The organism is Oculatella sp. LEGE 06141, from assembly GCF_015207605.1.
GTDB lineage: Bacteria > Cyanobacteriota > Cyanobacteriia > Elainellales > Elainellaceae > Oculatella.
Map to the genome: position 1 here is coordinate 57,672 of NZ_JADEWO010000012.1, position 57,671 is coordinate 115,342.

Annotated in this window: 55 protein-coding genes and 2 tRNA genes (2 of these 57 cut by a window edge); 19 read left to right on the forward strand and 38 right to left on the reverse strand. The window is 50.6% G+C overall.

The window, feature by feature from the left end:
* The 4 genes in view from IQ268_RS11030 to hppD are tightly spaced (at most 32 nt apart) and all read right to left on the reverse strand, a layout consistent with a single transcriptional unit that may run on beyond the window.
* Positions 1 to 252: the start of an AMP-binding protein gene (locus tag IQ268_RS11030; RefSeq protein ID WP_193878446.1), read on the reverse strand. 1,893 nt of this gene lie to the left of the window's left edge; 252 of the gene's 2,145 nt are visible here — the first part of the coding sequence; its start codon is at positions 250 to 252; its stop codon lies off the left edge, out of view.
* 28 nt (positions 253 to 280) lie between these two features.
* A complete protein-coding gene (locus IQ268_RS11035; protein ID WP_193878448.1) occupies positions 281 to 1,189 on the reverse strand; it encodes a hypothetical protein in 909 nt (302 codons plus the stop codon).
* A gap of 3 nt (positions 1,190 to 1,192) precedes the next feature.
* Positions 1,193 to 2,365 carry a homogentisate 1,2-dioxygenase gene (locus IQ268_RS11040; protein WP_193878450.1) on the reverse strand — a complete coding sequence of 391 codons (1,173 nt, stop codon included), beginning with the start codon at positions 2,363 to 2,365 and terminating at the stop codon, positions 1,193 to 1,195.
* A gap of 32 nt (positions 2,366 to 2,397) precedes the next feature.
* Complete coding sequence (gene hppD, locus IQ268_RS11045) at positions 2,398 to 3,489, reverse strand: 4-hydroxyphenylpyruvate dioxygenase (protein WP_193878452.1); 1,092 nt, start codon at positions 3,487 to 3,489, stop codon at positions 2,398 to 2,400.
* Between the two features lie 617 nt (positions 3,490 to 4,106).
* Here hppD and IQ268_RS11050 point away from each other — a divergent pair.
* The 3 genes from IQ268_RS11050 to topA all read left to right on the forward strand — a co-directional run bounded on the left by IQ268_RS11050 (position 4,107) and on the right by topA (position 8,869).
* Positions 4,107 to 4,997, forward strand: coding sequence for a hypothetical protein (locus tag IQ268_RS11050; protein WP_193878454.1), 891 nt, complete (start codon positions 4,107 to 4,109; stop codon positions 4,995 to 4,997).
* A complete protein-coding gene (gene fahA, locus IQ268_RS11055; RefSeq protein WP_193878456.1) occupies positions 4,994 to 6,304 on the forward strand; it encodes a fumarylacetoacetase in 1,311 nt (436 codons plus the stop codon). Before IQ268_RS11050 ends, fahA begins: the two co-directional genes overlap by 4 nt.
* Before the next feature lie 327 nt (positions 6,305 to 6,631).
* Complete coding sequence (topA, locus tag IQ268_RS11060) at positions 6,632 to 8,869, forward strand: type I DNA topoisomerase (protein WP_193878458.1); 2,238 nt, start codon at positions 6,632 to 6,634, stop codon at positions 8,867 to 8,869.
* Positions 8,870 to 9,050: 181 nt separating this feature from the next.
* Here topA and IQ268_RS11065 read toward each other — a convergent pair.
* The 19 genes from IQ268_RS11065 to IQ268_RS11155 form a co-directional block, all read right to left on the reverse strand.
* Positions 9,051 to 9,121, reverse strand: a tRNA-Phe gene (locus IQ268_RS11065).
* A 120-nt stretch (positions 9,122 to 9,241) separates the two neighbouring features.
* Positions 9,242 to 9,466 (reverse strand): hypothetical protein, encoded by a 225-nt coding sequence (locus IQ268_RS11070; protein ID WP_193878460.1) that lies wholly within the window; start codon positions 9,464 to 9,466, stop codon positions 9,242 to 9,244.
* Positions 9,453 to 9,791, reverse strand: a complete 339-nt coding sequence (locus IQ268_RS11075) for a hypothetical protein (RefSeq protein WP_193878462.1) — start codon at positions 9,789 to 9,791, stop codon at positions 9,453 to 9,455. The genes IQ268_RS11070 and IQ268_RS11075 overlap by 14 nt, the downstream gene beginning before the upstream one ends.
* The gene (locus tag IQ268_RS11080; protein WP_193878464.1) at positions 9,788 to 10,699 is read right to left on the reverse strand and encodes a hypothetical protein; all 912 of its coding nucleotides are present in this window, start codon (positions 10,697 to 10,699) and stop codon (positions 9,788 to 9,790) included. The genes IQ268_RS11075 and IQ268_RS11080 overlap by 4 nt, the downstream gene beginning before the upstream one ends.
* Positions 10,692 to 11,042 (reverse strand): hypothetical protein, encoded by a 351-nt coding sequence (locus IQ268_RS11085; RefSeq protein WP_193878466.1) that lies wholly within the window; start codon positions 11,040 to 11,042, stop codon positions 10,692 to 10,694. The genes IQ268_RS11080 and IQ268_RS11085 overlap by 8 nt, the downstream gene beginning before the upstream one ends.
* A gap of 21 nt (positions 11,043 to 11,063) precedes the next feature.
* Complete coding sequence (locus IQ268_RS11090; RefSeq protein WP_193878468.1) at positions 11,064 to 11,393, reverse strand: hypothetical protein; 330 nt, start codon at positions 11,391 to 11,393, stop codon at positions 11,064 to 11,066.
* A gap of 6 nt (positions 11,394 to 11,399) precedes the next feature.
* Entirely contained in the window at positions 11,400 to 11,654 is a 255-nt protein-coding gene (locus IQ268_RS11095) for a hypothetical protein (protein WP_193878470.1), read from the reverse strand.
* A complete protein-coding gene (locus IQ268_RS11100) occupies positions 11,651 to 12,190 on the reverse strand; it encodes a hypothetical protein (RefSeq protein WP_193878472.1) in 540 nt (179 codons plus the stop codon). The genes IQ268_RS11095 and IQ268_RS11100 overlap by 4 nt, the downstream gene beginning before the upstream one ends.
* A 163-nt stretch (positions 12,191 to 12,353) precedes the next feature.
* Positions 12,354 to 13,931 carry a hypothetical protein gene (locus IQ268_RS11105; protein WP_193878473.1) on the reverse strand — a complete coding sequence of 526 codons (1,578 nt, stop codon included), beginning with the start codon at positions 13,929 to 13,931 and terminating at the stop codon, positions 12,354 to 12,356.
* The gene (locus tag IQ268_RS11110; protein ID WP_193878475.1) at positions 13,931 to 16,045 is read right to left on the reverse strand and encodes a hypothetical protein; all 2,115 of its coding nucleotides are present in this window, start codon (positions 16,043 to 16,045) and stop codon (positions 13,931 to 13,933) included. The genes IQ268_RS11105 and IQ268_RS11110 overlap by 1 nt, the downstream gene beginning before the upstream one ends.
* 129 nt (positions 16,046 to 16,174) lie before the next feature.
* Positions 16,175 to 16,849: a hypothetical protein gene (locus tag IQ268_RS11115; RefSeq protein ID WP_193878477.1), complete on the reverse strand. Its 675-nt coding sequence runs from the start codon at positions 16,847 to 16,849 to the stop codon at positions 16,175 to 16,177.
* Between the two features lie 61 nt (positions 16,850 to 16,910).
* Entirely contained in the window at positions 16,911 to 17,516 is a 606-nt protein-coding gene (locus tag IQ268_RS11120; protein ID WP_193878479.1) for a hypothetical protein, read from the reverse strand.
* The gene (locus tag IQ268_RS11125) at positions 17,509 to 18,162 is read right to left on the reverse strand and encodes a hypothetical protein (RefSeq protein WP_193878481.1); all 654 of its coding nucleotides are present in this window, start codon (positions 18,160 to 18,162) and stop codon (positions 17,509 to 17,511) included. The genes IQ268_RS11120 and IQ268_RS11125 overlap by 8 nt, the downstream gene beginning before the upstream one ends.
* A gap of 15 nt (positions 18,163 to 18,177) precedes the next feature.
* The gene (locus IQ268_RS11130; RefSeq protein WP_228035264.1) at positions 18,178 to 18,786 is read right to left on the reverse strand and encodes a hypothetical protein; all 609 of its coding nucleotides are present in this window, start codon (positions 18,784 to 18,786) and stop codon (positions 18,178 to 18,180) included.
* Between the two features lie 102 nt (positions 18,787 to 18,888).
* The gene (locus tag IQ268_RS11135) at positions 18,889 to 19,437 is read right to left on the reverse strand and encodes a hypothetical protein (protein WP_193878485.1); all 549 of its coding nucleotides are present in this window, start codon (positions 19,435 to 19,437) and stop codon (positions 18,889 to 18,891) included.
* A gap of 2 nt (positions 19,438 to 19,439) precedes the next feature.
* A complete protein-coding gene (locus tag IQ268_RS11140; RefSeq protein WP_193878487.1) occupies positions 19,440 to 19,835 on the reverse strand; it encodes a hypothetical protein in 396 nt (131 codons plus the stop codon).
* A 13-nt stretch (positions 19,836 to 19,848) separates the two neighbouring features.
* Positions 19,849 to 20,412 (reverse strand): hypothetical protein, encoded by a 564-nt coding sequence (locus tag IQ268_RS11145; RefSeq protein WP_193878489.1) that lies wholly within the window; start codon positions 20,410 to 20,412, stop codon positions 19,849 to 19,851.
* A 79-nt stretch (positions 20,413 to 20,491) separates the two neighbouring features.
* A complete protein-coding gene (locus IQ268_RS11150) occupies positions 20,492 to 21,067 on the reverse strand; it encodes a hypothetical protein (RefSeq protein WP_193878491.1) in 576 nt (191 codons plus the stop codon).
* A gap of 164 nt (positions 21,068 to 21,231) precedes the next feature.
* On the reverse strand, positions 21,232 to 21,516 hold the full coding sequence (locus IQ268_RS11155; RefSeq protein WP_193878493.1) for a DNA-binding transcriptional regulator: 285 nt from the start codon (positions 21,514 to 21,516) through the stop codon (positions 21,232 to 21,234).
* Between the two features lie 308 nt (positions 21,517 to 21,824).
* Between IQ268_RS11155 and IQ268_RS11160 the strand changes: the two genes are divergently transcribed.
* The 5 genes from IQ268_RS11160 to IQ268_RS11180 all read left to right on the forward strand — a co-directional run bounded on the left by IQ268_RS11160 (position 21,825) and on the right by IQ268_RS11180 (position 24,884).
* Complete coding sequence (locus tag IQ268_RS11160; RefSeq protein ID WP_193878495.1) at positions 21,825 to 22,079, forward strand: hypothetical protein; 255 nt, start codon at positions 21,825 to 21,827, stop codon at positions 22,077 to 22,079.
* Positions 22,076 to 22,447, forward strand: a complete 372-nt coding sequence (locus IQ268_RS11165; RefSeq protein WP_193878497.1) for a hypothetical protein — start codon at positions 22,076 to 22,078, stop codon at positions 22,445 to 22,447. Before IQ268_RS11160 ends, IQ268_RS11165 begins: the two co-directional genes overlap by 4 nt.
* 103 nt (positions 22,448 to 22,550) lie before the next feature.
* The gene (locus IQ268_RS11170; protein WP_193878500.1) at positions 22,551 to 24,500 is read left to right on the forward strand and encodes an AAA family ATPase; all 1,950 of its coding nucleotides are present in this window, start codon (positions 22,551 to 22,553) and stop codon (positions 24,498 to 24,500) included.
* Entirely contained in the window at positions 24,497 to 24,655 is a 159-nt protein-coding gene (locus tag IQ268_RS11175; protein ID WP_193878502.1) for a hypothetical protein, read from the forward strand. Before IQ268_RS11170 ends, IQ268_RS11175 begins: the two co-directional genes overlap by 4 nt.
* Positions 24,648 to 24,884 carry a hypothetical protein gene (locus IQ268_RS11180; protein ID WP_193878504.1) on the forward strand — a complete coding sequence of 79 codons (237 nt, stop codon included), beginning with the start codon at positions 24,648 to 24,650 and terminating at the stop codon, positions 24,882 to 24,884. Before IQ268_RS11175 ends, IQ268_RS11180 begins: the two co-directional genes overlap by 8 nt.
* Here the strand turns inward: IQ268_RS11180 and IQ268_RS11185 are convergent.
* From IQ268_RS11185 to IQ268_RS11195, 3 genes are all read right to left on the reverse strand, one after another.
* A complete protein-coding gene (locus IQ268_RS11185; protein WP_193878506.1) occupies positions 24,881 to 25,972 on the reverse strand; it encodes a site-specific integrase in 1,092 nt (363 codons plus the stop codon). The genes IQ268_RS11180 and IQ268_RS11185 overlap by 4 nt on opposite strands.
* Before the next feature lie 135 nt (positions 25,973 to 26,107).
* Positions 26,108 to 26,180, reverse strand: a tRNA-Phe gene (locus tag IQ268_RS11190).
* Positions 26,181 to 26,309: 129 nt separating this feature from the next.
* Positions 26,310 to 26,807 carry a pre-peptidase gene (locus tag IQ268_RS11195; RefSeq protein ID WP_193878508.1) on the reverse strand — a complete coding sequence of 166 codons (498 nt, stop codon included), beginning with the start codon at positions 26,805 to 26,807 and terminating at the stop codon, positions 26,310 to 26,312.
* Positions 26,808 to 27,113: 306 nt separating this feature from the next.
* Between IQ268_RS11195 and grxC the strand changes: the two genes are divergently transcribed.
* The 4 genes from grxC to IQ268_RS11215 all read left to right on the forward strand — a co-directional run bounded on the left by grxC (position 27,114) and on the right by IQ268_RS11215 (position 30,625).
* Entirely contained in the window at positions 27,114 to 27,377 is a 264-nt protein-coding gene (gene grxC, locus IQ268_RS11200) for a glutaredoxin 3 (protein WP_193878516.1), read from the forward strand.
* A gap of 45 nt (positions 27,378 to 27,422) precedes the next feature.
* On the forward strand, positions 27,423 to 28,406 hold the full coding sequence (gene gshB, locus IQ268_RS11205) for a glutathione synthase (protein ID WP_193878518.1): 984 nt from the start codon (positions 27,423 to 27,425) through the stop codon (positions 28,404 to 28,406).
* Between the two features lie 197 nt (positions 28,407 to 28,603).
* Positions 28,604 to 29,704, forward strand: coding sequence for an ABC transporter substrate-binding protein (locus tag IQ268_RS11210; protein ID WP_193878520.1), 1,101 nt, complete (start codon positions 28,604 to 28,606; stop codon positions 29,702 to 29,704).
* A 117-nt stretch (positions 29,705 to 29,821) separates the two neighbouring features.
* A complete protein-coding gene (locus IQ268_RS11215) occupies positions 29,822 to 30,625 on the forward strand; it encodes an ABC transporter ATP-binding protein (RefSeq protein ID WP_193878522.1) in 804 nt (267 codons plus the stop codon).
* A gap of 346 nt (positions 30,626 to 30,971) precedes the next feature.
* Here the strand turns inward: IQ268_RS11215 and IQ268_RS32220 are convergent, their stop codons facing one another.
* The 8 genes from IQ268_RS32220 to IQ268_RS11260 all read right to left on the reverse strand — a co-directional run bounded on the left by IQ268_RS32220 (position 30,972) and on the right by IQ268_RS11260 (position 44,599).
* Positions 30,972 to 35,543, reverse strand: coding sequence for a response regulator (locus IQ268_RS32220; RefSeq protein ID WP_228035265.1), 4,572 nt, complete (start codon positions 35,541 to 35,543; stop codon positions 30,972 to 30,974).
* A 231-nt stretch (positions 35,544 to 35,774) separates the two neighbouring features.
* The gene (locus tag IQ268_RS11230) at positions 35,775 to 38,669 is read right to left on the reverse strand and encodes a methyl-accepting chemotaxis protein (RefSeq protein ID WP_193878530.1); all 2,895 of its coding nucleotides are present in this window, start codon (positions 38,667 to 38,669) and stop codon (positions 35,775 to 35,777) included.
* A 222-nt stretch (positions 38,670 to 38,891) separates the two neighbouring features.
* The gene (locus IQ268_RS11235; RefSeq protein ID WP_193878532.1) at positions 38,892 to 39,458 is read right to left on the reverse strand and encodes a chemotaxis protein CheW; all 567 of its coding nucleotides are present in this window, start codon (positions 39,456 to 39,458) and stop codon (positions 38,892 to 38,894) included.
* Positions 39,459 to 39,473: 15 nt separating this feature from the next.
* Positions 39,474 to 39,839, reverse strand: a complete 366-nt coding sequence (locus tag IQ268_RS11240; RefSeq protein WP_193878534.1) for a response regulator transcription factor — start codon at positions 39,837 to 39,839, stop codon at positions 39,474 to 39,476.
* 57 nt (positions 39,840 to 39,896) lie between these two features.
* On the reverse strand, positions 39,897 to 41,069 hold the full coding sequence (locus IQ268_RS11245; RefSeq protein ID WP_193878536.1) for a response regulator: 1,173 nt from the start codon (positions 41,067 to 41,069) through the stop codon (positions 39,897 to 39,899).
* Positions 41,070 to 42,303: 1,234 nt separating this feature from the next.
* A complete protein-coding gene (locus IQ268_RS11250) occupies positions 42,304 to 42,741 on the reverse strand; it encodes a ubiquinol-cytochrome c reductase iron-sulfur subunit (protein WP_193878537.1) in 438 nt (145 codons plus the stop codon).
* A gap of 378 nt (positions 42,742 to 43,119) precedes the next feature.
* Entirely contained in the window at positions 43,120 to 43,440 is a 321-nt protein-coding gene (locus IQ268_RS11255) for a peptidase (protein WP_193878539.1), read from the reverse strand.
* Between the two features lie 91 nt (positions 43,441 to 43,531).
* Positions 43,532 to 44,599 (reverse strand): hypothetical protein, encoded by a 1,068-nt coding sequence (locus IQ268_RS11260; RefSeq protein WP_193878541.1) that lies wholly within the window; start codon positions 44,597 to 44,599, stop codon positions 43,532 to 43,534.
* A 1,659-nt stretch (positions 44,600 to 46,258) separates the two neighbouring features.
* Here IQ268_RS11260 and IQ268_RS11265 point away from each other — a divergent pair.
* Positions 46,259 to 47,707, forward strand: a complete 1,449-nt coding sequence (locus IQ268_RS11265) for a PAS domain-containing protein (RefSeq protein WP_193878543.1) — start codon at positions 46,259 to 46,261, stop codon at positions 47,705 to 47,707.
* A gap of 37 nt (positions 47,708 to 47,744) precedes the next feature.
* Here the strand turns inward: IQ268_RS11265 and IQ268_RS11270 are convergent, their stop codons facing one another.
* Positions 47,745 to 50,765 carry a methyl-accepting chemotaxis protein gene (locus tag IQ268_RS11270; protein WP_193878546.1) on the reverse strand — a complete coding sequence of 1,007 codons (3,021 nt, stop codon included), beginning with the start codon at positions 50,763 to 50,765 and terminating at the stop codon, positions 47,745 to 47,747.
* A gap of 91 nt (positions 50,766 to 50,856) precedes the next feature.
* Positions 50,857 to 51,066: a hypothetical protein gene (locus tag IQ268_RS11275; RefSeq protein WP_193878548.1), complete on the reverse strand. Its 210-nt coding sequence runs from the start codon at positions 51,064 to 51,066 to the stop codon at positions 50,857 to 50,859.
* Between the two features lie 248 nt (positions 51,067 to 51,314).
* Between IQ268_RS11275 and IQ268_RS11280 the strand changes: the two genes are divergently transcribed.
* Entirely contained in the window at positions 51,315 to 52,124 is an 810-nt protein-coding gene (locus IQ268_RS11280; RefSeq protein WP_193878550.1) for a DUF1838 domain-containing protein, read from the forward strand.
* 31 nt (positions 52,125 to 52,155) lie between these two features.
* On the opposite strand, the gene IQ268_RS11285 is transcribed toward IQ268_RS11280, so the two are convergent.
* The gene (locus IQ268_RS11285) at positions 52,156 to 53,196 is read right to left on the reverse strand and encodes a VOC family protein (protein ID WP_193878552.1); all 1,041 of its coding nucleotides are present in this window, start codon (positions 53,194 to 53,196) and stop codon (positions 52,156 to 52,158) included.
* Positions 53,197 to 53,244: 48 nt separating this feature from the next.
* Here IQ268_RS11285 and IQ268_RS32850 point away from each other — a divergent pair, with 48 nt between their 5' ends.
* The 5 genes from IQ268_RS32850 (at position 53,245) to IQ268_RS11305 (ending at position 57,513) form a co-directional block, all read left to right on the forward strand.
* Positions 53,245 to 53,370, forward strand: a complete 126-nt coding sequence (locus IQ268_RS32850) for a hypothetical protein (protein ID WP_255527172.1) — start codon at positions 53,245 to 53,247, stop codon at positions 53,368 to 53,370.
* A gap of 225 nt (positions 53,371 to 53,595) precedes the next feature.
* Complete coding sequence (locus IQ268_RS11290) at positions 53,596 to 54,177, forward strand: CAP domain-containing protein (RefSeq protein WP_193878554.1); 582 nt, start codon at positions 53,596 to 53,598, stop codon at positions 54,175 to 54,177.
* Positions 54,178 to 54,248: 71 nt separating this feature from the next.
* Positions 54,249 to 55,586, forward strand: coding sequence for a ferric reductase-like transmembrane domain-containing protein (locus IQ268_RS11295; protein ID WP_193878556.1), 1,338 nt, complete (start codon positions 54,249 to 54,251; stop codon positions 55,584 to 55,586).
* 342 nt (positions 55,587 to 55,928) lie between these two features.
* On the forward strand, positions 55,929 to 56,087 hold the full coding sequence (locus tag IQ268_RS11300) for a hypothetical protein (protein ID WP_193878558.1): 159 nt from the start codon (positions 55,929 to 55,931) through the stop codon (positions 56,085 to 56,087).
* A gap of 16 nt (positions 56,088 to 56,103) precedes the next feature.
* Positions 56,104 to 57,513 carry a hypothetical protein gene (locus IQ268_RS11305; RefSeq protein ID WP_193878560.1) on the forward strand — a complete coding sequence of 470 codons (1,410 nt, stop codon included), beginning with the start codon at positions 56,104 to 56,106 and terminating at the stop codon, positions 57,511 to 57,513.
* A 33-nt stretch (positions 57,514 to 57,546) separates the two neighbouring features.
* Here the strand turns inward: IQ268_RS11305 and pdxH are convergent, their stop codons facing one another.
* Positions 57,547 to 57,671: the 3' portion of a pyridoxamine 5'-phosphate oxidase gene (pdxH, locus tag IQ268_RS11310; RefSeq protein ID WP_193878562.1), read on the reverse strand. The gene runs 520 nt beyond the window's last position; 125 of the gene's 645 nt are visible here — the last part of the coding sequence; the start codon falls outside the window, past its right edge — the gene reads right to left on this strand; its stop codon occupies positions 57,547 to 57,549.

Genomic DNA, 57,671 nt, shown 5'->3' on the forward strand with positions numbered 1-57,671 from the left:
CTGGATCTCGGTATCCGTCGGCAACCAGGCAGGGGGTGGCTCTGCTTGCCAGTCGGCAAAGGTGGTTTCATACAGCAACTGATGCAGCGGAAACGGATGACTGGGTTGCAGTAGCTGGCGCGTCAACTGTTGCCAACAGGCGATCGCTGGTAACGTCGCTAAGCAGTGGTTAATCTGCGGTAGGAGTACGCTGGCAGGTTCCTCCGCCACACCACAAGCTACGATTTGATCGAGCCGCACCTGCTTAACCATGGTGATGTCCTCACTTAGTGCTGCCGATCTAGTGCTGCCGATCGCGCTCTAGCCCATCCCAAAAGACGGCGATCGCATCTAAGATCTCCTGACCGCCCTGGATAAACTTGGCTCGATCAAATCCCGGTTGAAAATAGACCGCTTCCAGTTCTTCCAGGGTGTGCCCGGCATGTTGGGCTTCCACGCGGTTATGCCAGGTAAAAAACGCCAGTCGCAGTTGGGGATGACGCAGGTGTTTAATCTGCGTCAAGCCATCTTCTAACTCTTGCCAGAAGCCTGCTGCTGCCCAATTTTCCACGGCAAAACTGGCACCCTCAGCAATATTAGGATCGTCGCTGCCGTAGAGGCGTTGCAGTTCATCACAGAAGTGCAGCGTGGTGGTGCTCCCGTGCTTCCGTTGACCAATTTCTTCATAGTGCAACCCCAGCCCCTCCGCTACGGCAGTCAACCACTCAAAATGAGCTGCCCGGAAGCGACAAATGCCGCCATCTACCGTTCCTTCGGTGCTGACAAATTCCGGGTCACCTTCTCGATCTTTTTCCTCGTCTGTTTGAGTTGTCTGGGTACCTGCCGTGCCACTCAGCTTGCGATAAATCACACCCAGTTCATTCAGCAAAATCTCTCGACTGGCACGAGACTGTTGCAGGGTAGGTGAGTTGATCACTTTCAACAGAGCCGCAACTAAAAATTGATTGGAAAAGACGGAAAATTGCTGGATAAAATACCGCAATTCCTCATCGCTGGCGTTGCCTGCCTGGAACCAGCCCGTATAGGCATTGTCGGTGAGGATGCGGTGTTGAAAAATGCCCCGATCGACCTGATTGAGAAAGTCTTGAAACTCATTGACCTGCGATCGGGTTAACTCTCCGTTTTGTAACCGGGTTTGAATTCTGGGAGAAAGCGTCAGTGAATGAGTGTTAGGGGTGAGAGCAACCATAAATTAACTACTCCTTCGATCAATTGTCCAACTGTAGGCATACTGACAGTCCTCTAATTCGATCGCCTGGTGGGTGAACTGCAATGGGCGAAACGTATCGATCATCACTGCCAGTTCGTCCGTTCGGTTCTGACCAATTGAGGCTGCATACTTTCCGGGATGGGGACCGTGGGGTAAACCACTGGGATGCACCGTGATAGACGATCGCTCTATGCCATTGCGTGACAGAAAGTTCCCCTCCACGTAATACAGCACTTCATCTGAATCGAGATTCGAGTGGTTGTAGGGAGCGGGAATTGCCAGCGGGTGATAATCCAATAGTCGCGGCACAAACGAGCAGATTACAAATCCTGGTGCTTCAAAGGTTTGATGAACGGGGGGTGGTTGGTGAACTCGTCCGGTAATCGGTTCAAAGTCGGCAATGTTGAAGGCGTAAGGATAGAGATGACCATCCCAACCCACTACATCCATTGGATGATGGGGATAGATGTAAGCCGTGATTCGATCGCGCGCTTTCACCCGGACTTCAAACTTACCCACCTCATCGCGGGGGACTAACGTTTCGGGTGGCCGCAAATCCCGCTCCCCATAAGGTGAATGTTCTAAAAACTGACCCTCACGATTGAGGTAGCGGTGCGGCGGTGCGGTGTGTCCCTGGGCTTCAATGACCAGCAGCCGTTGGACAATGCCCCTATCGGGCAGGAGCCGCCAGAGCACGCCTGTGGGAATCACCAGATAATCTCCGGGACGATAGTGCAGTAAGCCGTATTGACTCTCTAACACACCGCTGCCGTCGTGGATAAACATCACCTCATCCCCGTGGGCAAAGCGATACCAATAGGACATTGGTTCGGTCGGTTGCGCCACCGAGATACAGACATCCGCATTTGCCAGCAGGGGGATGCGGGACGAAATTGCATCGCCTGTACTCACGCCCTGAGCCGTACGCAAATGGCGGGGTCGAAGGGCTCCAGGCGGCTCAAACTCCAGGGCGATCGTTTGCACCAGCCGCACGGCATCGACCTGGGTGGGTGGGTGTAGATGATAAAGCAGCGATTGAATCCCCGTAAAGCCCTGTATTCCCATTAGCTCTTCGTGATACAACGAGCCATCCGGTTGACGGAATTGCGTATGGCGCTTCTTGGGAATCGTACCGAGACGGTAGTAGTACGTCATGGTTCTGTACCGATTTGCTCAACTGCTGCCCCTCATAAGTTGCCGCGCAACGCCTGTTCCCGTTCGATCGCCTCAAACAGTGATTTAAAATTGCCCTCCCCAAAGCTTTGCGCTCCGTGCCGTTCAATGATTTCAAAAAACAGGGTGGGACGGTCTTCAACGGGTTGTGTAAATATTTGCAGGAGATACCCATCCTGATCGCGATCGACCAGGATTCCCAAATCGGCCAATTGGTCGATCGGTTCATCAATGTTGCCCACACGGATGGCTAAATCGTCGTAATACGTTGTAGGAACCCGGAGAAATTCAACACCGGACTCGCGTAGCTGAGTTACGGTTTGAATAATATTGACGGTTGAGCAGGCAATGTGCTGCACTCCCGGGCCTTGATGGTATTCCAGGTATTCTTCAATTTGGGATTTTCGCTTGCCTGGAGCGGGCTCATTGATCGGCAGTTTAATTTTGCCGGAGCCGTCCTGTACCACTTTAGACATCAGCGCTGAGTATTCAGTAGAGATCGCTTTGTCGTCAAAATGCACCAGTAGCTCAAAGCCCATCGTGTCTGCAAAGAACTGAACCCAGCGCTCCATGTCACCCAGTTCAACATTGCCGACAACGTGATCAATGGTTTGCAGTCCCGCTGAACGATCGCGACACCCAACGGGTTGCGGCTGAAATTCTGGGGCAAAAATGCCTTGATACTCAGTGCGATCGACAAATTTGATCAGCACATCACCATAGGCGCGAATGGCAGCATAGCGCAATAAGCCATGCTCATCTTCAGCCGTGGTAGGGGGGATAATGCCGATCGCTCCGCGTGCCGTCGTTTGCTTGTAGGCCGCGATCGCATCGGGTACCGCCAGGGCAATCACTGCCACATGGTCACCATGCTTCAGCGAACGATGAGCTATGGGATGATCAGGACTGACTGCTGTACTGAAAACAAAGCGGATGTTGCCTTGCTCCATTACATAGGAAGCAACTTTACGGCTACCGGTCTCTAAACCACAATGCGCTGTGTTGGTAAACCCAAACAATGTTTCATAAAACTTGGCGGCTTGCCACGCGTTGCCCACATAAAACTCAAGGTGATCGAAGCCAAGGACGGGAAAGAAATCGGTCATGTGGTTCCTCCTATCAGGAAGAATTAATCACGTGTAGCGATTGGAGACAACTCAAAACAATAGATAACAGGCATTGCTTACAAAAATTGCGTGGGGCGATCGCGAGTAATTTCAACAAACGATATTGACGAATTTCTATTCAAAAATTGTCAAGTCAATAACCGAACTCAAAACACTAGAAAGTTTGCAAGTTCTCTACTGTTCCTCAGAAGGAGTGACTTAACTTAACCTGAGAAGCCATAATTGAATTATAGATTTATCGTCTAGGTTCGCCCAGTTAAAGTAACTAAGTATTAAGGCGAACTCGGCTTCTATTACTAACAGAATAGCTATAATTTCTGGCTGCTCCATATTCCTACAGAAGCAAATTGTTCACTTAATTCAGTGCAGCAGAAAGTCAAGTACATCATTAATAGAAAATTGAGCCAGATACCGAATTTTTGTTGCAAAACGGTACAAACTATATGCAAACTTTTTTAGCCAGAACGCATAACCTGTCCGGCGCTAGATGTAGTTGAGCAGAAACTTTACTATGATTAAACCCTCAGTTGTAGCGGCACTGGCTCTTCACTACTCGCTCCTAACTGCCTGATGTTTGAAAAGAGGAGATACATCGCGTGTTACTCTCCCTTAAACAACTGCTCTCGGCGATCGTGGATTATGCTGGACTGTTTCCCCCTGCCCAACTAAGTCTGCCCGAGGCGCTAGCAATCTACGATCGCGCCTGGTCTTCTCCCCATCACTGGATGCTCGGTCACTTTGTTGTACCAGCCTCGCGGTTGCCTGAGTTGATTCAGCTTCTGCCAAACTTGCCCAGTAGAAGCAAATCCTCTCGGCTCTGGCCATTGAGCGTCATTCTGTCGCCAAACTGGTTAGCCGAACTCAAGCAGATTCGCCAGCTCAGCCACACAACTGGCCAGATTGCGATTCGCGCCTTAGAGGTTGCCCCGTTACCACAGGACGAGATCCAGCAGGTTCACCGACAACTGCCGACAGACGTAACCGCTTTCTTTGAAATTCCGTTTGGTGTCGATTTAGTACCCTACCTGAAAATTTTGCAGCCGCCTGGTACTGCGGCAAAACTGCGGACAGGCGGACTCACCAATGATGCCTTTCCTGACAGTACTCAGCTTGCTCAGCGGCTGCTATCCCTGGCCGAAGCTCAGATTCCTTTGAAGGCTACGGCGGGATTACATCACCCTTTGCGAGGTCAGTACCGCTTAACGTCTCAAGCTGACAGTGCCTCCGTTACCATGCATGGCTTTTTGAATGTGCTGCTAGTGGCAGCCTTAGCTTATCAAGGCAGTATTAGCGGCAATGAAGCAGTGGCAATCCTGGAGGAGCGATCGCGCCACTCGTTCCAGTTCACCGATATGACCATCAATTGGCGGGAGCACTCCCTTACCTTGTCTGAGATTAAACGCTTCCGGCAGCAGTTCTTCCACTCGTTTGGTTCCTGTTCTATTCAGGAGCCGATCGCCGATCTTGATCATCTGGAACTCCTATGATTTGTGCCATTGATGCTACTCATGATCCGAACCTGCTCAGTTGGGTCGAGTCGGCAAACACAGCCGACACTGAGTTCCCCATTCAAAATTTACCGTTTGGGGTATTTCAGCGATTAGGCAGCAATGATGCACCGCGAATTGGGGTGGCGATCGGTGATCAAATTTTGGATTTGGCTGCATGTCGCACCATTGGAGCATTGGCAGCGCTGCCTGAGCCTCTACAAGTAGCCTGTGCAGCGCCAACTTTAAATGCTTTGATGGCGATGGGAAAAGCAGCCTCATTACCGTTACGCCATCATCTGAGCCAATTGCTACGGATGGGTCAGGAACCAGTAGCCGCCAGCCAAATGCTCGTTCCCAGGGCAGACGTGCAGATGCGGTTGCCCGCCACAATTGGGGACTACACGGATTTCTATGCCTCGATTTTTCACGCTACGAATGTCGGCAGGCTGTTTCGTCCCGACAATCCGCTCTTACCAAACTACCAATATGTGCCGATCGCTTATCACGGGCGAGCTTCGTCTATCGTGCCCAGCGGTACTCCGATTCAGCGTCCCTCTGGTCAACAGAAACGGCCTGAAGATACAGCTCCCAGCTTTGGCCCTTCACAGATGTTGGACTATGAGCTGGAAGTGGGGTGCTTTGTCGGGATGGGCAATGCCTTAGGAGAACCGATCGCCCTACCTCAAGCCGAAGGCCATCTGTTTGGTCTTTGTCTTGTGAATGACTGGTCAGCGCGAGATATTCAAGCCTGGGAGTATCAACCCCTTGGCCCCTTTTTAGCCAAGAGCTTTGCTACCACGATTTCTCCCTGGGTGGTGACAATGGAGGCGCTAGCGCCATTTCGCTGCGCTGCCTTTACCAAATCTTCTGAGGCTCCAGAAACGTTACCCTACCTCACGGCCTCGGTCAATCAGGCGCGAGGTGGCATTGCCCTGACGTTAGAGGTGTTCCTGACGTCTGCTCAGATGCGTCAAGCAGGAATCGCCCCTTTGCGTTTGAGCCGTAGTCCGTTTCAACAGATGTATTGGACCGTGGCGCAAATGCTCACCCACCACACCAGCAACGGCTGTAATCTTCGTCCTGGAGATTTGTTAGCCAGCGGCACTGTTTCAGGCGCTAACGCTGGTACTCAGGGGTGCTTATTAGAAATCACCCAGCGCGGCAAGCAACCCCTCACGCTACCCACTGGCGAAGTGCGATCGTTTCTTCAAGCTGGGGATGAAGTAACACTTCGGGGGTATTGTGACCGACAGGGGTATCCCAAAATCGGATTTGGTGAGTGCCGGGGGCAGGTGATCAGCTAGCTTCCCCTCAGCACTGGCTTAGTTCAGGAAGCCATCTTGAATGTACGCTACAACTTCAAGGTACCGTTCAGCCCACTGCCAACGTTGCAGGTTCTTTGAAAACACAGGGTCAAGGGCTTCTCTGTAGATCAAGGAACGCCGATATCACGAACAGCGAATCTCTAAACTTCATTGTTGAGAAAGTCTGCGATCGCTCCACAACGAGTGTGGACAAGCTAGAGCTGTTACAATTAGTACAAGATTACTGTTCGCCAACACATTGGATGATTCAAACATTTCAACCTTACTGATTCACTAAGGCTGTGAGGGAGTTTCAACGGTCTAGCTATGCCCAACCTTCTTTTGATCGAGTCTCCTGGAAAAATTGCCAAGCTGAAGCAGATTCTCGGTGACGGGTGGATTGTCAAAGCGAGTATGGGGCACGTGCGAGAGTTGGCAGACGAAGGTGAGGATGCGCTTGGCTTTGAGTTGACAGGGACAACTGTGCAATGTCGCTATGTGCCTCGGGACGCTAAAGCAAAGAAGGTACTGGCGGATTTGAGGCAAGCCGTTAAGCAGTCCGACCGGGTTCTGATCGGGTGCGATGAGGATCGGGAGGGCGAAGTTATAAGCTGGCATTTAGCACAGGAATTGCGGCTCAAAAATCCTCAACGAGTGGTGTATCACGAAATTACCCCTCAGGCCGTGAGACAGGCGATCGCCCACCCGCGTCCACTGGATGCGAACTTGATTGCGGCAGGGCGGGCAAGGGACTGTCTCGATAAGCTAGTGGGCTACAAGGGCAGCAAGTATGTCGTCTGGAAACTCAACATCGGCGCAAAGTCGATGGGGCGAGTTCAGAGCGCAACGCTGCATCTGCTGTGTCAGCGGGAGCGAGAAATTCAAGTCTTTCAGCCACACGATTTCTGGTCGGTCTGGGTGGACTATGCCGAAGGATTTCGCGCTTTTTATCGGGTGAAACTCAATGCCACTGCTCAGGCAGGTGTGGAAACCGCAGATGACACGGGGGAATCAACGGCTGTTCCTGAAGCGGATCAAGTTTTGTCGCAAGCTGAAGCCGATCGATTGGTGGCAATTGCCCAAGCTCACCCCCATCAAGTTGTTTCAATTGAGGGCAAGATTGTTCATCAGTCTCCGCCACCGCCCTTTACAACCTCTACTCTGCAACAGGCAGCAGGAGCCAAGTTACGGTTTAGCCCCGATAAAACGATGCAGGTTGCTCAATCCCTCTACGAAAAGGGATTGATTACCTATATGCGAACAGACAGCGTCAGCTTGAGTCCTGAGTTTTGTCAGGCGGTGCGTCAATGGCTAGAAGCCCACGATCCAGCCAATATTCCCAAACGCGCGACCCAGCACCGCAGCCGCAAGGGCGCACAGGAAGCCCATGAAGCAATTCGCCCGACCGACATTCATCGTCCTTCCGCGCAACTGAGAACTGAGCTATCGGCGGATGAGTTTGACCTGTATGTCCTGATCTGGAAGCGATCGGTTGCTTCTGTGTGCAATTCTGCCCGACTGAGGAAAACCCGAGTCATCACTCAATCAGGCTCGCTTTACTGGGAAGCCAGAGGGCAGATTGTAGAGTTCCCTGGCTACACGCGCTACTGGCAGAACCTTCAGGCAGATGCCCAACTGCCGCTTCTCACGTCTGGTCAAGCGCTGACGCTGGAGCGATCGCAAGCAGACAAGAAGCAAACCCAGCCACCGCCTCGCTATTCAGAACCGAAGTTAGTACAACTGATGGAGCGCAAGGGCATTGGACGACCCTCCACCTATGCGCCCACGATTAAAACCTTGAAGCAGCGCGGCTATGTGCATCTGCATCAGGGAAAGTTGCAGCCGACCGAATTGGGTCTATCGCTGGATGCTGCTCTGGAAAAACTGCTGGCCAAACTGGTTGACCCTGTGTTTACGGCTGAAATGGAACAGGCACTCGATCGCATTGCTCAAGGAGAAATTGGCTGGGAAGAATGGCTGCTGAACTGGAACCAGGACTACTTTATGCCTGCGCTTGATCAGGCGCAAACGTTGATGATGCAGCACATGGCGGATACACCCAGCCAGCCTGTCGCATTAACCGATATTCCCTGTCCTCAGTGTCAACATGAGATGGCAAGAATTCCCAGCCGTAAGGTGACGAAGGGATTTTTCCTGAAATGTCAGCAGTGCAATGACTCAGTGTTGTTTTGGAGCGATCGCACCCAACAGTGGGAACAACCCCGGAGTAAGACGGTGCCTGGTCAGGCAGAACCTTCCGGGAAACTGACCTCCTATCCCTGCCCGGTTTGTCGTCAGCCGCTAGAAGAACATACCTACCAGAAAGATGGACAGCAAAAGGTGATGCTACGTTGTTCCGAACGCACGAAGCGACAGGAGGGCAAGCACAAGGATGCCGTGTATTTCTATACAACCGATGGACGTTTCTGGAGTCCTAAATTTGGTGACCTGAATACAACTTCTCAAAGGTCAGCAGCGGATCTCCAGCCAGAACCACAGAAAGGGAAAAGACGAAAGGGCGCTTCAACGGGCAGGAAGAGAAAAGTTAACTCCAAACCCTTGTAACCAACCTTCCGCACTTTCAATCCCCAGCCCAACAAAGTAAACCGCCATAAAACATTGAAAGACCCAGCCTAAGATGGGCTGTTAAGTGGCTTGCCCCAGTTGATTGAGCCGCATTTGGTTGCAGTGTTGCAGCACTTAACGCAGTTGCCGTTGTTCGAGGTTGTAGACAAATATGAAAAGATGCCAGGAGGCGGACTTGAACCGCCGACACGAGGATTTTCAGTCCTCCACACTAAAAACTGTAATTCTTGCCCCATAAGGCTTATGAGACTCGATCTGCAAACCTTGCTTAAAGTTTGCCTAAATTCCCTCATAGGTTAAATTAACTATCTATAGAGAAAAATAGGAAAGTTTGAATATTTTTGAGGGATGCTACTCCGGTTTCCCAGCCTGGTTCCGTTGCTGCATTGCCTTCTGATTTCTGGCAGTTGAGCGGAAGTGGGTGGCTAGCTGTTCTAGTACGATCGCCACTGCGATCAGTTCCTCCAACGAGCAGTTAGGAAAATTCGGCAGTATGTCATTTTTGACGAACCGCTCAATCCGCTGTAAGTAGTCTGTCAGTTGTTCTGGTTCAACGAACCCGTCAACGTTCGACATCCTCTTGACTCCTTATCTGGAAAGACGTGGTCTTATTCAGAAAGCGCTGTGTGTCGTTAAGATCCTTTCTCAGGTCTTTTAGTTCGTTTCCTAATCGTCCTGTCCTATGTTCAATCAATTCCTTAATGGCATTGATGATATATTCGTGTTTCTCGTCTGCCCCCTTCAATTTTTCCAGGCTCAAATTAACGGCAGATTCTAACTTTAACAAATCGCTAGTGGCTTGATTTTTCAAGCGCTCCACGCTTCTGGCTGCTATCCAGATGACGCTTAAAATCCCGATGATTGTAGACAGGAAAGACAGTAGTTCTGCTGTAATCATCATGGCTTTACTAACCGATATGAGAGCAGGAAAACCAAGTTTGCAATCGCTCCAGGCACGCCAACTTTGCTCACAGCGTAGCGATATTGAGCAATGTTCAACGCCGTTGGATCGTGGTAGATATTCAACGGAACTGACACATTAGTCCCTACCTCTGCGGATGTTGTCGCGTCGATTGTAGTTCCCAAACTGGCAACATCTGTAAAGCTCACATTTCCTTTGTTGAAGGATTCAAGCTTAAAGACGATGTGATCCGCCAATCGGGCAGGAGCCGATACTCTGGCAGAAATCAACACCGAGACTAACAGCAGATTGAAGTTAGGCGGCGGCGCAAATGCGGCGGTAAATGATGCAGCGGTAGACAGTGTTGCCAATGTGGGCAACACAAAAATTTGCTCACTCAGCCAATATGAGCCACTCCACACCCACCAGGAGAAATTTGATAGGTCGAACCAGCGATCGCCCTCCCCCAGGGGTGAGTCATCAGGCCGTGCCAAGGGCTTGCTGGCTTGCCTGAATTCCCAGCTTTGATTGATCAACGCGCGCGCCGTTTCAGCATCAGGCCGCGTGAGTAGCGTTAATCCAAAACCATCGCCATCTAAAGCGGCGATCGCGGTTAAATTCTCGCTGACAGGTTGCAACGCTTCCAGCGCTTCAGCCGAAACATATTGGGGATGTGCTTCTGGGTCAAGAGCGTGAGCCGCGACTGTCGCGGCTACTAATCCGTTCCTTGCGATCGAATCAGGGATTCTCGCGTCCTCAAACTGCCCTGTCTTTATTTTTGAGGCATCCAGCGGCGGGATAGAACTGGCTGAGAGATCCGGGCCAACTTCTAATTGTGTGGGGGCCTCCTCTGTAACAACCGAGATGACAATAGGTTCGACTGGAACTATCTCAAGCGGATTAGACATCAGTTACCCCCGGACTGACTTCTACTTGCCCCTGAATGAGCCGAACTGGCTCCTTGCCTGTTAGCGTGATCTTCACGTCATAAACATGAAAAGTTTCGGGCATGGGAATCTTTTGAGTTACAGCCGCACCCAGACTCATCAAAAATTCAGTTTGGTTGGCTCCTTCCAGAAAGCCAACGGTGGTGAATTTAAACTCCCCCACCAAATCGCCCCCAATTCGTTTTTTGATCTGCCCTTTGAGCCGCGCCCCCACTACATTCCCTGGATAGCGCAATTTGACAGACCAGAACGAACCCTGCTCCACGAGGGATTCGTTTCTTAGATGAAAGGTTGCCGCTGGCATCAACTAAGCCTCAAAAATTAATTAATAGAAAGCCTGGATTTCAACGGCCCATCCTGCGTTAGCAACTTCTGGAAGACGGCGGCGGATCTGAATCGAGCGAGTGATGATGCTTTGCTTTCGGAATTCAGACGGAATCCGTAAGTCTAAGATGATGTGCCGCTCATTCGGATAAATGCGCCTGAAGCCCGTTTGAGCCTGGAACGTTGGGAAAAATTGAGCGATAGTGCAAGCGTTGATCGGGCGTTTTGACCATGACTGAATGATCCTAAATGTTTCTGTGTCAGTCACGGCAAGATTAAACGTTTGCCATTCAATTGATGGCGTTATGGTTCCGAGAGTTGCCCAGGGCATAGTGGTTTAGAGAATGAGCGATCGCCCTATTTGACTTGAAGCCCAATGGACATTAGCTTCAACAGTCTGGACATATTCGACTACATCCATCTGATCCGCTAATAAATCAAGCAAGTCATCGGGCTGAAGATCTCCCACCAGGCACGCGCCGATCGCGGCCTGACGCTGAAACAATAGTCTGCATTCAGCATCTTGATCGGCGGCGTTGAAATCAGGGTTCTCAGCTCCAAACGTAGTAAAGAGATCTTCAGCGCTAATCATGCCCGTTGCTTCCTGATTTCAACTTGGCGACTCACGCGACGGATGCCCGTATAGGATGCGGGTCGCAGTTGCGATCGCAAATCCATAAAAACTTCGTATTCATCATTCCCATCGCCAGAACCTCGACCATAAGGCGCGGTGTAGGTGGTTCCCGCGTATTTTTGGTACTCCAGTCCGGTTCGTTTAGATATTGGCGTTGTTACAGACCGGGTTGCTGACTCGAAGTAGATGAGGCGTGCGGGTTTGAATCCCCCGATTCTCTGTTTCTCAACAGAACCGCCCAGCGTTGCGTCTGCATACGTTCCGATCGTCGGGTTTAGCTTTGTCCAGCTCTTTCCGCTGGCAGACACGATCACCAGATTGTTCGCAGGAATATCGAATGAGAAGGGTACAACGCCAATCTCACGGGACGGGCCTCTAGCCCCACGGCTTCCAAAGTTGGGCGGCTCCGTAGCAGCTTCCCGGATGTATTCGACGTATCGCTCCAGCGTTGCCGCTTCCCTGATCGCTTTTCGTAGTCGAGAGGTATAAGTCATAGCTCTGAAAAGAAGGTTGCTCTGGTTATAGCAACCCGTGAAACCCTTGTGCTATAAGGGTTTTCACGTATCTTTCTAGCTCTGCTTCCAACACCCGAACCCATAGGGTTCTGCACGATAACAATTCGAGCATATTGTCATAACGATAAGATTTGTTACGACGTTAGGGCAATCCTTCCCACCCCAGCGGCGGGTTATTTGTCCATAGTTCGAACCGCTTTATCTCTTCTGTAAACGTTCGTCCATCCAGCATCGTTCTGCCTTCTGTCGTTAAAGATGCGGTTCTAGCCATGAGTGTGGCATAAGCCGGATATACATCTGTGGCTGTTTTCCTCAGCGGCGTTGGTGTCCGTTCCTCTTCCGAGACTGTAAGCCTTAAAATTTCAGCCGTTGACAATGCCGCTAACCTCAACAGGGTATTTTCTGCCATCTCTTTTGTGGCCGCGTTGACATGCATCTGTCGCTGATTGTCCAGCGTCGCCACTGCCTTAAAACGCCCCCAAGTGAACGGCTGTGCTGCTGTTTTGATTTCATCCCAGGTTAGCCCCCGGCGCGCGTCTGGAATGGCACAGCAAACCTCCTTCGCCCGTGAGCCGTCTGGATTCTTCCAGGGTGGCCGCGATCGTCCCTTGAACAGTAGGACAAGCTTTCGTAGCTGGGGGCGCGCTCGGATGTATTCGTCAACGGGTTGCGAGATGATGCTGCCCATATCTCTGTTGTGCACCAGGCGTTGCTGATTGATCAGCCCCATAACAGCAGGTTCTAGCAACTTTTGAGGCACGTCCTGAAACACTAAAACCTCATCAGACCGGACATCGGGCTTGATTTCTAATGTCTTATCTGGCCCAAATTGCTCCTTCTGCACAACTCTAGTTTGTTGGAAGGCTTCATCCAGTTCCTGGGCGATGATAAACCCGCTTTCCATAAATGAATCCCAGCTTTCCTCTAGCAGGTTTTCAATGAAGGTCTGAACAATGGCGTTGTCGATGTCTTGAACCGCACTATCCATCGTTGCATTGAAGGAGTAGTCCGGCCCGCCTTCAGCCCCCCACTGACGGCGGATAAAGTCGCTGGTTCCCTCCCCAAACACACTCTCTAACAAGTCTCGCGGCGCGGTTTTCAGCAACCTACGAAACTGCATATAGCCGCTAATTAGGAATGAATTAGCCAATGCTCCAGCCGTCTGCCCTAGTGCCGATCGGAGCTGGGGCAACAGTTCCTCTATGCTTTCGGTCGTGACGCTTCCCGCGATTGATTTAGCCAGAAACGAGCCACCAATAACAGGACAGAAAAACCCAATAGAGTAGCCTACGCCGATTCCCGCAGCCCAGCCGATTCCTTGCCCGATCAAACTTCCCCATACGCTAGCAAGGGCTACATTTTGGCTATCCAACATTGATTGAAGCTGTAAATCTGAAGCATTCCAGTTGAACGCTTTAATTTGCTCAAAGCGGCCTGACAGCCACCCCCAGGCGGCTGTCAAGCTAAACTTTGCAATCCCAAAGATTTTTCCAATAAATCCGATAAACGTCTTTGCGGAGTCCCATAGCCAACCGAGAAACCCCCCGTCCTCATCGGTCTGGCTATCAATGCGCGCGATCGGGTTGATTTTCCTGATATCAGGGTTAAGGATCTTTGAATCCCCCAATGAACCCAGGACACCACTGCCAGTGATGCCCTTGCTGCTGTTCCACCGAATTGCTCTTGAGAGTAATTGATTGGGTTTAAGCTCCAGAACCATCAGTCTTCCCCTTCCGTTGGTTCATCCCCTACTGTTTTATCTACAACACTGGGTTGTGGATTGAACGGGGAAGCATTATTAAATCGGGCGTTAGGACTATTGATGTATTGGACAAACGCTTGCCAGCGGCCCTCTAAATCGCTATCGCCATCAGCAAACAATGACTCAATCTGATTCTGTAATCCGCTGATTTGCGAACCATTTCGCATGAACACGGCCTTAATTATTCCAGCGCTAAATGATAAGCGCATTAGATAATTAGCGACGGTTTCTTTATCCTCATTCTCCCAACCAATGATCTGACTATAAGACTCATTCAATAGATTTTGAATAGAGTCGAGATGGCTTGGATCGAAAGCGTAGCCAATAGTTCGCGGCTTAGGGTTTCCTTTGTATCCTAAAAACGCGCTAATTCCCTTGGCATGATCTTGAGTGATCAATGAAGAATTCTTTACTGAGATCAATTCAGCCGCTAAGCGAGTCAGAAAGTTAATTGATAAGTCCGTGTTGCTGGTAGCTGTCTGTGTCAGGCCGTATAACTCAGCCAATGTTTCAGAGATGTTTGGAAGTTCGATTGCTGTTTCTTCCTCTCCATCCTGAAAACTCATCTTGATTGGGAATTGCCCGATCAACGCATCAAACTGCTTGATGAACCAGGCGGTTAGCTCTAACTCTGTCTTCAGTTCCTCCGGTTCGGCTCCATCGGAATAAGCCAATAGGGTAGAGGGTAATTTTGCGGGTAAATCCTGGTATCCCGCCTTAAAGTAGTTCGATGCTCCAACCGCACCGATCAATTGGATCATGTTGTAGATGTCTATCTCTTCCCCTTCTGGGGTAGGGTAGACACTCTCTCCCAGAGTTTTGATCAGCTCATCTGGATTGATTTTGATTTTAGGGAGATCCGCAGGTTCAAAGCCCAAAATTTTATAGATGGGCTTCAACTTCCGATCGATCAATCGGGCGATATCTTCACAACTGCAACATGCCATATCAGGAGGGTTTGGGGGAATAGGTGGAGGTGGGGAAGGTGGGCCGCAAACATAGCCATAGAATGCCCGTGTGCCATCAGCGTAAACATGCGGCTCAACCTTCCCCGCTTGAACCACGCTATAGATCACTGTGATCGGCGCGCGCATGATAAATCGTGGCACCGCTTCATCGTAGAAATAGGTGGGAATGCCGTTAAAGTCCAGACGTTCCCCAGGCGCGTTATAGAACAGCTCGTCATGTGGTTTTCGGTGGCTGGCAACCCCAGGGAATAAAAAGCTGGGGCGGTTGGTAAACACCGCGTCTGTAAAGAATCCTGCTTCCCATTTAAAGATCCGGGTTCGCTGGGTTGTCTGGTTGGTGAACTCGTAAGGGTACTGCCCCAAACCACCACTGACTAAAAAGATGTCGTACCACGGCACACCATCAAAATTGGTATATGAGTATCTGTACTTCAACCCCACGATCGGCCCGTAGGCTGGGATGATGTAATCTCTCAGATCGGTTGTTCCAGTCGGGTTCCATGCATTCAGCGCTGGGCTATCAGGCATTGGTAGCTTTTCATGCGGCAACCGATAAACAGAGTTCCTGACGTAGACGAAATAGCGACAATTGGCGATCCATCCTTCCCCGGTATTGTTCGGCTGGTCAAACTCAACCGGATTCCCCGGCGGTGGCCCGTCTGGAATTGGCGGGATAGGGTTCTCTTTGGGTGGGTCGATACAATTCGCTTTCCGGTAACTGATGCAAACGTTGGGCGTTGCCGCGCCGAATAGCCGCCCCTCGAAGCACAACCAGCATTCACAGTTATTGCAGCCGGCGCTGGTAACTTTGAGCTGAGCTGGAGGATTAATCCCCGGAATCGGCGTAGGGGGAAGCGGTGGTGTCCCTCCACAGAAAGGGGAACTGGGGTAATGTTCGCAATCGGTTGGATCAACTGGGCGATCGGGCGGCGGATCGATTCTGAATCCAGCATCATCCCCCAGCGGCCTGGGTGGTTCCGCATCTGGCCCAACATGGAACGGCCCCACGTCAAAGGTAGGATTCTCGATTGGGTCTTGCCCCCCTGTATCTCCCAGCGATCGCGGATCAGTTGCTGGGCGCGGTGGCCGCCCAGCCCTAACCATCAATCACCCCAACCCGATCGGGTCTGATGAGATAGGGCACGACTAGCGGCCCTCTTTCTTCCCGCCGTCGTGCTGTTGCCTCTAACAGCCGCTCCTGTTGCCGCCCAATGTGGTGCGGTCGATGTCGCCTTACCCCTCTAATTTGGGCTTGAGAGAATCGATCTCGATCGGGCCTGGATGAATAACGCATTTAACAGGATGAACAAAACAATAGTTTTCTAGGGAGTCAATCGATTGAGATATCAGCCATTTATGCAAGTCTGTTGCATGGGAGAAACAGGCGGCTATCTGCCAATCGTCAACAGTAAACCCTAGTTTAGCTATAACATCTGAAAGAATGATATCGGTTGCTGCTAATGGCTCATTCTGCAATATTTCTTCAGCCTGTCGATAATGATCAGCAAAGCGCTGATAACCATAGGAAGTCTGTTTATAAATTTCACTTTCAAGTAGTTTAGATTCTAATATCAGTTTGGCGGCGTTTCGGCTGAAACCCATTGCCCCACCCTGATAGTAAGGGCGCTTCCCCCCTTGATAGCGCGCGAATACATCCGCATCCGGTAAGGTTTCAAGCCGACGTAGGATTACAGTATCCGGCTCAATTCTAATCAGGAATTCTGCCCTGGATAGCTTCAAAAATAATTGAAGCATTGTGATAGACCATAGCCCCCCATAGTTTAAGGTCTTGATTCGATCGCCTTGAACATACTGGGTTTTATTCTCAATACAAAACCGCTCAAACGTGGCATCTAAAACCCCGTCTGAGCGGCAAATGATATCTGAGCTTTGATAGTGGTTTCTCAAAGCTACTATAGTTCGCTTGGCTAGTAGCTGATCATGGTAGGTTCCCAAATAAAAGCAAATGTTATGCATTGACGATTCTTAAACGGCCTAAAGAGAAGGGTTCCAGGATTCGCACCGAGCGAATGTTGCTGTAATATTCCCCGTTCATCCCTTTGAAGTCGTTTGCCATTTCGATCACTTCGGCGGCTGATGTCGGCTGGCTTCCAACTAATTCCAGCCGTTGGTCATGCAATGGTTTGTCGCTGCCCCCGTAGGCATCTTCCCCGCTAATGAGAAACGTAAAAATTCCTGCTCCCATCTGGGTGATCTGTTCTGTGAAGTTGATCGGTGCGCCGACACCCCAGTCATCGCCCCCAATCCAGATGTTGACTAATTCTGAAGACAAGGCAATATTGCTCAAACTGGCGTTAGAAAGGGGATGCCAGTACAGCCCGATCGATGTGATTGTGTTTGGGCTGTTTGCGGCATAGGGCGCGGTTTCTAGTGCCCAATCAAAAATCTGAGGATAGCAAGGACTCCAGGCCCCCGCCGTCGTTCCCGTTCCGATAAATAAAACCCCATTATGGAATCGTGTTTGCCCCACAAAACTGGGCGCGGTGGGCGGTGCGCCCAGCGTTAATTTTGTTTCGTGGAGATCAGCTCCAGACAATTCTGAATGTTTAGGCACTTGTAACCAGTTCCCCCGCGTTGTTGGTGATCACCTGTCCAGCTTCATCTGTAACAACATTTCCTGTGGCTGTCGAGCCACCGCTGCCGCCGCCGCCAAACACATTAACGATTAAGCTGGGGGCTGTGTTTTCGGCTTCCTCCACCGAACTTCCAAAAATCGAGACTGAATCTGTCCCTGTGAGCAGACCGTATCCAACCCCCCGAACCTGAACCGATAAAACGGCATCTGAAGCTATATCGCAAGCGGCGGCATCTGTTAAATAGTACAGAATGTCTATGTTGTAATAGGGACGGCGATTATAAAGACTAATTGAGCCGATTCTCAACGGCTCAGAATCGGACGATCTGAGAAATAGATCCATCATTTTCTTAGGTGCCCCGGCATCAAGTTGCCGTAGCAGGGTGTTCAATTCACCGTCGCTCATCCCCGGCTCGCGCGCGGGGAATTCAACGGGCGAAACACTACTTATATCAACCGCAATTCTTAGTGACGTAATAAAGCCTGAATAGCGCACATCTGGCTTAAGACTTTGAGTGTTTAAAGTTCCAGGTTGATAAAGGTCTATCAACTGATTTGTTGCAGTCGCATCCAGCCGCTTCAAAATGTTGACGTTGCGAAAGAATCCATTACTAGTCCAACTCATGCAAACCCGCTACTCTTATTCATTCAAACCGTTGTAGCGTACATTCCTTGTTTTTGATGCGATCGCCATCAAGCGACGCTCAACTAAATGCGCGACCTGGTAGAGGTAGGCCGCGCAAACTAGCCAAGAAATGCCCAATAAGCCCATAAATCCATCTTCATTCCCGTGAATGATGGATGCCGTGGGTGAAAAATCAATATTAAAAAAGCGGTAAGTTACGGTTGCTATGCCAATCATAGAAAGTGTGGAAACAGACATCACTAGCCAGCTTTGTAACCCTTCCCACCAACTAATTAAACCAGGTAAAAATCCTTTAACTTTTCCTATTTCTGGCGATTGCAGCTTAGGAGCCATCTTCCCAATTCCTAAATGAATGAAGTGGTGAAATAGAGCAATCACTGGGATGGGAGACAGTAGCGCAACAACCCCAAATAGGATGAATGGTTCAGGGCTATCAGCAAACTCAGAAAAGTTAAATCCAACGTCAAAAAGCTTGTCTGAAATGTAGCTGGTTGCAACCGTTAAAAATAGCAGTAGAACAGCATTGAGCCATGAGCTAGGGAAGGGAAACCATGTAGGAAACTTCATGTTAGTCTCGCAATAGAAAACTACTAAGCCATCCAACAGGTTTGTTAGATGGCTTTTTCTAAAGTGCCCAGTCCTATGGATATGAAAAACCCTGATGCGATCGCACCAGGGCTTACTTGAGTGGGATGTAATTGGGAGTTAGACAACAACCAGTGCAGGTTCTTGCTTACACCAGCAGATTACAACGTCCTTGAATGACTGTGGAGCTGATGCTGATACCAATTCAAAGGACTGGAAGTATTTCAGCGTCCAATCTTCAAAGATGTTATTTAACGGAATGTTGAGCGGTGTTTCTACTGCTATCCCGTAACGGTTTGTTCCATCTTCATTAAGCGCCAAGGTGCCGTTGGTCAGCGCTGGGATGTAGAGGACTTGAGGTTGACCCCCACTCCAATCAGGTCTTTGTGGAACGGCTCCATCAGGAGTGCAGATGGCGATATGAACTGCTTTAGTTGCACCAGGCGTTGATTGAAGCGCTTGATAGGTTTGAACCTGAGCGATCGTCCACTGATTACCATTCAGATGATGGTTAGTTCCCAGTTCTGGCGGTTGTTCTGAAAACTGAAAAATATAGTCCTCAAACGAACCAATAGGCTCATCATCTGGGATGTCTTCAGCCTTCACGTCTGGAGGAAGTTGCCCCGGCGGGTAGACCAGAACAAATTTTACAAGATGGGTTGTTGTCATAACTAACTCCTGTAGGTTCTAACTTGGCAAACGTAACTACGACCGCGATTGTGAACAACTCCGACGTAGACCACCCCGTTTTGCTGAGCAAACTCCTGACATTTGCTGATGGCTTCGCTGATGCTTCCAGCCCAAATAGTCTCTTCCCATTGTTCGGTTGAGCCTTCTGGGTTTTCAAGGTGGCCTGGCTCTCCATCGTGAGGGAAGTGCTGGGTAACACCTGATTGGGTCACTGCCCAATAGTAAACCCCTCCGAGTAGTACAACTGTAGCAGTGCAGGCAGCATTAGAAAAACAAGCTTGCACGGCTGGATTTACTGTCTGCGCTTCTACCTTCTTTGGCAGAGAGACGGCAACCAAAATAGTAGTTAGGGCGATCGCCCCAGTTTGTCTCAACATGGTTTGAATCGCCTCAATTGCTGAGAGTATAGGATGTGGCCGTTTTGCCCTGGTACTCGATCGCAAGCCACCGAGTTGTTCCGCCGATTCTGTAATAGTCTTTGTGTTCGTCTCTTTTGTTTGGTAACCCAAATCTGTCCTTGATGGACTCATATTGCTGAGGGAAAGCCAAATGAAGGATGGCGTTAATCTCCTCTGGATTCAGTTCGCCCAACCCGCCGTAAGATTGGGCATTTAAAGGTGGCTCTGTCCAACTCCCGAATGGGGCATGAGAGCCGGATGCCTGGGCTGGTGCGGTGTATGTGTAGTAAGACTCAGGGCAGCCTGTTATCAGGCCAGAGAGAGCGATCGCCCCTACCAGACAGAGACTCCGATAAACGGATTTGTCAACCTTTTGCCAGTCGCCGTTGTCGTCTTCGCTGTACCAGTCCTGGTTGCTGCTGCCGTCGCCCGGATCGGGTTTGGGGTTCCGGTGCCCCGATTCCTGAATGCGCTGTTGTTGCTGTGCTTGCAAATCGCAGTCGTTAGGAACGTCAGCACCAAGACCAGCATTAATCCGGCGTTTGAAAAATGTCATGATTGAATTGCTCCTTGTGTTTCTAAAGGGAGTAATGCTGCCGGGGACGGGGTGAGATCTGTTCCCCGGCAGATCCTCATCACTGATTGTTGAGATGTTGTTTTCTGAGTTGGTTGTAGACCTCCAGTTCTGATTGAGTTTCAAGCTTGAATCGTTGGATGCCGCGCACCGCACCACGGGCTTTATGCAAGTCCACTTCAGCCTGTGAGAAATTGGCATCCACATCGGCAATTTGCCCTACGAACTCGTTAAGCTGTTCCAGCTCGTCAGCTAAGCGCTGCTGTAACTCGTTCCCTTTGGATTGCAGCATCGCTAATGCGCCTCCGACCTGGTCGGGCATCAATTCAGCGTCAATCACACCAGCAGAAGCCCACTCATGGGAGTAACGACTTTTAGCGGATTGAACCCACTGTTCAGGGCTTTGCCCATCACGCTTAACGTTCTCAGCAAAGTCCTCAAACAGCGTGCGAGCCAGTTCTGTAAACCCTTGTTTGGTTTTGAGCAGAGGCTCTGGAGCTACTTTGGTAAGCCATGAGAACCATCGGGTTCTGATGGTGACTTCCTTAATTCCCAAGTCTTCATGCTCAATCGCAATTTGTTGGGCGCTGTAATGTGCGGATGGTGTGCGAGTGTTGTGCTCTGATACGTGCTCCATATGTACTAGTCCTGCTTAGAGAATGGCTCAAAGCCTTACAAATCAGGTGTTCAAGGTTTGTGCTGTTGCCGTGCAGACTGTGTGCGTTTGAATGTGCGCCAAGTGTGCGTTAAACCTCCTTTAAAGGAATGGAGCCGGGGTTGAGTGCCCCGGCTAAAGCTGAATTAAGTTACATCGACACCTCCTGAACCTTGAAGCTGCATCCGGTTTCCCGGTGTCATATCGTCTGGAAAGTTTTCAAGGGTCAACCCGTATGGCTTCAGCTCCCTCAACAAAACTCTTATTTGCCCAATAGTGAAAGTAGGCGGCGTTTTGCCGCGCTCCCACCTGCTCACTGTGGTAATAGAGACACCGAGCAAACCAGCGAATTCTTGTTGAGATAAACCTAGAAGCTCACGAATTGCTTTCAAGGGGGATTCTTCCTCCTCCAACGGTTTGTGTTTTATCATAGCAAAGTGGCGTGCCAAAGTGGCGTGCCAGTATGGCATAATCAAGGACAAACAAACGGGCAACGGACTGCAAACGCTTTCCGCCGCTCATTTGTAGCGGTACAGGGTGCATTGACCAGATGACCTGTACCGCATACCCAATCATCTGACACATGCGTAGGTCAAAAACAGAAGTACATCCGCTTTTGACATGCGCTCACAAAAGAAGAGAGGTGAAACACACAATATTCACAAACAAAAAGGGCAATCCTCGGTCGAGGGCTGCCCTTAGCTCTAAATTCTGATTTCCATTAGCAGAAGGATTCTATATGCAATCAACCCAGCAAAATGCACTAGCCAAGCTTACGGATCAGTATGGCGATCGGTTGGAGAGTTTGACCAAATCACAAAAGTTTTACCTATTAGAAGAAATCGCCATTCTTCTAGCTAGCAATAACTTTGATTTGAATGCCAGCAATCAAGCGGCTGAGGATGCTTTCCACCTTCTTCAGGAAGCGCCGGATGAAACCCTCTTGGAAGTGATGGGGGCGATCGTCGCTCAGCTTCGTGAGGTAACACGATGAAAATTAAACGAGTTATTTACTCAGCTCTGTTCAATATTGGCGACTACGAAAACGAGAAAATTGGCTTCGAGGTTGAGTTAGAGGAAGGGGAATCCGCAGATGATGCGATCGCCATGCTGCGAGATAAGGCCGTTACAGCCGCTCAACCCGATAGCAATAAGGTTTGGCGTGAACGGTCTCGTCTCCAGGTGGAGCTGCGGGAGTTAGAACAAAAACTAACCGAAGCGCGATCGAAGTGGGCTGCAACGGCTGAATTTCTAACCAAACAAGGCATCAAAACCGATGTGCAGCCATTTCCAGAACTGGTCAATCTTCTACCTGCTGTTGAGAACGAATCCACAGAGGTTATAGACGCTACACCTTTCTAAACAAGAGGCCATCTCTTCGGCTAAAGAGATGGCCTTCATAGTTTTGCCTGTGTATTGCGGACACAGGCTGTATCAGAGTGCCCAATAGTGGAGAATTGCACCGATGTCTTCTGATGATTTCAACTATACCCCAGCCACTCAAGAAGAATGGCAACAACTTGTAGCAGAAGAAAAACGATGGATAGAACAGAGCAGCTCTGATGCAGCTCGTTCATACAATGCTGTGTTTTCGCCCCCGGATGCGCTTAGAGAACAGGCCGATCGCGACCTGGAGGACGACATTCTTAAGGCCGTCACCGGTAGCCGGTTCCTGAAAGCAAACCTCTCCCAAATTGCTAAATACAACGCTGTCCCGGTCGAGCTTGTCGAGTCTATCGCACAGCAGCTCACCCAAAAACACCTCGGTCAAGATCTTGAATATCTCGAATACGACTCCATCGTTAAGCAAATCGAGCAAATCGAGCAGATTCAAGATGCAGGACTTAGAGAATGGAAGCTGCAAGTCTTGGCGCGACGGGCAAAGCGCACCTCACGGCAACTGATGGAGGTCTATAACAAAGCGCTCTGCCAGCAGCAATTCTTCCAACCTAAACACATCTCTGAATTTCAAACCCAACATCAGCAAGAGGTGGAATGGTTGGTGCAGGGTTGGATTCCCAAAGGCATTACCCTCTTGCTGCACGCCGAAGGCGGCGTAGGGAAAACACTGTTTCTCTATGAGATGATGGCCGCCATCCTCCAGGGCAAGCCCTGGAACGGCTACCCGGTCACGCAAAGCAACGTGTTGCTGATCCAGGTGGATGAGCCAGAGATGATTACCGCCGAGCGCATCGACATTCGCGGCATTCCCAGCAACGCGCCTCTGTGGATTGAATCCGGCTGGAAGGTAGAGGCGATCGCCCACTTCGAAGCATGGTGCGCCAAGATGCCGCCGGGAAGCACCATCATCATCGACTCGCTAACAGCCATCAACCGTAGCTGCATCTTTAGCGAGAACGACACCGAATATGCCCGCCCGCTGCTGCAAATCAACGACATTCGCAAACGCTACGGGCATAACGTTTTCATCATTCACCACAGCAACGGGGAAGGGAACGCCCGTGGTAGCCGCGCCATCCATAACTCTGTCGATGCGGTTTGGAGCATGACAGTGGGTGCCGAGTCGCCATCTGAACGACTGATGCGAGTGCAGAAGACGCGGATGGGCTTGCCCCCAGGCCGCTATAAATTCGTGTTTGATGCCGAGGACTTCACCTTCCGATATCTGGGTGAGGACGGGGAAGAGGAAAACGCAGAGGCCACAGCCACTCAAGCCGGAAGAATCAGACTGTGGCTCTCAGACGACAATCAGCGCGGCATAGCCTACGCCCCTGCCGAAATTAGCGAGTATCTCAACTTAGGGAAGGAGGCGACTCGTCGAGCCTTACGGGAGTTATGGGCAAAAGGGCTGATTAGGCGAGAGAGAATACCAGGTACTCCTTATTACCTCTACTCTGTTCAAGATACTGACTACCGATCAGGCGATCAGAGTGAGTCGGAAGTCCGATCGCCTAGTCCGATCGCCTCTAAACCACCGAATAGCAATGGTTTTGAGCAAAGCGATCAGGCGATCGGGCAAAAAACAGAAAATAAATTTGTTGAAAAACCCAAAACAGTCCGATCGCCTGATCGCTTTGAGGACAAACCCGCATTGCAACTAGGGTTTGAAGGCGATCGGGCAAGCGACCGGGAAAGCGATCGGGCGATCGCTATTGAGAATGAGCAAAATTTAGCGGTGGGCGATTTAGTCATCGCGATCGGTTCGGCTACCTGGTTGAGAAGCGGCAGCGATAAGTTGCCCTGGAAAGAAGTGCCCAAATCGAAACGCTCTGATCCACAGATTCCGATCAACTGCTTGGGTGAGCCACTGTTTCGAGAGTTGATGGACGGGGGCAAAATTATCGATGTCTCCCGCGATCGTGAACGGGTGAAGGTTCGCAATCAGCAGACAGGCCGAACCAGCATCTTTCCCGCTACTGATGTGAGAGTTCTAAAGAGGGGCGATCGCCTATGACACGGAATGAGAGGTGCCCGCAATGCGGTTCTACCGACATCTGTTGGGATGGCGTAGCGTTTCTGTGGCTCTGCCTCAATCAGTCCTGTTTGTATGACTGGCCTGACTGGGATATGGGCGATCCAGATGATGTGGAGGACATGATTGATGGCTGAAAAACGGAAGCCATCATCGGATGACTTTGTACCGTCCAAAGTCATCCTTCAAAAACTGCACATATCGAGGCACACACTGCAACGACTGAGGGAACAGCAAGTGCTGCAAAATGGCAAACACTGGATAGACATCAACCCTTACTCTGCACCGCGCTATCGCTATCACCTGGAAAACTGTAAAGCACGGCTTGCAGAGTTGCGGCAAGAAAACGAGAGGCATCGGCACTAAACTTCAGGTGGCCGGGGGCGATCGCCTCTCAGCATCAGTACGTCAAAGGCACGCTGATGCGTCTCCGCTGTGATCCAGTGGTGGTAGATGCGTTCGTGAACGGTTACGCTGTGCCCCATTTGCTTTGCCGCGTGGGAGTCTGGCAGCCCAAATTCGAGCGTTCTAACTGCCCATCGATGCCGCAAATCGTAGGGGCTGAAGGGCACTTCGTAACGGCTAAATTGAGTCGTTACACGATGCCCGTAGGCTTCATGACTCCCGCTCTCGCCTGGTGGGAGTTGCCCATCTCTTAGCCCAAACAGTTCTACCCACTCTGGATAAAAAGCCCAAACCAAATGCTTACAGGATTTGCTGGACTGCACTTCTATCCAATATTTTCCCTGCTTCAATGGTTCAACATCGAGAAAGAAAGCCTCATGATTCCGTAGCCCAAAGGTAGCCAGTAGCCCATAGACATATTGCCACCGTGAATTAGGGATTCTATGGAACCATTCTGCAACTTGCTGATCAGTGGGCAGTGTACGCGGGTCTACCTCCGTATATGAATAGTTACCTTTTAAGGGCTTCACATTTAGTTCAATCCCGGCAAACTCTGCCAACCGTGAAAGGCTAGTACAGTAACGTTTTCGGTTGCGAGTATTGTTAGGGACTTTGGCGATCGCCTCCAATAGCAGCTCACGAGTAAGCAACTGCTCTTGAGGTAGCCGACTGAAAACTTGCTTGTACTCAGTTCTCCACGTCGTAGCATTGACCGTAGGTTTCACTTCAGCCTCAAACTTTGCCAGCCAATCACCAGTTAAATCGGAGGAAGTTTCCCCGGTTTTGAGATATTGGCTCCAATCAAACTCACCGCAGTCCTTCAATGCACCAATCTTTCTCGCTTCCTGCTCTGCCATCTGCACACCTCTCGGATGTGCCCCAATACCTAAAGCAATCCGCTGCTGGTGTGGTTGTGGTTTACTACTACCTGGTTTTGGTGGGAGTGTGGCTTGCAAGTAAAGCTTTTCTCCCATCTGCTCAATACGGACTCCCACCCGATGAGCCTTTAGCCGTCCGTTGGCCTGTGCCAGTTTTCCAGTAATATCCATTTGCTTAAATCTTGCCTAAAAAAATAGCCTCAACTATCGACAACTAGCAACAACTAGCGACAATAGGCAAATATGCTCTAACAGCAAAACCCTTGATTTCTCAAGGGTTTTAAGCAATTTTTAATCATGGAAAGATGCCAGGAGGCGGACTTGAACCGCCGACACGAGGATTTTCAGTCCTCTGCTCTACCGACTGAGCTATCCCGGCAAACCGCGCGTTCAGCGCTTAATTAAGCTAGCAAACTCTATGCAACCTTGGCAAGTAGTTGGCGAAAATTAAATTTGACGTCAGGACGTTACCGTTCTTTTGAAAGACTGAGTACCGCCCTGACAGTGATTATTCATCGACCGGGCGCAACCGAGTGACCTTCAGGTTGAAGGTGCCTAGCCCCTGTCCGGCATACGGCCGAACGCGCAGGATGTAGCTGCCAGGACGGGTGATTCGAGCAAAGAGTAGGGAGTTCGTTGTACCATCGGGACCGTCGTCATTCTCACCCAGGGTGGAACCGTCTGGGGCAATCAAGGTGATGATCGTATCAAACTCATCAGAAATCAGATCAATGACGACATGATCGCCCTCGTTGAATGTGGTCAGATAATCACGGGCAAAGCCACCAAACCCCGTGGGAATATCTTTCTCTGATAGGGTATCTGTCACCTCATTAGCAGCGGGCATCGGCATCGGGTTATACATCGGTGTAGACGATCGCTGCGTTGGGGGTTGCTGTGCTACCGATTCTTGAGCGCTAACGGTGGCAGCACTAAAACCGAGCGCACATACTGTGGCTGAAACCACAAACGGAAGCCGTAATCTGGAAATCAAACGCTTGCTCATGAGCGTGCAATACCCCGTCAGTAAGTACTAGAACTCGTCAATTATGCATCATTTTCCTCTGGAAGTCTCACTGAAGAGCATTTCCATTCTGTTTCTGGTCTTTGAAGCTAGCTAAATGCCCAAGCGGCTAGAGAGGTTGCAACGTCAATTGTGCCGGGAAGGGTTGTTAATGACCTTCACCCTAGAGTTTGCCTGCTTCCTCCAGGCTTGAAGTTCATATGCTTTGCAAATAGCGCGTCCAGCACAAACCAGCGATGATGGCTTAATTGAATTAAGATTAAGAAATATTGCACTTTGGAGGCGAAAATGGCTCCTAACGTTGAGATTTACACCTGGAGTACCTGCCCATTTTGCATCCGAGCTAAAGCGCTTCTGGATCGCAAAGGGGTTCACTATACCGAATATGTGATTGATGGTGACGAAGCGGCGCGAGCCGATATGGCTGAACGAGCAAACGGTCGCCGTTCTGTGCCTCAAATTTTCATCAACGACCAGCATGTCGGTGGCTGTGATGATCTGCATGCGCTGAACTCGCAGGGTAAGCTAGATCAGCTTTTGCAAACGGCATAGGGCTACAACACACAAAGTAGAAGGCGATCGCTTGAGGATAGTTTGGTGAGATTTGCATTTATCATCGACCCGATTCAGAAGCTAGATCCGGGTCATGACACCAGTGTGGCGCTAATGGAAGCGGCTCAAACACTGGGACATGACGTTTGGATTACCGAGGCAGACCAGTTGAGCGTGGCTTCCGGTAAAGCCTATGCTGAACTCAGGCAGGTCGAATTAACGCCCGTCAAGCTAGTGGATGGGCGCTGGGTTGCTGAATTGGCCTGGTATCAACTGAGCGATCGCCATCTCCTCTGTTTAGAAGAGATGGATGCTGTTTTCATGCGTACCGATCCGCCAGTAAACGTGCCCTATCTGTATGCCACCTACATTCTGGACTATGTTGATCCGGCTCGAACGCTGGTCTTGAACTCGCCGCAGGGGTTACGAGCGGCTAACGAAAAGATGTATGCCCTGCAATTTAAGGATGTCATTCCTGAAACGATTGTTAGCCAGGACAAAAAGGTGATTCGGCAGTTTGTTGAGCGAGTAGGCGCTGCCGTAATCAAACCTCTGGGTGGCAAAGGCGGCGAGGGAATTTTGTTTATCGAACCGGGCGATCGCAACTTCAATTCGTTAATTGAGATCAGCACGCTGCAAAACAAAAGCCCGATTATGGTGCAAGAGTTTTTGCCTGCGGCTAAGGAAGGCGATAAACGCATCATTTTGCTCAACGGCGAACCGGTTGGAGCCGTCAACCGCATTCCGACGGGCAGCGAGTTTCGTGGCAACATGGCGGTCGGTGGGCGCGTCGCAGCGGCAGAGATCACAGAGCGCGATCGCTACATTTGCAGCCAGGTTGCTCCGGCTCTGAAGCGAGACGGCCTGTTTTTTGTTGGCATTGATGTGATTGGGGGCTACTTAACCGAAGTCAACGTCACCAGCCCAACCGGAATCCGGGAAATTGACCGTTTGAACACGGTTCGTTTGGGTGAGCAGGTGATTCAGTGGGTAACCCAACTACCGCACCAATCCAGTGCTGCTTCATAAACTAAAGAGATGGTCAAACCAAAGAGAGCGTTGAACTCGTATCTCTAACTACAATTTTGCTGGTTAGGTTTTAGTAGGTTCAAGCTGGGAAATGCATTAGTTCACCTGATTGCACACCTGCTTATCCTGAGTTTGACCACTTTGCAACGGGTTGAAATATCCTAAGTTATGTCGTTCTGCCATTGAAGGAGAATCGGATGAGCCAATTGCGTTACCCCCCTCGCGGTCTTTACGGCATGAGCCGACGCAAGTTTGTGCAATATGGAGCGATCGCGTTCGGTAGTGGTATGGTGGCGGCCTGCACGTCTAATCGCCCGGCGGCAACGGAGTCTCCGGCGGCCAGTTCCCCCGCCGCTGCCCCATCATCCGGAGAGCTGACCTCCATTACCTACGGCACGAACTGGTATGCCCAGGCCGAGCATGGCGGCTTTTATCAAGCCGTGGCTACTGGCATCTACGAAGACTATGGGCTGGACGTAACCGTGCAAATGGGAGGGCCGCAGGTGAACGGCACGCAGCTCTTAATGGGTGGGGCTGTTGACTTTTTTATGGGGTATGCATCCGATGCTATCAAGGCGATCGAAGAAGGCATCCCCAAGGTAACCGTGGCCTCCATCTTTCAGAAAGATCCGCAGGTGTTGCTGGCTCATCCCGACACCGGAGCCAGTTCGCTAGAAGACCTCAAAGGCAGACCGATCTTTATTTCATCAGCCGCTAACGTTACCTATTGGCCGTTTCTGCAAGCAAAGTTTGGTTTTACCGAAGATCAAAAGCGCCCCTACAACTTCAACCCTGGCCCCTTTTTGGCCGACAAAAATGCAGCGCAGCAGGGCTATCTCAGTTCTGAACCGCTGGCGATCGCCAACGAAGGCGGGTTTGAGCCAGTAGTGTTTTTGCTGGCTGACTACGGATACAGTCCCTACTCAACCACCATTGAGTGTAAGCGAGAACTGGTAGAACAAAACCCCGACCTGGTGCAGCGGTTTGTTGAAGCGTCCATTAAAGGTTGGTACAGCTATTTGGAGGATGACCCCACACCGGGCAATGAGCTAATTAAGCAAGCCAACCCGGAGATGACCGACGAGCAACTGGCCTACAGCATCGAGAAGATGAAAGAGTACGGCATTGTCACATCGGGAGATGCCGAGACGCAGGGCATTGGCGCAATGACCGAGGAACGCTGGCAGGCTTTCTTTGAGACGATGGCAGAAGAGGGCGTATTCCAGCCCGACACAGACTATACCCAGGCGTACACTTTAGACTTTGTGAATAAGGGTGCAGATGCCTACCGAACATAGTTTTGGGCATACTGGACTGTAATCTATCCCGGCTTTACCAGCGCTGGCACCGTTCAATCAGGGGAATTGTTCTTCGTCGCGGCACCGCTCGTTTCCTTCATTGAGGAAAATTTACAGATGAATCACAGTCCTGCGATCGCCATTGACAACGTCAGCAAGGTCTACGCCAACGGCACCGTTGCCTTGCAGGATCTCAATTTGACGATTGAAGAGGGGCAGTTTGTTAGCTTACTGGGGCCGTCTGGTTGCGGCAAGAGTACGGTGTTGCGGCTAATTGCTGGACTCGGCAAACTGACTTCAGGCTCGATTCAATGGGGGCACCAGCACGCCCAGCGACAGCTTGCCTTTGTGTTTCAGGATGCGGCACTAATGCCGTGGGCAACGGTGGCTGAAAATATTCGGTTGCCGTTGAAGCTGGCGGGCATTCCCCGGCTGACGGCAAAAGCGGCGGTGGAAGAGGCGATTCAATTGGTCGATCTACAAGGGTTCGAGCAATCCTATCCGCGCGAGTTGTCGGGTGGAATGAAGATGCGAGTGTCGATCGCCCGATCCCTTGTTACCAAACCAGAAGTGCTGCTCATGGATGAGCCGTTTGGGGCGCTGGATGAAATGACCCGCAGCCGACTCAACAGCGATCTGCTTGACCTCTGGAGCCAAAAGCAGTGGACGGTGGTATTTGTCACCCACAACATTTATGAGGCGGTTTATCTCTCGAATCGGGTGATTGTGATGGCGGCTCGTCCGGGTCGGGTGGTGGCTGATGTGGCGATCGAGTCTCCCTATCCCCGCACCGAAGAGTTTCGCACGTCGCTGGCGTATAACCAATATTGTCGTGAGATTTCAGCCTCGCTTTCCAGAGCGGTCAATGTCCCTATGGGCGATCGATGGTCAGAGTCAGAACAAAACCTGGCGATTCAGTAAGAAGGGTGGGCATTGTCGGCCAGTGAGAACAGCCGCTTAGCAATCCCTAATGGAATCGCCCTTAGAGACGTTTGATACGTTTCAGAGGGTGTCTGAGAATGGCTCAACATTCTAAATTAGCCCCCTAAATCCCCCAAAAATGGGGGACTTTGAAACAGAATTGATTCAGAAGTCCCCGTTCGGCTGAGCGCTCACGTCGAAGCCAACATTGGGGGATTAGGGGGCGGTTCGAGTTGGAGCTTAGCACTTTTAAGATATCCTCTCAAACATCCTCTAACTGACCATCAGCACTTTTAACCCATCCTCTGATGCCAATGCCAGTGCCATGAGAATCAACGGATTGGGATCACTGGTGAGCCTTAATGAGAGAGTTTAATGCCATCAGAAATTCCTGTTCCAGGTAAGGCTTGGTAAAGTAAGCCGCCGCTCCTAACTGCATTGCCAACCAACGATGTTTATCATTACTGCGTGACGTTAACATCACAACGGGAACCAGCGAGAGATTTGGATCTTGGCGACGATAATTGAGAAACTCGAACCCGTTCATGTTTGGCATTTCAATATCGCAAATCACGAGCTGTACCGATGCGCCTTGCTGTAGTTGCTCGATCGCCTCATGCCCATCTCGCGCCTGTAACACGCGAAACCCGGCTCGTTCCAGGGAAAGCGCCAGGGTTCGTCGCAGGGTTACCGCATCATCCACGACCAGAATGGTGGTTGCCCGAATCGGCTGCACGGTTGTGAGACGGCCAGACGAGTTGTGGTCGCGCCCGGTTAACAATGGTTGCGACTCGCTCATCCGCACGGTCGTTACCGCACTTTGATCTAGCCCTAACGACAGCAGCGCAATGCCATCAATTACCGGAACCAAACTACCATCCCCCAAAATCGTACATCCATAGATGTAACTGGGTGGTGCAATGACCGAGCCAAACGGTTTGACCACCAATTCTTGCTCTGTCACCAGGCGATCGATCTCTAACGCAAATACCTGATGCTCCTGGCGGAAAATCAGCATGGGTAAAGCCCAATGTTGCGGTAGGGCAATCGAGTCTAATGCTTTGCTGGGAGGAGCCTCGGATAAGGGGCAGGCATAGTCGAGCAGATCGGCCATGCCGTAAACCGGAATGATCTGCTCTCGCCAGTATAAAAACCGCTGTGCCCCCGATTGTTTGATTTGATCCTCTTGCGGCGTGAGAATTTCCTCGATGCTGTCGGCCGGTAGCGCCATCGCTATCGACCCAACCAGGCAAATGATCAGTTTGACAATGGTTAATGTAAACGGCAGCGCCAGTGTAAAGGTTGCTCCTTTGCCAGGGGACGAGCTAACCGACACGGTTCCCTTAATGGCACGGAGTTGCGATCGCACCACATCCAACCCAACACCTCGCCCGGATAGCTCACTAACCCGCTGCGCCGTTGAAAAACCAGGTTCAAAGATGAATTCAAGCAGCTGTGCTGGAGCCATAAGCGCTATCTGTTCGGCGGAAAGCCATCCCAGATCCAGCAATCGCCTGCGGATGCGATCGAAGTTGATCCCCTGCCCGTCGTCTTCTACCTGAATGATGGTCTGGTTTCCCTTGTGATGCGCCCGAATTTCGATTTGCCCTTGTTCTGCCTTTCCCTGCTCTTTGCGAATGGCCGGAGCTTCAATGCCATGATCAAACGCATTACGTAACAAATGCAGCAAGGGATCGTAAAGCTTTTCCAGGATCGCTTTATCAACCAGGACTCCCGCTCCGGTCAACTTCAACTGAACTGGCTTGTGATAAGCCGTTGACAGGTTACGCAACATGCGCGGAAAGCGATTGAGAATTTCACCCAGCGGCAACATACGCGCCCAAATCAGCTCATCTCGCAAGTAAGAGAGCATGTGTCGCTGCTGATCTAACGCCTGGTTGGACTGGCGAGCAAATAAGCTAATATCGTCAACGGTTTCTTCTAATTGAACGATGGTTTCTAAAATCTCCTGGAGCTGGGAGTACATTCCCCCATAGGTATCCATTTCCAGGGAGTCAAACTCGGCAGAGGGCGACGGCTGAGTAGTTAATGGCACCGAAGTCAAAGAGACAGGCGAAATGGGGGATGATGAATTGGAGGGTCGGGTTTGGCTCTGCTGGCCAGGGGTAGCGCCATCTTCTTCAATGCGATGACGTTCTGGTGCAACTAGCAATTGATCCGAGAATTGCCGCAGTTGATTTGCCATCGTTTGAAACCGACCAAACCGATTAAGCAGCTCATGCAGCGCTGTCTGCATCTGTTCATTTTGCAAGGATAAACCATTACGGTTAATGGCTAATTCACCCACCAGGTTGTTCATGCGCTCCAGGCGCTCGGTATCTACCCGCACCGTCATGCCAGGGGTTGCTGGCCCTTCTTTGCGGGGAAGCGGTTGTTTAGGCCGCTGTTCGTCCTGATTGATCCGCGATAGGTGGTTGCTCTTGCGAACTTCTAAGGCTCCATTTTGCGGAGTCGTTGGTGTGATTGAACCACGGCTTTCTGGTAATGCTAACAACCGAGGGGCGATCGCTCGTTTCTGGTTCGGCGGTGGTGCGGTGGACTTTGGAATAATGGTCAGAAGAGAGGAGCTATCTACACCATTTGCCTCATTTACCTCATCTGCACCGTTTACCTCATCTGCACCGTTTACCTTATCTACCCCGTTTACCTCATCTACCCCATTTACCTCATCTGCCCCATTTACCTCATCTACACCGTTTACTTCATCTACACCATTTACACCATCTACTTCATCTACCCCATTTACCTCATCTACACCATTTGCCTCATTTATCTCATCTACCCCATTTATCTCATCTACCCCATTTATCTCATTTATCTCATCTGCTGTTGGCAAAGCCGACGAGTCTGGCGGTACACTCTCCGTTGTTGATGGAGTCGGCTGTTGCTGCTTGTACGGAACTAACGACGAGATCTGCTGCTGTAGGCGTGCTGGAGTGTTACCCGCTAACCATTTAATTTCTTTGATTGCATCAATCTCGGTTTTTGCTTCATGCTGTGGTACAAACAGCGGAAGGTTGCCATTTAAATCTGTTGAATCTGTCTCTGCTAGACCATGTTCATCATCTAACAATGAGCTATCTGCAAAGGCAGCCATCATCTCTGGCTCGATCGTCTCTGTGCGTTCCAGCAATTCCTGAGCAGCAGAATCTTCCAACTGGGTAGCCGTATCTTCTAAGCTGTTCTCCGGTTCACCGGATTCAAAACCACTGTCAGGCTCCGGCTCAAGGCTGGGTTCCAGTTCAGATTCAAGGCTCGATTCGAAGAGCGATTCAAAGCTGGGTTCCAGTTCAGACTCAAGCGCTGCCAACTCAGCTTCAAGACTCGATTCAAAGAGCGATTCAAAATCCAGTTCAAAACCAGGCTCAGGTTGAGCCTCAAAGCTGGGTTCCAGTTCAGATTCAAGCGCTGCTAATTCAGACTCAAAGCTGGGTTCCAGTTCAGATTCAAGTGCTGCTAATTCAGATTCAAAGCTGGGTTCAGCCTTAGACTCAAGGTTGAATTCAAAATCAGACTCAAAGCCAATTTCCAGTTCAGATTCAAGCGTTGCTAATTCAGACTCAAAGCTGGGTTCCAGTTCAGATTCAAGCGCTGCTAATTCAGATTCAAAGCTGGGTTCAGCCTTAGACTCAAGGTTGAATTCAAAATCGGACTCAAAGCCAATTTCCAGTTCAGACTCAAAGCTCAATTCCAGTTCGGAGCTAAGGTTGGATTCAACGCCGGATTCGACGCCGGATTCAAAACTGGATTCAAAGCCAGCTTCAAGTCCAGATTCAAAGTTGTGTTCAAAGTTGGGGTCAGGTTCAGACTCAAGGTACGATTCAAACTCAGATTCAAAGCCTGATTCAAATTCAAAGCTCGATTCAAACTTGGACTCAAATTCAGGCTCAAATTCAGGCTCAAATTCAGGTTCAAATTCAGGTTCAAATTCAGGCTCAAAGCTGTTTTCAAACTCAGATGCGTTTTGCGATGAGATATCCAGGTAAGAGGCATCGCTGCCAAACATGTCGTCTAGTAGCGATACTCCGCTCTCTAGCTCGTCAAAGTCGGCATCCAAAATGAAGGAGTCTGCGATCGAGAGTCGGACTGTTTCTGGAAGAAAGGTGGGGCTAGGAGCCGTCAATGCCATTAAACGCGCAGATGGCCCTCGACCACCAGCGCGATCGCCCGCTAAAACCGCTCGACGACCCGCTTCAAAATCGGCTAATGCCAATAGCATGATTTCGTCGGCACAGTCTGGATTGACGTTCAATGCTTGCTGTGCCGCTTCAGCGATCGCTCCAAATTCTGGCAGATTCAGCAGTTCTGCAAATCCGGCAAACACCTCGGCTTGCGCCCGTAGCTCGCCCGCTATTTCATAGCCTCGGGGATGGGCTGCGATCGCAGCCAGACGATTAATTCCTTCGGCTACATCCACCTCAAAGATCGAGGTGACCATATCAATTCCCATGTCTTTTGAACTGGGAATGTAAGTATTGCCATCGTTTAGCGCATCCCCACACCGTTCCTCAATTTGGGCAAAGATGGGATCAGCGATCGCCGTCGCCTGCTGTGGATCGAATGAACCGACTGTGATTTGTTCTAGCAGCGGCAAGCGCAAACAGTCGTATGCTTGCAACAACTGGTTTTCTAAGTCGGCATCAATCTCTAAGCCATCACTATAGAGTGCCTTAAAGACGTTTTCTAACCGATGGGCAATAGTTGCGATCGTCTCCAGGCCAACGCTAGAGGCACCGCCCTTAATGGTATGAGCCGCCCGCATCAGTGAATGAATTTCAGCATCACTGCGCTCTTGAGTAAGAGCCAGCAGCCCCGACTCCAGCACTTGCAGTAAGTCTGGTGCTTCTTCAACAAAGAACTGATAGGCTTGATCGCGGATATCAGAATTAATCGCCATTGATCCCCTACTCCTCAGGGTTAGCTAACCTTAGAGGTTGTTTAAACGGATGAAATGTCTCCTGTGGGGGCGTAGCATTCGGCAGATAGCCCTTGAAATAGACCCTGAAGTATTGCCCGAATCCCCACGCCCCTACCAGGTGTCGGGCTACAAATTAGAGGTTGTTTGAAACGGATCAAATATCCTGCCTGTGCTCTCTCAATCCCCCAACCTGGGGACTAAAACATCCTCTTAGCCGACCTTAAACTGACCAACACCCTCTTGTAGTGCTCGCGCTACTTTTCGCAGTTGTTCAAAGGAGGACGACACTTGCGTCGCTTCCGTTGATGTCTTGTTGGCAATTGCCGCCACGTCCATCATGGTTTGCGTCACAGTTTCAGAGGTTTGAGACTGAACTACCGTAGCCTGAGCGATCGCTTCTACCAGGCTGCTAATTTGCGAACTAACCGTTGTGATTTTGTTCAGGCTTTGGCGGGTGTCATCCACCAGTTTGGTTCCAGTCACAACCTGCTCTGTTCCGGCTTCCATGGCGGCCACCACTTCATTGGTTTCGGCCTGAATGTTGGATACCAGCTTCCGAATTTCTTCCGTAGCCTCGGCAGACTGCCGCGCCAGTGTTCGAACTTCTTCTGCTACCACCGCAAATCCCCGGCCTTCTTCTCCAGCACGCGATGCTTCAATGGATGCATTGAGCGCCAACATGTTGGTTTGGGCGGCAAAGGCGCTAATTAGCTCCACCACACCAGAAATCTTTTGGGATGATTCTCCCAGGTGTTTTACCTTTTTCGAGGTTTCGGCCACCGTAGAACGAATGGATTGAATCCCATCAACCGTGCGGTTCATGGCGGCATCCCCTTCTTTTACAGTCAGGTTGGCTTGCTTCACGGCCTGTTCGGCCTGTTCGGCGTTAATTGCAACACTCCGAACGGTTTCTGCCATGTCTTGAACCAGGTTAAGCGCCGATGCAATGTTTTCCGCCTGACGCAACGCTTCTTCCGACAGGGATTGCACCGATTGTTCATTCGAGCTGGTGGTTTCAGTTACCTGGTTGGCAGCTTGCTGCACCTGAAGGACAATTTTCCGCAGGTTATCAACCGTGGCGTTGTAGGAGTCGGCGATCGTACCAATTTCGTCTGCCGTTACCCTGGCACGCGTGGTCAAGTCGCCTCGGCTAATTGGATCAACTTCCTTCAGCAGTTCCAGCGCTCGTTTCTGCAACGATTCTTTGATCTGTCGCTGTTCTTCAGCCAGGCGGGTGGTTTGCTCCAACAGTTCCACTCGATAGATCGATAGACCTAGCTCTGTGCCAAGCCGCTGGAAAAAGTTCACTTCCATATCTTGCCAGCGGTGGGTAGTCGCGCAGACATGACCAACAAGCAAGCCAAACAGTTTTCCGCCACCTGAGATGGGAACAACGAGACTCGATTTCACATCCAACCGTTCCAGCAGACGCAGATGCTCTGGATCGAAGTTAGCGGTGGAAACATCCTCTGCAACCACAGTCCGCCCATTGTTATAAGCCTCACGCACCTGTACCGGAATACAGCCATCCGTGATTTTTTCTTCCAGAGCGCTGATCCAGCCTGCTTCCACTGATTCGGCAACCACGCGATCGCCATTGCGTCCATCAAACCGATACACCACCACGCGATCGAGTTCAAGCAGCGATCGGATGCCTTGAGTCACCTGGTTAAAGATGTCTTGCAAGTCGGATGCCTGAACCACGCCAGACCCTTTTGCCAGGGCGGTCAACCGTTCCTGCGCGGCTTCAAACGCCTGAGCTTCCGTTGTTTCTTGTAACTGGCTCGCCATCGCATTGATGTTGGCTCCCAGCGCGGCAATTTCGTCTGTTCCCTGAAACGCCAGGCGGGTATCAAAGTCGCCCTGACCAATTCGTTCCACCGCATCGGCAGCCGCAATCAACGGTTTGGTGGCTCGGTTGGCAACAACAGTGGAGAGAATACCTACCAAAATTGCAGCAACCAGCGCCCCAATTTCCAGCGTCAGCAACAGTTGGCGCTGCGGTGCAAACACCTCATCCGCACTGCCAGAAATCAAGAAACCGAAGTCTAGCTCAGGTACGCCTGCTACGTTTGAGATAGGAACATAGGTTAGCAGCCGTTTAGAGCCGTCATCTGGATCAATATCTATGGCGGTTCCGGGCTGCTGACGGGCTTGCAGTTCCGCAAATTTGGCAAAGTGTTCTGCCGCAGGTTGCCCAATGCGTTGTTCGCTACCAGTCGCAACGAAATAATTACCGCTGTTATCCACCACGTAGTAGTGGTCGTCGTCGTCTTCAAACTCCTGAATGATTTTATTGAGTCCTTCAACCGGCATTTGGAACCGCACAACGCCCTTCAAGGCACCCGTACTCACATCTTTTACGGGTGCCGCCAGGTGCATACTGAGGGTGCCCGTGGTTCGAGAAATGGAGGGTGGGTTAACAGTGGGTTGCCCCGTTTCCACAACGCGCTCAAAAAAGTCGCGCCCTTTATGGTTGGGCACCGGAACACCATCCGCTTGCACCACCGCATCGCCGTTGAGGTTGAAGAAAGCAATACTGTTATAAACGCCGTACAGCTCGGTGTAACGAGTTAGAAAGGCTTGCTTTTCGGCCTGCGGGGTTGCTTCAAAGAGCCGCTGGTTGGTGAAAATTGGCACCTGGCTGAGAAGCTGAATATCCGAATATCGGTCTGCCATGAAGACATCAATCTCGTTGGCAAGCTGACTCGCTTCGTTGAGTTCGTCTTGCTGAATCTGAGCCGTTAAGGATTGACTCGCCAGGTAATAGGCGATCGCACCAATCGCCAATACCGGAACGGTACCAATCGCAATTGCTAGTGCAGTCGTTTTGGTTCTAATTCCAAGTTGGTTCCATCGGCTCAGAAAAGAACGTTTGGAGCGTTTCGCCGGTGGCTGCTCCTCTGGTTGTCTGAATTCAATCTGGGGTTGAGGAACCGATCGCCGGGGTGGCGGCGGCGGCACGTTGGTAAAGCCCTGGGAGCCGTTTCGCCGGGAGACTTGACCATTGCCATTGCCGTTGCCATTGCCATTGCCGTTGCCAAGACCGGATACGTAGTTCTGGTTTGAGTTAGGAGAGTTAGGTTTAGAAGGCAACTGAGTCATGCGGTAAATCTCATAATCAAGGGTTCGATTCAATGTGAGTATTGCGATCGAGCACAAAACCAGGACGGTCGTATTGCTAAGCCAGACAGAAAGGTTTTAGCAAGGAGATGGCGAATGCTTAGGAGGGATTAGCAATGCCAAACCCGCTACTCTTGCTATAGTTGGTTCATCAAAAATTCGCCGTAGTTGATCTGGTTTAATTGCCGTTGTTCTGTTGGCTAATTACTTTGGCATAGCGGTTAAGATGGCATCTTTGTTTAAAACCGCCAGCATATCGCCGCCCGGTTTCCACCAGTAACCCCACAAAAATCGAGCAAATTCTGGAGTAACGGTGGATGGCGGTAGGGGCTGAATTAACGTGGGGTCACACCACTCAATATCTTCGACGCGGTTCACAACCAGCCCCAGCATTTGATTTTTAGCTTGAGCCGACGCGGTTCGGCGATCGCCACTCTGCATCACAACCGCTGAAAAATTGGAAAGGTTACTCGATTGTCGATACCAGGGAACCAACCCACACAAGTGACCCAGATCGACCATCCACAGCACGTCGCCTCGCCAGTTATACACACCCATTACCCATCCGGGCAAATGAGGAATGGGCACAATTTGACCCGTCTCAATCGTGAGTACTTCGCTCAGCAGTTCCACTGGCAATAGAACCGTGGTGTCCGAAAACAGGTTCAGCCGCAAAAACTGCTCAGTACCGGGTACGGCTGAGGCAGATTTGGCTTCAGTTTGTGGTGCCGGTAACTGCTGGATATTAGGAACAGATAATGCATCAGACATGGATTGAAAATCAGCTCAGTGTTTGATTAGCTGTTTAACTGTCCGTACAAACTCGTCCTGGTCGATGGGCTTCGATAGATAAGCATCTGCACCTTGCTTCATGCCCCAAAATCGATCCATTTCGCCACCCTTGGTGGAGCAGATGATCACGGGGATATCGCTGGTGTCAGCGTTTCCTTTTAGCTCTCGACACACTTCAAATCCGCTGCACCCTGGCAACACGACATCTAAAACAATTACATCGGGTTTTTGTTTGGCGATCGTAGCGATCGCTTCTTCTCCGCTTTGAGCGACAAGAACGTTGATTCCACCCTGTTGCAGGCACTGAATCAAAATTTGCATGTCTGTCAATGAGTCTTCAACAACCAGCGCCGTACCCATTCAGTCACCTCGTGAACAATAACAAGCTAATTAGTGAATCAGTTAACCAGTTAAACGCTAATAATTTGTGCTAACCGGAAGAGTAGAGACATCCTGACTTAAAAATTTGCGAATCACCCCAAGAACGGCTTCTGCATCCAGCGGTTTGGTGAGAAAATCGGACGCTCCAACAAAGTTAGAACGAAGACGGTTGGCAAAGCCGTCGTTTCCGGTCAAAATCACGATCGGAGTGTTCTGAAAATGTGTCAGCTTTCGCAACTGTTCGCAGATTTCGTAGCCGTTGGTGTTTGGCATCATCAAATCTAAAAAGATGAGATCGGGTTTGCGAGCTAACAAAATGCCGATCGCCCGTAAACCATCATTGATGCCAACATAGTTGTAGCCCGCTGAGGTCAACAGCTTTTCCATCATGTTCTGGACGAAAAGGCTGTCATCTACACAGGCAATCACTGGCTTTTTGGCTGGAACAGGTTCATCTACCGCCTTGGTAGACAACCGCTGGCGATAAATCGGAGCCGACAAATCGGGAATGTGAATCAGCTCAATCCAGCCGGATTCCAGATAGGGCAGAAGCGGTTTCGCTACTTCTATCAAGTTGCGGTGCATGGCAACGGCAAGGTCGCGCAGCGATCGCTCACCGTTGAGCATCTTGACCAAATTTTGATACGCCTGCGGTGACTTCAGCGCTTTGAACTGGTCTGCCTGCCGCACAATGGGCGACTGGTCGGGCGAGTAATTCGCCAGTTTGCTGGCCTGCCACGCTTGCCACAGTGGGTGGATGCCAAAAATGGCTTCTTTGACTTCCACAAACGTTAGCGGGTTGGCAAACGGCGGCGTTTCGCGAATGTGGTCTTGAACGGTAGCGGCCTGTGCCACATCAAACAGCACTTCAGCAATGACGGCACAAATAACCGCGATCGCCTGTTCACGCGTTACTTTACCCTGAACAATCCAGCGGTTGAGCAATGCGTATTCCCACCCCATCGCCAAACTGGCAGAATCAATAGTGGCTAAATCCACCTGCCATGCCATTCGGTAGGTTGGAATTCGGGGGCAATGAATCATTAGATTCCGCCGCCACCGCCGCACCGCATGTTCTCCTCCAGTAGCATAGACAAGACGACCCTGGGCGAAATAGAAAACCCATTGCTGCTGAGATGGAGCGGTTCGCGTCAATTTCCCAGTAAATCGAAGCTGCTCCAAATTGGTCAAAAATTGAAGATGTCTCAAGGCAGTAAACCCAACCTACTTGGATAACGGCAAAACCTATTCATGCTGAAGTGATGAGATGAATCAATGGCAGCTACTATACAAACCCATTCGAGGCTTTATATCAAAGCCCTGTGGAGGTTGTTTGCAATAGATCAAACGTGCTGTATTGATGTTCTAAATTCTCACCCGCTCTGGGTTTCGTCCTGTGCGCTCAGCCGAACGGAGACCTTAAAACAGAACTGCCTCAGAAATTTCCCGTCAGAAAATTTAAGGAACAGTTCGAGCGGAATTCAGCACGTTCAAACCATCCTCCTGGATCTGCTCATGGCACTGGTGGCTCTACTGACAATGGCAGCACCACCAATTTGCAGACCAGTTTGCAAGCGATAGAAGCCCCAACGATTGATCTCAATTCAACCCAATTCAATCCAATTCAGTCCAATTCAGTGCGAATTGTAGCGATGCACCATTAGTTTGGTCGATCAGTCAGGTAGATTGCAGTCAGGTAGATTGCCAATTAAGCCTATACACCCAGTGATGCGATGCCCTGTTTAGCAACGATAGGTGAGTTTCATTAAGCGATCAGGTTACGATCAATGGTAACCGTACAATAACACTACTGCATAAATTTAGGTTACAAGACTGTATTGCTGTTAACTTATTTGGATTGCAGTTAGAAAATTAGATGTTGCACCGTTTTCGGTTACATCATGGTATGCAGCTCTGAGGTTTGACAAGCAAGGGTCACGAGAGTTAATCGAATCTTCAAACGCCGATCGCTTGGTCTGGTGCCAGGTTTACATTAGGACAGCAACAGTTCAGAGCTATTCGAGGTGTGAGAAGACGAACTCAAAAAAAAGCGTAGTTTTTGATACAGCCAGGTCACTGAGTTTGGGTTGACTATATACAGCAGTTCTCAATCGAGTCAGCCACAGTCTCGCCGAGATGGGTGTGGGGTGTGGTGAATGCAAATGAAAATGGCTGTAAGATAAGCTCCAGCATCTACGCTCTGGTCGCAATCACAATAATCGCAATGGGGACTTTGAAACAGAAGCGGCTTGGAAGCCCCAACGGTAGGAACTTCCAAACTGTTTCTGGTTGAAAGTCTGTGTTCAGCTGAGCGCTCACGTTGAAACCCAGAATTGAAGACTTGGCGCTTGCAGCAAGCCCAAAAGGGGACGGTTCGAGTTACACTCAGCCTGGTTACACCCTCTCACGGTAAGCGGGTTGATTTACCTCTACTGACGATGTATCAGGTGCGGGTAGCAACAGTCTTTACCAACACGCGATCGCCTTCCACCTTTACGTCATGCACTGCCAGCGGTTTACTGGCAGGCGGGCTTAATACTTGACCTGCCGTATCAAATGCAGAATCGTGACAGTTGCACAAAAACACGTTGCGATCGGGCTGCCACTCGACCAAACAATCGCGATGGGTACAGATTGGGTTAATGGCTACTAACGTGTCGGGTTGGCTGGTATCGCGAACCACCAGGAGCGGGCTACCTGCCGTTTGTTCATCTAAAAGTTGACCGTCTTGATCCAGTTGTGCCACATCTCCAACGTCGCGAAACTCGTCGGTTGAGGTTGCCGTTTCAGACGATTGAGGGGTGCAGGCGGCGATCGCCACAGGAAAGAACTGTGCCAGACAACCAACACCTACCCAATTCATAAATGTACGCCGATCCATAAGAGAGCAATCCTGCCTTTTTCAAATCAACTCATTGTGCTTGAGAGGTTGTTTGCAACGGATTAAACGGTCTGCCCTAAACTCCCCAACCCTGGGAATTTAGAAGGCGATTCGAGTGATATCAACACCCTTAAAGCATTCTTCAGGAGCTTACCAGGAGCTTACAAAGCCCGTTGAACCATCTTCAACATTGAACGGTTCAAATGGTTCGATGTAACACTTAGCAAGTTTCCTGTAAGGTACATAGCATTCGGCAGACAGCCTAGACCCAGACGAATTCTGTCGCTTGCGTCCCGTTGCATATGCTATGCCCCTACAGGGATCGGGTTACAAATGAGACAAACTATCTTCTGAGAGAATGCCTGTTTCACCAATGGCTTACCGTCTTGCTGTCTCTTTGCGAGATACCTCATTTAAGGTGGTGCTGAGCGATCGCTTCTTGCGAAACAGGCTTGACATACTCAATCCTGTAATCATCAGCCCTGCCAAACCCAGACCATTTAAGATGGGATAAATTGCTTCCAGCCCAAAAATTCGACCGGAGTGAATATTGAGCATTATTCCAGCAACCTGGCTGAGTGAAAACCATTCCGCAAAGATAGGATAAGTGATCCCGCTAATAATGGTTAGCGCCAACGGTAGGCACATGATGATCGCAAATTGCCGATGATAGCGACGAAATGCACTCGTGATTCCCATGTCGCGATTCCTTATAAAACTGCATCATTGTTTCAACGCAAAGCGGGGCTTTTGTGCCGCGATCGGTGCAAAAGCCCCCTATAGTTAGACCTTAGCTATGATTAGCTGATGATGGTGTTGCTGCGGTAGCATCAACGGGTTCACCTTCGTAGGCCAGCGCCTCATCTCCGGCTTTGGCAAACGCTTCAGCCAGCGTCACCAGTCTTTGACGCTCTGCCTCGTCCGGAATTCCATTGGGAGGAGGCATGAGATTCTCTTGAATCTGCCGTACCGTTTCGTGCCGCAGGGTCAACGCCTGGTTGGGGTAATTTAGAATCAGCAAAGGGTTCATCTCGTTGGCGTTGCTGGGGCTGTGGCAAACCTCGCAAGAGTGATCGCGCATCGCTACTTCAAACGCTCGATAGCTTTCATCCAGTGAGTTCACATGAGGATTGGCTGCTGAAAAGAGGTTCTGGTAAAGCGTCACCTTAGGCTCTTGTTGGCCGTTAGCAACCGTCCACTGCCACTTTCCATCCCATTCTCGCTCAACCACCTTGCGTTCTGTATCTTTGATGGCCGATCGCATCGCGCCTTCAATCATCCCGTCTTCCATAATTAGCAACAATTCGGTGGACTGGTGATAGGCTTTCCACTTGTTCTCGGAATGCCAGAACGGGTAGGGGAATGCGCCAGGATCGAGGTCGCTACGGAACTGAATAGGCAAACGAAGCACTGTTAAGTTATCTTTCTGTTCTACGGTTGGTTCTCCAGAAAACATGAATGTGGAAAGATAGGTGCGTCGCCAAACCAGCGGAGCAAAAGAGGTTGTGTTGTTTTCCCGAAGCGCATAAAGTTCAGGTTCTTTCTGTCCTCCCCAGCGAATTTCCTGGCTCATGTGGTCGCGCAGCAGTTCCAGTGATGCTAGTTTGTCTGCACAAGCAGCATGGGCGTTAGCATCGCCCGGTTCAGCCATTGGGCACGATGCAATAATACTTTTGCCAATTTCGGTTGCCAGAGCTACATCTTCATCAGCAGGTGAATCGGATGATGCTTGCTCTACAGGCGCAGGCGACTGGCTAACTGGAGCATTGTTGGAACAGCCCAAAAATAACGCGACTGGTAGAATTAACCCCGCAACAAATATTAGGAGCCTAGAACGAAGCCTGGTTCGCTTGAGCATCTTTATTTCCTTTAGTTTCCCTATTACTGAGTAAACATCGAACAGCAAATCAGGCAGCATCAATTAACACATCAATAAAGCCTATTAGCTGGTACAAACAGCAGGCTTTACCAAGATGCTTTAACGATGTTGAACGCTTTATCTAACAGGGAACACAACTTTATTCAAACCAAAACTAAATCGAGAACCATCCGAGCGTAAACATGCTCACTCACACAGATTCTCGCTACAAACAATACTTAGTAGATCGGTTAATTTACCGTATAACGTACTCTTGAAGGGTCTAAACCCTGTAGGAGCGATCGCCAGATAATTGAACTCACGGAGGTTCAACCGATCGATATCCGGTAGTTTTATGCACCTGAGTAACCCTCTGTCACTGAATGAATTGAGCCTCTAGCCTTGTACTGGAGTCGCTGCTTTGAACAGTCTTCGTATTAGAGACAAAGCAAAGACTTTCACACGGAATGATACTTGGTCACAGTTTCAATTTTCGTATTACGCAAAACAAAAACCGATGAAGCCAAATACCTCACTCAACTAGTCTTTCGTTTCAGTGAAAGCGTATCACAATCTGCCTATACCGTTGTAGTTCAACTTCTTTTTTTTTAAGAGAATCTCTTTCTCAAATCACTATAACTTCATGAACTAATGATAAACTTACGCTGATTTTTACCTTACCTTTATAAGAAGTTTATGATTTAAGTTCAAATACTTATATCGCGCTCGTATTATTCACATGCCACTTTTTTTGATTTGAATCAGTTCCGCACTGCTCCAGTGTTAGACAATGGATGAGCAGTTGAAGACTGAAAGAATGTGGAAGATGATGAGAATGATCAAAGAATGCTGTAAAGGTGCCGAGAGTCACTCGAACCGCTCTCTTGTCTGGCTTGCCGCAGGCGCTCAGCCTTCATTCTGGCTTCGACGTGAGCGCTCAGCCGAACGGGGAGTTTGAAACAGAATCGGCTCAAAAGCTCCCTACTATTGTGTGCTTAAAGCCCTTGGGGCATAACTAGCAAAGGGGCGAAGCAGCCCATTTGCTACCTTGCAAAACATTCTTTCAGGGGCAAGAGCTGAAGGTTGGGCGTGCGTTAGCCCACAGCAACCGAGTCGAGCTGGTTAGATCCGCAATTAACGAAGCGTGCAGCAGAAACCAACCAGGGCTAAGCGCATCAAACGAATTCTAGGCGCAACTTTGAACATCGTAAGTTAAGATCCAAAGTGCCAGATTGTAAATTAAATTCAACCTTACGTTCGTTCTAAAAAACGAGCTGTGCAAACTCAACTTAAGAATGAACCATTCAAGTGCCTCTAACAAGTGCCTTTAAGAAGATGTCTGAGACGTGCTAAGCCCAACTCGAACCGTCCCATAATCCTCAGGTTGGGGGATTTTAAGACAGAATGGTTCGAAAGTCCCCCAAGCCTAGAAGATTTAGAGGCTTCATGCAGACTGCTAATGCCAACGATTGAATCCTTCCGAGATATCCTCGAAGGTTTAGTCCAAATTCAGTCCAACTTTGATTGCCTCAACGTGTTGCCTGTTTCGTATTGTCACAGGCACTGGTTCAACCCATCGTGAATGTTTGGGTTGAAGATTCGATGAAGCCCATCGTAGATTTGCTTTAAGTTCGGTCAGGTAACCGCCCAACATTCGACATGGCTAGTAGAACAATCACATTTCGGTTTGCGGAAGAGGTAATTGAAGCGATTGAAGCACGGGCAAAAGCCACTGGTAGCAACAGAACTGCGGTTCTCATGCAAGCTTTGTCTTTGGCTTATGGGGTGCCTTCTGCATCCTCAGTTCCTGTCTCTACAACCACCCTTCAGCAGCGGCTGACTGAGCTTGAGCAGCAGGTCGTTGAGTTGCTTCAGCAGCTAACGGTTTCTGTGCATGAGGTTAAAGAAGGACGAGCGGTTGCAACCAGGGTCGCCCGCCCGCTGACGGACTGCGGTGAGCCAGCGGAGACGCGATCGCAACTCACAGCACAGCTAGAGCATCAAGCTAATATGCTTGACCAGATTCTCTCGGCGACCCCTGACCTGGTGTTTGTGCAAGACCGGATGGGGCGGTTTACTTACATCAATCCGGTGAGCGCCAGGGTGCTGGGCTTTCGCCCTAACTATTTTCTGGGTAAAACCTATCAAGAGCTGGGCTTCGATGATGAGTTTAGCCAATCGTTTTCGGCCAAGCGAGAGGTTGTGTTTAGAACAGGTCGCCCTGCGAGTGGGGATGTTAGCATTCCAACTATTCATGAGGTCAGGGATTACGAGTACATTATCAGCCCGATCCTGGCCGCCGATGGCAGCATTGATACGGTGGTTTTTACGGCACGGGATATTACAGAACGAAAGCGAACGGAAATTGCTCTGCGCGAATCTGAAGAGGAATACCGCAATTTATTTGAGTTGGCCAATGATTCGATTTTGATTGTTGATGTTGCCGATGGTCATATCCTCAATGCCAACCGCAATGCGGCTAGACGGCTAGGGTACACCCGCCGAGAACTGCTGCAATTGTCCTTTGTCGATATTGAAGCCCATCGCATCGAGAAGCAGCATAAAGACGCGATCGCCAGCGAACTTCAGCGGGTTGGTAATGTGATTTACGAGTACAGGCTCCGCCGTAAAGACAAAACCGAAATTCCCGTCGAGATTAGCAGCCGATTGATTGAGTATGGCGATCGTCTGGCGTATCAAAGCTTCTTTCGCGATATTGCCGAACGACAGCAGGTGCTCGACTGTTTGCGGCTCTTAGAGTCTGCCATTCACAACGCCCATGATGCCATTGTGATGACTGAAATTGAGCCGATCGACCACCCCAAAATCGTGCAAATCAACGAACGCTTTGCCCAACTCACGGGCTATCGGCCAGAAGATGTGATCGGTAGACCGCTCAGCCTGCTTTACGGGGAGAACACCAGCCCTGCTCACCTGGCTCAAATGCAAGATGCGATGGCACAGCGGCAACCCGTCAAAATAGAGCTACTGCACTATCGCAAGGACGGTACTGAATTCTGGGTGGAGCAGACGATCGCCCCCGTACCAAGGCTGAGCGGCGAATATACCCATTGGATCTGGATACAGCGCGAGATTACCCGGCTATAAGTGAGCGTGTGGGCTGGGAAGGCCGATCACAGATGGCTTATTGCTCCACAGTAAAGGTTCCAACAGACGCTTGCAGCTCTTGAGCGATCCTCACGGTTTGGCGCAAAGAGCCAGACACCTTGTTGGAGGAGTCTGAGGTGAGTTCAGAAACCTGAGCCACTTCCTGCATCAGTTTGGCTACTTCGCGCGAGGTTTGCGTTTGCGACACGGTTGCTTGCGAAATCGATTTCACCAGTTGATTGATGTGTTGCGACACCGTCAAAATTTGGTGGAGGCTGCGCTTGGTTTCCTCGACTTGCCGGGTGCCCACCACAGCTTGAGCAGTGCTTTGTTCCATCGCTTCAACCACTTGATGCGTTTCAAACTGAATAGTGGCAATGATTTGCTCTACTTCCTTGGTCGCGGCGGCTGACTTAGCGGCCAGTTCTCCGACTTCCTCCGCAACGACGGCAAAGCCCTGCCCATCTTCACCTGCTCGCGCCGCCTCAATGCCTGCATTAACGGCCAGCAAATTGGTTTGCAGCGCAATTTTTTCGATCAATGAAATGACCCTTGAAATTCGTTGCGATGACTCGCTCAAGCGCTTCATTTTCTTGGACGTATCGCCGATGGTGGCTCGCAGACTTAAGATACTGTCTACCGTTCGATCCATTGCCATGCCGCCCGTCTCTGCGGTGAGAAATGCCGTATCTGCTACTTCTGCGGCTTGGCGAGCATTATCTGCTACAGCCTGAATAGAGACGGTCATCTGCTCAACGGAATCGAGGACGCGGGTAATTTTCTTGGCTTGCGTCAGCGCCATTGCGGCGAGTTGCTCGGTGGCATCCTCATTATCGCCGATCGCCTCACTCACCTGAATGGCCGAAACCTTCACATCCGTTACAATTTGCCGCAAGCTTTCAACAATGGAGTTGAAGAAGTCGGCAACGGTACCAACCTCTCCATCAGTGACCTCAGCACGTACGGTCAAATCTCCCATTGCTGCCCCTTCAACGCTGTTGAGCAACTGCATGAACTGTTGTTGCAGCGCTTCTTTTTGACGGCGTTGTTCTCTGGCTAACATGCCAGCCTGTTCAACGGCGGCTTCCTTTTGCTTCAGGAGGTTGCGTAGGGCTTCTTTTTGCTGCCGCTGTTCCTCTGCCAGGATGCGAGCTTGCTCAACGGCGGCTTCCTTTTGTTTCAGGAGGTCGCGCAGGGCTTCTTTTTGCTGCCGCTGTTCCTCTGCCAGGATGCGAGCTTGCTCAACGGCGGCTTCCTTTTGTTCGAGCAAACGGCACCGATCGAGCGCCAGTCCAATTTGATTAGCGACCTGCATCATCAAATCAATGTCAGATTGCTCCCACTGGCGAGGTTGCGAACACTGATGAGCGATCAATAAGCCACACAGTTGCTCATGTTGGATGATGGGAGTTACAAGAATGGCTTTAACTGAAAAGGGTTGCAGTTGTTTGATGTAACAACCAGGCAGGCCGGATTGCTCGATATTGCCGATCGCCCGAATGCGGCCTTGCTTATACCGCTCGGCATATCCTTTGGCGAAACAGGCATCACTTAATTCTGTTCCCAGGGTTTTAGAGAAGCGGCGATCGACCGATTCAGCCACAACGGTGCCCTGCCACTGCGGATCAAAGGCAAACACAAGAACGCGATCGGCATACAGCACTCGGCGCACCTGCTCCAGCGGCAGTTGCGTCAAAACTGCGCTGGATGTGTTGGACTGCACGACTTGTAGCGTAATATCTCGCAAAATTTGCGATCGATCGGTTTGGGCTTTTTGGGCTTGCAGGTAGGCGGTGCGATCGAGCAATACCCCCAGTTGGTTCGCTAACTGGCGCACAAAGCTAATTTCGGTTTCTCGCCACATATGGGTTTTGGCGCAATGATGAGCCACCAGCAACCCAAACAGGTTCTCATCATGCAAGATGGGAACCACCAGATTGGCCTTTACCTGGAGCTGCTGCAAACGGTTGAGGTGGGCGGGATGAAACCCTGCCGTTGCAATGTCACGGGTCGGCATAACCCGGCCTTCTTTGTAGGCCGCTAATATATCGCTGGGAATGCAGGGATCTTCAATATTAGAATTGAGCGCTTTTGGCCAGTTGCCCACAACGGCTTCATTGGAAACATAGCCGCCCCGGTCTGCTGTTAAACGGTAAATCACCATTCGATCGAGTTGCAACAGTTGGCAGGATTCAGCTAAGACTTCATTGAAGACCGCCTCAACATCCTTTTGGGTCAGGGCACGGGCGATCGACAGTTTAAAGAAGACATTCGCCTGTTCAACGGCAATGGTTTGTTCCTGCAACAGCCCGCGAATCGTTACCACCAGCCGATTCAAGGTTTTAGCCAACGCCTGAGTTTCTGGAGTGCCCCACGCGGTAATGGTGACCTCCAAATTGCCCGAAGCCACTTCCTCCATTGCGTTTAACAAATAGCGTAGCGGCACCGACAAACGGCGCAACCCATACAACACTGCAATGGTAGCCGCGATCGCCAGCAGGGTGATGATTGCCGCCAGAATCATCAGCCATTGGGACTGGGTAATGCCTGTGAGCAGCGGACGAGAGGTGGCCTCCTGCAAAGATGGATCAAACGAATCACCAGCCGGATCGGCGGGTTGACTGGTGAAAGGAGCCAGGTTTGTTGCACTCTCATCCGGGTTAACGGCTACCGTCTGGCTCAATAGCCGCTCCTCAATCACTTCTGGTGCCGAGACTGCCCTGCCCGTGGCGATCGCAGACCGTTTGAATTCGGGTAACGTGCGTGAATTGGGTATGGCGGTTGCGGGGCGATCGCCAGAGGCTGCAACCGCACTGTGGCTGGCGACATTCAGCAGCGCCAGCGGCACGAGCAGGGTAGGCGAAAACCGTGCTAACCGTTGATTGTGACCCTTAATGGATGGGGACATGAGATCCGCAGAACGGGCAGCGATGGTTCCCTGTTCAAAATCAATTGCAGATTGCGAACCCACAGAATCGATTTGAGGAGATGCGGCATTGTTCGTTTCAGAAGAATGGCGATCGCCAGTGCTGCTTTCTGTATGGGTTTGGTCGGCCATGTAGCAAGTTTCCTAATGGTGTAAGGAGCGAGTCAATCACATGTGGTAGGAGCACCCTGCTACGGAATACTGAGTTAAGCTGGCTCAGCCATTATTCAATGAACCCTGCGCGAACCAGAACAGCCCCGAAAACGGAACGGAGACAACATGGGGCATCATCCACCATCATCACAACGGTACGGTTATGGGTTACTTTACGGTTTGTGCTGCCCCAGTAAGTGTGTGTATCCAAAACACTATCCAACTCTAACAGGCGAAAATCCGTGAGGTGAAACAAAATTAACCCGTTCAAGTGCTGCACTGCTGATGTTGAACGGCATCACCCCAGGCCAGTCGCCTTACTGCCCCCAGACCATCATTTTAAAGGTGCTAATTGCTACTCGCGCTCCCCCTGCGCTAATCATGAGGGCCGTCTGATTAGACAGTCTGCCACGGGGAGGCTTGCAGACCGGGTTCAACTTTAACCGGGTGGGAGTCCGCCTGTGGCTCACCTCCCTATCACTCCCTCTCCTGTATTCTTAGGATTAGTGCTGGTTACTCAAACACAATATGGTTGCCGTAACACAACAGTTTGATGCTGAAGCGTGGGTCAAAGTTCGCGCGTCGCTTGATTCGACCCAGTCTACCTTTCTGGTGTGGCAGGGAGCTATCTATGCCTTCATTCCTGGCGAAAAGCGATCGCGACTGTTCAAAATAGTGGGCATGAGCGCCAGCCGCTGCATTGCGACTGAGGCAGGCGGTTGGGACTTTACCTCACGCGAGTTGACTTATTATCTTGATCCAGAAAGCGGCGAAGCGATTCATCAATGGCAGAATCCCTGGACAGGGGAAACGGTGCCAGTGATGCATGTGGCGAACAATCCCGTGCAGGGGCACTTCAAAGGACACTTTCCCGCCCAGGTAGATGGCGACGAAACGACCTTTGTGTTTGACCTGTTTCCCACCTATCCCAACCTCCTGGCCGACGACCCCAAGTTTGCCGACTATAGCCCTAACCCCACCTACCAGGCCGCTGAGCTGTTTAAGCTAACGGTGCCAACGGCTGAGCTAACCCAGGCTGATATCCCTTCTGTTTCACGGTTGCGGTTGGGCTGGGATCGAATTGGGCCGTGGTTGCCGTGGATGAAAATGGGCGATCGCCCCGGCCATTTGATCTACAGTGCCTATGGCAGCAAGGTGAGCCACTTTGCAGAACTGCCCCAACTGCTGCAAGACGAAATCAATACCCGCGTTCCGCTGTATCAGGCCGCACCCAAAGCGTTTCTCGATCAGGATGATATGACCTCATGGCTCTCCTTTCAGCAAAACTTTGATGCTTATTTGGCAGGCGATCGCTTTCCCCTACCAGCGGCAGATTAGAGGGTTTTTCCAGCAGCACCCGGAACCGAGATCAAGAGAATGACCCAGGAGATGCAACAAGTGCCCAGCGGTAGCCATCGGGAGCGGTAAAGGAAAAGCTGGGTTCGTTAAATTCGTTAGGCACCATTGCCGTTACCTGCAACGCCTCGCTAGCTTGAACGCGATCGTGCAGTTGCTCCAATCCCTGAACGCGATAGGTATAAAGCGACATCCCCAAACAACCCGGTCGAGCCTGAGCAAATCGTTCTGGGACGGTCATCGTTTCGGGAAAGCGAATGATGTAGAGCCGACCCGATCGCACCTGTTGCCAGTCGGCCACGGGCGATCGTGGGTCATCAAACGAGGTGACGAAGAAGCGCTCGCCCGGTTTGAGGTCAAACAATTCGCGTCCGGCGGATGAGGATTCATAGCTGGTTTCCACATCATCGCGCGACCGCACCAAGCCCAACACCTGCTCATAAAAGGTCAGCGTTTGTTTGCGATCGTCTTGAATTACCAAGCCCATATGGGTAATCTGGCTGGTTTGGAAAGGTGAGGTGGGGGCGATCGCGCCATAGTTTGGCATGGAATAATGGAACCGTTCAAACAATACCTGGCGGGTGAGCGGCTGGAGCAGCAGCAATTCTCGCACCCCGATCGCCGGATCAACAAACGGGCGCATGTGCCGCTCTTTGTTGTAAATGACCTCCCAGTGCAGGGACGAATAGCGAATGGGCAACCCCGCCGCTGCCGCTTCTTCGGCCTGGTTCAAAACAGCCAGCACATCGGCAGTTAAGGTGGTTGCCCAACGGTTACCCTTGGTCTTCATGGATGCCATTTCCAACCCAGCATTGACGGGCGTTTGCCACTGCATCAGCCGCACCAGTCCATGATCGGCGGTTTGATGATAGAGCCGGATCGATCGCACAGCGGATCGTACGCCATACAATGCTTCTGCTTCCACTGCCGAAAGCTCGCCCATCGCGCCAATGCGATAGCCAAACTGCTCCCAATACTGAAGTTGAACAATGGGATCTGAAACTCCAATACACACTTCATATACGCCTTGCACAGAGGGAGGTTCGGGAACCATAGGACATCAAGTTGGGGCAAGAGGAGCAATATTAGTCCGGTCGTGCAGATGGTTACTATACTACCTGGTGCGATCGCGTCTCCCTGTGGTTCGCTAGAAATTACAGCAGTTCTCAATCAAGTCAGCCACAGTCTCGCCAAGATGGGTTGGGGGGTGGGGGGTGGGATGTGGTGAATGCAAATGAAAATGGCTGTAAATCCGTCAATAGGCAGAGATTCAACCACAACTGATATGGGATGCTCCCTTCATGTGGGAGGTTTGTCACTTTGAGGCTTATCACTTTTAAGTCACAGTTGCTCGTCACAGTAAAAGTGAGGGCTAAACCTGGCACAACAAACGGGTTTAGTGTTAGCTCAACCGTCTTTGTCTTCTGATTGCGATCTTTGGGTGTTCCGCTGTATGGGTAGAAAAAAAAATCGCCAACTTGCTATTTCTACAGGATTGGCTGCCGTCCTTTTCGCTTTAACTGGATGCGACATCACCACCACTGAGCAAATCATCGAACGCGTTCCGTCGGTTACTCGTTTACCCGGTCGAGATGCAGATGAAGCCACCCCACCGGGTGTTGATGCGCCAGAGGCTGGCCTGGGTGAGATGGAACGCTATGTGCATAGCCGCATTAATGAAATTCGCCAGCAGGAAGGGTTAGATCCACTGCAATACAATGCTGAACTGGCAGCGGTTGCCCGCAGCTACAGCCAGCGCATGGCAGAAGAAGACTTTTTTGCTCACGTTAGTCCAGATGGCAGCACTCCGGCAGAACGAGTTGAAGCGGCGGGTCTGCTGTATTGGATTGTTGGAGAAAATTTGTTTACCAGCACCAATGCACCCGAACCGGCTCCTCTGGCGGTGCAGGGCTGGCTGGATAGTCCTGGACATCGCGAAAACATTCTGCGATCGGTCTTTTCAGAAACGGGGATCGGCGTTTGGCAAGACGGCAACACGTACTACTTCACCCAACTGTTCATGCGGCCATTGTAGAGGGTCGATCGCGTTCATCCTACTTTACCAATTCATTTCTAGCTCCTATGTAGACGAATATCAGAGGTTCAATGAAAAGCCTGTTAATGCATAGCCCCATTGCGATCGCCATGTTATGGATCGGATCGTATTTGGCCATTACTCTGCTGCCGTTACTGGTGTTGCTGCTATATCCCCCCAACGAGTCGCGGGGATTCTGGACAGAATTCTCGGTGGCGCTTGGGTTTATTGGTCTAGCCATGATGGCGCTGCAATTTGTGATAACAGCCCGCATCAACCGCATTGAAGCATCTTACGGGGTGGATATCCTGCTGCAATTTCACCGCTATATCTCGCTGGTGGCCTTTGGCTTGATTCTGATTCATCCCGCTCTGCTGTTTATTAACCAGCCCGAAACACTGCAACTGTTGAATGTGTTTGAGGCTCCCTGGCGAGCCAGGGCAGCCGTGGCGGGGACGCTGGCGTTGATTGTGCTGGTGGTTACATCCATTTGGCGACAGCCGTTGAACATTCCTTACGAACCGTGGCGCATTCTGCATGGCGTTTTGGCGGTGACGGCTCTGGCGCTAGGGCTGGCTCATGCGTTGGGGGTCAGCTACTATCTTTCTCTGTTCTGGAAGGAGCTGTTGTGGAGTGCGATCGCCATCATTGCGCTCTTGCTGCTTGCCTATGTGCGGCTGGTGAAACCCTGGTTTATGGCGAAAAAGCTGTATCTGGTCGAGGAGGTGGTGCCCCAACGGGGCGACGTGTGGACGTTGGTGCTGCGTCCCCAGGGGCACGAAGGAATGCCGTTTGAGCCGGGTCAGTTTGCCTGGATTACGTTAAACATCTCGCCCTTTCGCATGAGAGAACATCCTTTCTCAATGTCGTCCAGTGGCGATCGGGGCGATCGCCTGGAGTTTAGCATCAAAGCCCTGGGGGACTTCACTCGCCAAATTAAGGATGTTGAACCGGGCACCAAAGCCTATCTGGATGGCCCATACGGTGTGTTTACCACCGAGCGCTACTTTGATACGGCCGGGTTTGTGTTAATTGCGGGTGGAATTGGGATTACACCCATGATGAGTATGTTGACCACAGCAGCCGAACGGCAGGACGATCGCCCTTTTTTGCTGATCTATGCCAGTAAAACCTGGGAGGATGTCACCTTCCGCGATGAGCTAGACACGCTGACGGAAAAAATCGACCTCAAGATAGTCCATGTTTTAAGAAAACCGCCGGAAGATTGGCAGGGAGAAACGGGATACATCGATCGCGACTTACTCAACCGCTATATCCCGATTCACCGGGGCAGTCGGCAGTATTTCATCTGTGCGGCTCCGGTGGTGATGGATCAGGTTGAACTGGCGCTGCATGAGTTGAATGTTCCGGTGACGAATATTCATATGGAACACTTCAACCTGGTGTAGCGGTGCAATGAGTAACTTCCGAGCCAATTCTGTCTAAGAGGATGTTTTAAAGGTGCTAAGCTCCAACTCGAACCGCCCCCTAATCCCTCAATTCTGTTTCAAAGTTCCTCAACTTTGGGGGATTTAGGGGGCTAATTTAGAATGTTGAGCCATTCTCAGACACCCTCTAAGAGGATGTTTAAAGGTCTAATTTGTAGCCTTTACAAGAGACATTTAATACTTTTCAAACATTCTTTTAGAGTTTCCCAAAGTTGGGGAATTTAGGGGGGTAATACAGACCATTGAATCTGTCTCAGGCATCCTCGACAACATGCTTAACCCATTTACATGCTTGGAGAAATTATGCGCTACAGTATCATGCTGCAATTGGTAACGCTGATCACCTTTATTCTGGTGTCAACAGCGGCCTTGTTTGCCTGGTTGCAAAACCGTCAAGTGTCAACCTCTGATTTAGAAGGTGGGGCGATCGAGCGATCCCGCCATTCCTCCATTTCTGTTTAATGATGCTCTACTAATCATGTCCCATACTCATCGTTCAGCTTCCATCAATCGCTGGTATCAACGGTTGATTGCGTTACTGGCGTTATTAAATCTGCTGCTCGTATTTTTTGATGTTAGCTACGTCTTCTGGCGCGACTTTTATCTAAAATATGCACCTGAGGTCGTTGAGCTATACGATCCGTTTAAAGCCATCCGACCCCATCCCGAAACGGTCTATTATCTCGATCGCGTTGATGCTCTGGAAGCAGAGGTGTTTCAAACCGGGTTAGAGTCGAGCCAGACAGACGTACTGCTGGCAGATTTGCGTACTCTCAGCCAACGGTTAGTAGACGAAAATCCGTTTGCGGCGGCCAACAAAAGCCGATCGCTCGCCAAAATTGAACGTGAAATTAGCGATCGCGTCAACACAATCTACAGCCGAGAAGGATTTAACACCTTCTGGAGTGCAGACTATTTAGGGGCAGCGGGCTGGCAGCAAGAACTAACCTTTTTCAATCAAGAACTGCGTCCGCTGATTGCGGCTAACTATTACCGCAACGTTGATGGGTTCGGCCATTTTATCAATCGCTTCTGGCGAATTGACCTGCCGTTCGTGCTGATTTTTGCCCTGGACATTTTAGGACGCACCTATGCCATTAGCCGTCGTCGTCCTGACCTCAACTGGCTCGAAGCTCTGCTGCGCCGCTGGTGGGATTGGTTCCTGGTAATTCCGGTTTGGCGCTGGCTGCGCCTAATTCCGGTGACCCTTCGCCTGTACAAATCTGAGTTGCTGGATCTCAGTCCGGTGCAGTCTCAGCTTAATCACGATGTTGCAGTCGGCTTTGCTCAGGAATTAACGGAGATGGTCGGTATTCAAATGATCGACCAGATGCAAACGTTCATTCAACGGGGCAGTTTGGCCGAATGGTTGTTTCATCCAGAGTCGCGTCGCCCTTATGTGCAGGTGAATAACACCAACGAAATGCAGGCGATCGCCACTCGGCTGCTGAATGTCAGCGTTTATGATGTGGTGCCTCAAATTCAACCCGACATCCAAGCCCTGATTCATCACAGTTTGAACCAGACGCTAAGCCAGTCTCCGGTCTATCAGCAGCTCAAACATCTGCCTGGAGTGGGTCAAATTCCGGCTCAACTAACTGAGCGGTTGGCCAGAGATTTGTCCCATGCGGCCTACGGCAGTGTAGTCAACGCTCTGGAAGATCCGGTTGGAGCCGAACTCACCACGCAACTAAGCGCCAACTTTCGGCAGGTATTAGAGGCAGAGCTGAAGAAATCCCACAACATTCAGCAAATTCAAGACTGGCTGGTTGATTTGCTAGAAGAAATCAAAATCAACTATGTTCGAACCATTGCTGAAGGCGGCATGGAGAAGGTGGTGGAAGAAGCTGAGCAGTTGCAACGACTGAGCATTAAACGCGATCGCTAACCCATTTCCAAGCTTTTACAGCCCTCTCTAAACCTATGGAGATAGACGTTCCAGTTGCCAGCGATCGCCCTCTACCCGGCTGTAGAGCAGGCGATCGTGCAGCCGACTAGGACGACCCTGCCAAAATTCGATCGCCTGTGGCACCACTCGAAACCCGC

Coding starts and splice junctions, on each gene's coding strand:
- IQ268_RS11035 (WP_193878448.1), bottom strand. CDS start 1,189: ATGGTTGCTCTCACCCCTAACACTCATTCACTGACGCTTTCTCCCAGA.
- IQ268_RS11040 (WP_193878450.1), bottom strand. CDS start 2,365: ATGACGTACTACTACCGTCTCGGTACGATTCCCAAGAAGCGCCATACG.
- hppD (WP_193878452.1), bottom strand. CDS start 3,489: ATGACCGATTTCTTTCCCGTCCTTGGCTTCGATCACCTTGAGTTTTAT.
- fahA (WP_193878456.1), top strand. CDS start 4,994: ATGATTTGTGCCATTGATGCTACTCATGATCCGAACCTGCTCAGTTGG.
- topA (WP_193878458.1), top strand. CDS start 6,632: ATGCCCAACCTTCTTTTGATCGAGTCTCCTGGAAAAATTGCCAAGCTG.
- IQ268_RS11070 (WP_193878460.1), bottom strand. CDS start 9,466: ATGTCGAACGTTGACGGGTTCGTTGAACCAGAACAACTGACAGACTAC.
- IQ268_RS11075 (WP_193878462.1), bottom strand. CDS start 9,791: ATGATGATTACAGCAGAACTACTGTCTTTCCTGTCTACAATCATCGGG.
- IQ268_RS11080 (WP_193878464.1), bottom strand. CDS start 10,699: ATGTCTAATCCGCTTGAGATAGTTCCAGTCGAACCTATTGTCATCTCG.
- IQ268_RS11085 (WP_193878466.1), bottom strand. CDS start 11,042: ATGCCAGCGGCAACCTTTCATCTAAGAAACGAATCCCTCGTGGAGCAG.
- IQ268_RS11090 (WP_193878468.1), bottom strand. CDS start 11,393: ATGCCCTGGGCAACTCTCGGAACCATAACGCCATCAATTGAATGGCAA.
- IQ268_RS11095 (WP_193878470.1), bottom strand. CDS start 11,654: ATGATTAGCGCTGAAGATCTCTTTACTACGTTTGGAGCTGAGAACCCT.
- IQ268_RS11100 (WP_193878472.1), bottom strand. CDS start 12,190: ATGACTTATACCTCTCGACTACGAAAAGCGATCAGGGAAGCGGCAACG.
- IQ268_RS11105 (WP_193878473.1), bottom strand. CDS start 13,931: ATGGTTCTGGAGCTTAAACCCAATCAATTACTCTCAAGAGCAATTCGG.
- IQ268_RS11110 (WP_193878475.1), bottom strand. CDS start 16,045: ATGGTTAGGGCTGGGCGGCCACCGCGCCCAGCAACTGATCCGCGATCG.
- IQ268_RS11125 (WP_193878481.1), bottom strand. CDS start 18,162: ATGAGTTGGACTAGTAATGGATTCTTTCGCAACGTCAACATTTTGAAG.
- IQ268_RS11135 (WP_193878485.1), bottom strand. CDS start 19,437: ATGACAACAACCCATCTTGTAAAATTTGTTCTGGTCTACCCGCCGGGG.
- IQ268_RS11140 (WP_193878487.1), bottom strand. CDS start 19,835: ATGTTGAGACAAACTGGGGCGATCGCCCTAACTACTATTTTGGTTGCC.
- IQ268_RS11145 (WP_193878489.1), bottom strand. CDS start 20,412: ATGACATTTTTCAAACGCCGGATTAATGCTGGTCTTGGTGCTGACGTT.
- IQ268_RS11150 (WP_193878491.1), bottom strand. CDS start 21,067: ATGGAGCACGTATCAGAGCACAACACTCGCACACCATCCGCACATTAC.
- IQ268_RS11155 (WP_193878493.1), bottom strand. CDS start 21,516: ATGATAAAACACAAACCGTTGGAGGAGGAAGAATCCCCCTTGAAAGCA.
- IQ268_RS11160 (WP_193878495.1), top strand. CDS start 21,825: ATGCAATCAACCCAGCAAAATGCACTAGCCAAGCTTACGGATCAGTAT.
- IQ268_RS11165 (WP_193878497.1), top strand. CDS start 22,076: ATGAAAATTAAACGAGTTATTTACTCAGCTCTGTTCAATATTGGCGAC.
- IQ268_RS11170 (WP_193878500.1), top strand. CDS start 22,551: ATGTCTTCTGATGATTTCAACTATACCCCAGCCACTCAAGAAGAATGG.
- IQ268_RS11175 (WP_193878502.1), top strand. CDS start 24,497: ATGACACGGAATGAGAGGTGCCCGCAATGCGGTTCTACCGACATCTGT.
- IQ268_RS11180 (WP_193878504.1), top strand. CDS start 24,648: ATGGCTGAAAAACGGAAGCCATCATCGGATGACTTTGTACCGTCCAAA.
- IQ268_RS11185 (WP_193878506.1), bottom strand. CDS start 25,972: ATGGATATTACTGGAAAACTGGCACAGGCCAACGGACGGCTAAAGGCT.
- IQ268_RS11195 (WP_193878508.1), bottom strand. CDS start 26,807: ATGAGCAAGCGTTTGATTTCCAGATTACGGCTTCCGTTTGTGGTTTCA.
- grxC (WP_193878516.1), top strand. CDS start 27,114: ATGGCTCCTAACGTTGAGATTTACACCTGGAGTACCTGCCCATTTTGC.
- IQ268_RS11210 (WP_193878520.1), top strand. CDS start 28,604: ATGAGCCAATTGCGTTACCCCCCTCGCGGTCTTTACGGCATGAGCCGA.
- IQ268_RS11215 (WP_193878522.1), top strand. CDS start 29,822: ATGAATCACAGTCCTGCGATCGCCATTGACAACGTCAGCAAGGTCTAC.
- IQ268_RS32220 (WP_228035265.1), bottom strand. CDS start 35,543: ATGGCGATTAATTCTGATATCCGCGATCAAGCCTATCAGTTCTTTGTT.
- IQ268_RS11230 (WP_193878530.1), bottom strand. CDS start 38,669: ATGACTCAGTTGCCTTCTAAACCTAACTCTCCTAACTCAAACCAGAAC.
- IQ268_RS11235 (WP_193878532.1), bottom strand. CDS start 39,458: ATGTCTGATGCATTATCTGTTCCTAATATCCAGCAGTTACCGGCACCA.
- IQ268_RS11240 (WP_193878534.1), bottom strand. CDS start 39,839: ATGGGTACGGCGCTGGTTGTTGAAGACTCATTGACAGACATGCAAATT.
- IQ268_RS11250 (WP_193878537.1), bottom strand. CDS start 42,741: ATGGATCGGCGTACATTTATGAATTGGGTAGGTGTTGGTTGTCTGGCA.
- IQ268_RS11255 (WP_193878539.1), bottom strand. CDS start 43,440: ATGGGAATCACGAGTGCATTTCGTCGCTATCATCGGCAATTTGCGATC.
- IQ268_RS11260 (WP_193878541.1), bottom strand. CDS start 44,599: ATGCTCAAGCGAACCAGGCTTCGTTCTAGGCTCCTAATATTTGTTGCG.
- IQ268_RS11265 (WP_193878543.1), top strand. CDS start 46,259: ATGGCTAGTAGAACAATCACATTTCGGTTTGCGGAAGAGGTAATTGAA.
- IQ268_RS11270 (WP_193878546.1), bottom strand. CDS start 50,765: ATGGCCGACCAAACCCATACAGAAAGCAGCACTGGCGATCGCCATTCT.
- IQ268_RS11280 (WP_193878550.1), top strand. CDS start 51,315: ATGGTTGCCGTAACACAACAGTTTGATGCTGAAGCGTGGGTCAAAGTT.
- IQ268_RS11285 (WP_193878552.1), bottom strand. CDS start 53,196: ATGGTTCCCGAACCTCCCTCTGTGCAAGGCGTATATGAAGTGTGTATT.
- IQ268_RS32850 (WP_255527172.1), top strand. CDS start 53,245: ATGGTTACTATACTACCTGGTGCGATCGCGTCTCCCTGTGGTTCGCTA.
- IQ268_RS11290 (WP_193878554.1), top strand. CDS start 53,596: ATGGGTAGAAAAAAAAATCGCCAACTTGCTATTTCTACAGGATTGGCT.
- IQ268_RS11295 (WP_193878556.1), top strand. CDS start 54,249: ATGAAAAGCCTGTTAATGCATAGCCCCATTGCGATCGCCATGTTATGG.
- IQ268_RS11300 (WP_193878558.1), top strand. CDS start 55,929: ATGCGCTACAGTATCATGCTGCAATTGGTAACGCTGATCACCTTTATT.
- IQ268_RS11305 (WP_193878560.1), top strand. CDS start 56,104: ATGTCCCATACTCATCGTTCAGCTTCCATCAATCGCTGGTATCAACGG.